53 protein-coding genes, 1 tRNA gene and 1 pseudogene are annotated in these 56,563 nt (G+C 74.6%); 22 read left to right on the forward strand and 33 right to left on the reverse strand.

Features of this window, described 5'->3' with window-relative positions; translation table 11 throughout:
- Both NFX44_RS30385 and NFX44_RS30390 read left to right on the forward strand, forming a co-directional pair.
- Window positions 1-126, forward strand: a pseudogene (locus NFX44_RS30385) (hypothetical protein); the annotation flags it as partial.
- Window positions 127-236: 110 nt separating this feature from the next.
- On the forward strand, window positions 237-5,147 hold the full coding sequence (locus NFX44_RS30390; protein WP_262287034.1) for an SCO7613 C-terminal domain-containing membrane protein: 4,911 nt from the start codon (window positions 237-239) through the stop codon (window positions 5,145-5,147).
- Between the two features lie 75 nt (window positions 5,148-5,222).
- Here NFX44_RS30390 and purE read toward each other — a convergent pair whose 3' ends face one another.
- From purE to NFX44_RS30405, 3 genes are all read right to left on the reverse strand, one after another.
- Window positions 5,223-5,714 (reverse strand): 5-(carboxyamino)imidazole ribonucleotide mutase, encoded by a 492-nt coding sequence (gene purE / locus NFX44_RS30395; RefSeq protein ID WP_262287035.1) that lies wholly within the window; start codon window positions 5,712-5,714, stop codon window positions 5,223-5,225.
- Window positions 5,711-6,871 carry a 5-(carboxyamino)imidazole ribonucleotide synthase gene (locus NFX44_RS30400; RefSeq protein ID WP_262287036.1) on the reverse strand — a complete coding sequence of 387 codons (1,161 nt, stop codon included), beginning with the start codon at window positions 6,869-6,871 and terminating at the stop codon, window positions 5,711-5,713. The genes purE and NFX44_RS30400 overlap by 4 nt, the downstream gene beginning before the upstream one ends.
- A 140-nt stretch (window positions 6,872-7,011) precedes the next feature.
- A complete protein-coding gene (locus tag NFX44_RS30405; RefSeq protein WP_262287037.1) occupies window positions 7,012-7,485 on the reverse strand; it encodes a hypothetical protein in 474 nt (157 codons plus the stop codon).
- 102 nt (window positions 7,486-7,587) lie between these two features.
- Here NFX44_RS30405 and NFX44_RS30410 point away from each other — a divergent pair, with 102 nt between their 5' ends.
- On the forward strand, window positions 7,588-8,148 hold the full coding sequence (locus NFX44_RS30410; RefSeq protein ID WP_262287038.1) for a PadR family transcriptional regulator: 561 nt from the start codon (window positions 7,588-7,590) through the stop codon (window positions 8,146-8,148).
- Here the strand turns inward: NFX44_RS30410 and NFX44_RS30415 are convergent.
- Window positions 8,141-10,177: a thioredoxin domain-containing protein gene (locus NFX44_RS30415; RefSeq protein ID WP_262287039.1), complete on the reverse strand. Its 2,037-nt coding sequence runs from the start codon at window positions 10,175-10,177 to the stop codon at window positions 8,141-8,143. The two genes, NFX44_RS30410 and NFX44_RS30415, sit on opposite strands and share 8 nt — an antisense overlap.
- A gap of 248 nt (window positions 10,178-10,425) precedes the next feature.
- On the opposite strand from NFX44_RS30415, the gene NFX44_RS30420 reads away from it, so the two are divergent.
- Window positions 10,426-11,451 carry a phosphatidylinositol-specific phospholipase C domain-containing protein gene (locus tag NFX44_RS30420; RefSeq protein WP_262287040.1) on the forward strand — a complete coding sequence of 342 codons (1,026 nt, stop codon included), beginning with the start codon at window positions 10,426-10,428 and terminating at the stop codon, window positions 11,449-11,451.
- Window positions 11,452-11,508: 57 nt separating this feature from the next.
- On the opposite strand, the gene NFX44_RS30425 is transcribed toward NFX44_RS30420, so the two are convergent.
- The 3 genes from NFX44_RS30425 to mca form a co-directional block, all read right to left on the reverse strand.
- Window positions 11,509-14,004, reverse strand: coding sequence for a bifunctional diguanylate cyclase/phosphodiesterase (locus NFX44_RS30425; protein WP_262287112.1), 2,496 nt, complete (start codon window positions 14,002-14,004; stop codon window positions 11,509-11,511).
- A 216-nt stretch (window positions 14,005-14,220) separates the two neighbouring features.
- Window positions 14,221-14,514 carry a hypothetical protein gene (locus NFX44_RS30430; RefSeq protein ID WP_262287041.1) on the reverse strand — a complete coding sequence of 98 codons (294 nt, stop codon included), beginning with the start codon at window positions 14,512-14,514 and terminating at the stop codon, window positions 14,221-14,223.
- A gap of 48 nt (window positions 14,515-14,562) precedes the next feature.
- Complete coding sequence (gene mca, locus NFX44_RS30435) at window positions 14,563-15,444, reverse strand: mycothiol conjugate amidase Mca (protein ID WP_262287042.1); 882 nt, start codon at window positions 15,442-15,444, stop codon at window positions 14,563-14,565.
- Window positions 15,445-15,658: 214 nt separating this feature from the next.
- Here mca and NFX44_RS30440 point away from each other — a divergent pair, with 214 nt between their 5' ends.
- A complete protein-coding gene (locus tag NFX44_RS30440; protein ID WP_262287043.1) occupies window positions 15,659-16,093 on the forward strand; it encodes a DUF4307 domain-containing protein in 435 nt (144 codons plus the stop codon).
- Window positions 16,094-16,240: 147 nt separating this feature from the next.
- Window positions 16,241-16,741 carry a transcription elongation factor GreA gene (greA, locus tag NFX44_RS30445; protein WP_091313749.1) on the forward strand — a complete coding sequence of 167 codons (501 nt, stop codon included), beginning with the start codon at window positions 16,241-16,243 and terminating at the stop codon, window positions 16,739-16,741.
- A gap of 131 nt (window positions 16,742-16,872) precedes the next feature.
- Here the strand turns inward: greA and ilvA are convergent, their stop codons facing one another.
- From ilvA to NFX44_RS30465, 4 genes are all read right to left on the reverse strand, one after another.
- A complete protein-coding gene (ilvA, locus tag NFX44_RS30450) occupies window positions 16,873-18,093 on the reverse strand; it encodes a threonine ammonia-lyase (RefSeq protein WP_262287044.1) in 1,221 nt (406 codons plus the stop codon).
- Entirely contained in the window at window positions 18,090-18,929 is an 840-nt protein-coding gene (locus NFX44_RS30455; RefSeq protein ID WP_262287045.1) for a DUF4328 domain-containing protein, read from the reverse strand. The genes ilvA and NFX44_RS30455 overlap by 4 nt, the downstream gene beginning before the upstream one ends.
- Window positions 18,930-19,077: 148 nt before the next feature.
- Window positions 19,078-20,490, reverse strand: a complete 1,413-nt coding sequence (locus NFX44_RS30460) for an amidase (protein WP_262287046.1) — start codon at window positions 20,488-20,490, stop codon at window positions 19,078-19,080.
- Between the two features lie 16 nt (window positions 20,491-20,506).
- Entirely contained in the window at window positions 20,507-21,649 is a 1,143-nt protein-coding gene (locus NFX44_RS30465) for a cystathionine gamma-synthase (protein WP_262287047.1), read from the reverse strand.
- A gap of 168 nt (window positions 21,650-21,817) precedes the next feature.
- Between NFX44_RS30465 and NFX44_RS30470 the strand changes: the two genes are divergently transcribed.
- The 8 genes from NFX44_RS30470 (at window position 21,818) to NFX44_RS30505 (ending at window position 30,730) form a co-directional block, all read left to right on the forward strand.
- Entirely contained in the window at window positions 21,818-22,231 is a 414-nt protein-coding gene (locus NFX44_RS30470) for an HIT family protein (RefSeq protein ID WP_262287048.1), read from the forward strand.
- A gap of 76 nt (window positions 22,232-22,307) precedes the next feature.
- Window positions 22,308-22,970 carry a peptide-methionine (S)-S-oxide reductase MsrA gene (gene msrA, locus NFX44_RS30475; protein WP_262287049.1) on the forward strand — a complete coding sequence of 221 codons (663 nt, stop codon included), beginning with the start codon at window positions 22,308-22,310 and terminating at the stop codon, window positions 22,968-22,970.
- Between the two features lie 204 nt (window positions 22,971-23,174).
- On the forward strand, window positions 23,175-24,959 hold the full coding sequence (locus tag NFX44_RS30480) for an N-acetylglutaminylglutamine amidotransferase (protein WP_262287050.1): 1,785 nt from the start codon (window positions 23,175-23,177) through the stop codon (window positions 24,957-24,959).
- Window positions 24,960-24,961: 2 nt separating this feature from the next.
- Window positions 24,962-26,788, forward strand: a complete 1,827-nt coding sequence (gene ngg / locus NFX44_RS30485; protein WP_262287051.1) for an N-acetylglutaminylglutamine synthetase — start codon at window positions 24,962-24,964, stop codon at window positions 26,786-26,788.
- A complete protein-coding gene (locus tag NFX44_RS30490) occupies window positions 26,785-27,960 on the forward strand; it encodes an osmoprotectant NAGGN system M42 family peptidase (RefSeq protein WP_262287052.1) in 1,176 nt (391 codons plus the stop codon). Before ngg ends, NFX44_RS30490 begins: the two co-directional genes overlap by 4 nt.
- Window positions 27,961-28,299: 339 nt before the next feature.
- Window positions 28,300-29,229 (forward strand): ribonuclease Z, encoded by a 930-nt coding sequence (locus tag NFX44_RS30495; RefSeq protein ID WP_262287053.1) that lies wholly within the window; start codon window positions 28,300-28,302, stop codon window positions 29,227-29,229.
- Entirely contained in the window at window positions 29,226-29,735 is a 510-nt protein-coding gene (locus tag NFX44_RS30500) for a GNAT family N-acetyltransferase (protein ID WP_262287054.1), read from the forward strand. Before NFX44_RS30495 ends, NFX44_RS30500 begins: the two co-directional genes overlap by 4 nt.
- A gap of 44 nt (window positions 29,736-29,779) precedes the next feature.
- Entirely contained in the window at window positions 29,780-30,730 is a 951-nt protein-coding gene (locus tag NFX44_RS30505; protein ID WP_262287055.1) for a S1C family serine protease, read from the forward strand.
- A 48-nt stretch (window positions 30,731-30,778) separates the two neighbouring features.
- Here the strand turns inward: NFX44_RS30505 and NFX44_RS30510 are convergent, their stop codons facing one another.
- Together NFX44_RS30510 and NFX44_RS30515 are read right to left on the reverse strand one after the other, a co-directional pair.
- Complete coding sequence (locus NFX44_RS30510; RefSeq protein WP_262287056.1) at window positions 30,779-32,149, reverse strand: cystathionine beta-synthase; 1,371 nt, start codon at window positions 32,147-32,149, stop codon at window positions 30,779-30,781.
- Window positions 32,150-32,225: 76 nt separating this feature from the next.
- Window positions 32,226-32,582 carry a YkvA family protein gene (locus tag NFX44_RS30515; protein WP_262287057.1) on the reverse strand — a complete coding sequence of 119 codons (357 nt, stop codon included), beginning with the start codon at window positions 32,580-32,582 and terminating at the stop codon, window positions 32,226-32,228.
- A 140-nt stretch (window positions 32,583-32,722) separates the two neighbouring features.
- Between NFX44_RS30515 and NFX44_RS30520 the strand changes: the two genes are divergently transcribed.
- The 5 genes from NFX44_RS30520 (at window position 32,723) to NFX44_RS30540 (ending at window position 37,803) form a co-directional block, all read left to right on the forward strand.
- The gene (locus tag NFX44_RS30520; RefSeq protein ID WP_262287058.1) at window positions 32,723-33,769 is read left to right on the forward strand and encodes an SGNH/GDSL hydrolase family protein; all 1,047 of its coding nucleotides are present in this window, start codon (window positions 32,723-32,725) and stop codon (window positions 33,767-33,769) included.
- Window positions 33,770-33,880: 111 nt separating this feature from the next.
- On the forward strand, window positions 33,881-34,681 hold the full coding sequence (locus NFX44_RS30525) for an SGNH/GDSL hydrolase family protein (RefSeq protein ID WP_262287059.1): 801 nt from the start codon (window positions 33,881-33,883) through the stop codon (window positions 34,679-34,681).
- Window positions 34,682-34,753: 72 nt separating this feature from the next.
- On the forward strand, window positions 34,754-36,016 hold the full coding sequence (locus NFX44_RS30530; protein ID WP_262287060.1) for an acetyl-CoA C-acetyltransferase: 1,263 nt from the start codon (window positions 34,754-34,756) through the stop codon (window positions 36,014-36,016).
- A gap of 40 nt (window positions 36,017-36,056) precedes the next feature.
- Window positions 36,057-37,499, forward strand: a complete 1,443-nt coding sequence (locus NFX44_RS30535) for a CYTH and CHAD domain-containing protein (protein ID WP_262287061.1) — start codon at window positions 36,057-36,059, stop codon at window positions 37,497-37,499.
- Between the two features lie 13 nt (window positions 37,500-37,512).
- Window positions 37,513-37,803, forward strand: a complete 291-nt coding sequence (locus NFX44_RS30540) for a hypothetical protein (protein WP_262287062.1) — start codon at window positions 37,513-37,515, stop codon at window positions 37,801-37,803.
- 34 nt (window positions 37,804-37,837) lie between these two features.
- Here NFX44_RS30540 and NFX44_RS30545 read toward each other — a convergent pair whose 3' ends face one another.
- The 4 genes from NFX44_RS30545 to NFX44_RS30560 form a co-directional block, all read right to left on the reverse strand.
- Complete coding sequence (locus NFX44_RS30545) at window positions 37,838-38,158, reverse strand: hypothetical protein (RefSeq protein WP_262287063.1); 321 nt, start codon at window positions 38,156-38,158, stop codon at window positions 37,838-37,840.
- A gap of 51 nt (window positions 38,159-38,209) precedes the next feature.
- Window positions 38,210-38,968: a Bax inhibitor-1/YccA family protein gene (locus NFX44_RS30550; RefSeq protein WP_262287064.1), complete on the reverse strand. Its 759-nt coding sequence runs from the start codon at window positions 38,966-38,968 to the stop codon at window positions 38,210-38,212.
- A 126-nt stretch (window positions 38,969-39,094) separates the two neighbouring features.
- Window positions 39,095-39,937, reverse strand: coding sequence for a Bax inhibitor-1/YccA family protein (locus tag NFX44_RS30555; protein ID WP_262287065.1), 843 nt, complete (start codon window positions 39,935-39,937; stop codon window positions 39,095-39,097).
- A 105-nt stretch (window positions 39,938-40,042) separates the two neighbouring features.
- Window positions 40,043-40,126 (reverse strand) — tRNA-Leu (locus tag NFX44_RS30560).
- A gap of 101 nt (window positions 40,127-40,227) precedes the next feature.
- On the opposite strand from NFX44_RS30560, the gene NFX44_RS30565 reads away from it, so the two are divergent.
- Window positions 40,228-42,057, forward strand: coding sequence for a hypothetical protein (locus tag NFX44_RS30565; protein ID WP_262287066.1), 1,830 nt, complete (start codon window positions 40,228-40,230; stop codon window positions 42,055-42,057).
- A 54-nt stretch (window positions 42,058-42,111) separates the two neighbouring features.
- Here NFX44_RS30565 and NFX44_RS30570 read toward each other — a convergent pair whose 3' ends face one another.
- From NFX44_RS30570 to NFX44_RS30615, 10 genes are all read right to left on the reverse strand, one after another.
- The gene (locus NFX44_RS30570) at window positions 42,112-43,443 is read right to left on the reverse strand and encodes an NAD(P)/FAD-dependent oxidoreductase (RefSeq protein WP_262287067.1); all 1,332 of its coding nucleotides are present in this window, start codon (window positions 43,441-43,443) and stop codon (window positions 42,112-42,114) included.
- Between the two features lie 102 nt (window positions 43,444-43,545).
- Window positions 43,546-44,118, reverse strand: coding sequence for a hypothetical protein (locus NFX44_RS30575; RefSeq protein ID WP_262287068.1), 573 nt, complete (start codon window positions 44,116-44,118; stop codon window positions 43,546-43,548).
- A 31-nt stretch (window positions 44,119-44,149) separates the two neighbouring features.
- Window positions 44,150-45,514, reverse strand: coding sequence for a DUF58 domain-containing protein (locus tag NFX44_RS30580; protein ID WP_262287069.1), 1,365 nt, complete (start codon window positions 45,512-45,514; stop codon window positions 44,150-44,152).
- Entirely contained in the window at window positions 45,514-46,521 is a 1,008-nt protein-coding gene (locus NFX44_RS30585; RefSeq protein WP_262287070.1) for a MoxR family ATPase, read from the reverse strand. Before NFX44_RS30585 ends, NFX44_RS30580 begins: the two co-directional genes overlap by 1 nt.
- The gene (locus NFX44_RS30590) at window positions 46,521-47,102 is read right to left on the reverse strand and encodes a hypothetical protein (RefSeq protein ID WP_262287071.1); all 582 of its coding nucleotides are present in this window, start codon (window positions 47,100-47,102) and stop codon (window positions 46,521-46,523) included. The genes NFX44_RS30585 and NFX44_RS30590 overlap by 1 nt, the downstream gene beginning before the upstream one ends.
- Window positions 47,099-47,836, reverse strand: coding sequence for a DUF4129 domain-containing protein (locus NFX44_RS30595; RefSeq protein WP_262287072.1), 738 nt, complete (start codon window positions 47,834-47,836; stop codon window positions 47,099-47,101). The genes NFX44_RS30590 and NFX44_RS30595 overlap by 4 nt, the downstream gene beginning before the upstream one ends.
- A 20-nt stretch (window positions 47,837-47,856) precedes the next feature.
- Window positions 47,857-48,570, reverse strand: a complete 714-nt coding sequence (locus tag NFX44_RS30600; protein ID WP_262287113.1) for a uracil-DNA glycosylase — start codon at window positions 48,568-48,570, stop codon at window positions 47,857-47,859.
- A gap of 19 nt (window positions 48,571-48,589) precedes the next feature.
- Entirely contained in the window at window positions 48,590-49,276 is a 687-nt protein-coding gene (locus NFX44_RS30605) for a dienelactone hydrolase family protein (protein WP_262287073.1), read from the reverse strand.
- Window positions 49,277-49,521: 245 nt separating this feature from the next.
- Window positions 49,522-50,523, reverse strand: a complete 1,002-nt coding sequence (locus NFX44_RS30610; RefSeq protein WP_262287074.1) for a hypothetical protein — start codon at window positions 50,521-50,523, stop codon at window positions 49,522-49,524.
- Window positions 50,520-50,852, reverse strand: a complete 333-nt coding sequence (locus NFX44_RS30615) for a PadR family transcriptional regulator (protein ID WP_151461256.1) — start codon at window positions 50,850-50,852, stop codon at window positions 50,520-50,522. Before NFX44_RS30615 ends, NFX44_RS30610 begins: the two co-directional genes overlap by 4 nt.
- A gap of 65 nt (window positions 50,853-50,917) precedes the next feature.
- Between NFX44_RS30615 and NFX44_RS30620 the strand changes: the two genes are divergently transcribed.
- Both NFX44_RS30620 and NFX44_RS30625 read left to right on the forward strand, forming a co-directional pair.
- Window positions 50,918-51,076 carry a hypothetical protein gene (locus NFX44_RS30620; RefSeq protein ID WP_262287075.1) on the forward strand — a complete coding sequence of 53 codons (159 nt, stop codon included), beginning with the start codon at window positions 50,918-50,920 and terminating at the stop codon, window positions 51,074-51,076.
- Between the two features lie 76 nt (window positions 51,077-51,152).
- On the forward strand, window positions 51,153-51,842 hold the full coding sequence (locus NFX44_RS30625) for a hypothetical protein (RefSeq protein WP_262287076.1): 690 nt from the start codon (window positions 51,153-51,155) through the stop codon (window positions 51,840-51,842).
- A 53-nt stretch (window positions 51,843-51,895) separates the two neighbouring features.
- On the opposite strand, the gene NFX44_RS30630 is transcribed toward NFX44_RS30625, so the two are convergent.
- The 6 genes from NFX44_RS30630 to eno all read right to left on the reverse strand — a co-directional run bounded on the left by NFX44_RS30630 (window position 51,896) and on the right by eno (window position 56,455).
- The gene (locus NFX44_RS30630) at window positions 51,896-52,246 is read right to left on the reverse strand and encodes a VOC family protein (RefSeq protein WP_262287077.1); all 351 of its coding nucleotides are present in this window, start codon (window positions 52,244-52,246) and stop codon (window positions 51,896-51,898) included.
- A gap of 85 nt (window positions 52,247-52,331) precedes the next feature.
- Window positions 52,332-53,261, reverse strand: a complete 930-nt coding sequence (locus tag NFX44_RS30635; RefSeq protein WP_262287114.1) for a Ppx/GppA phosphatase family protein — start codon at window positions 53,259-53,261, stop codon at window positions 52,332-52,334.
- A gap of 94 nt (window positions 53,262-53,355) precedes the next feature.
- Window positions 53,356-53,868 (reverse strand): amino-acid N-acetyltransferase, encoded by a 513-nt coding sequence (locus NFX44_RS30640; RefSeq protein ID WP_262287078.1) that lies wholly within the window; start codon window positions 53,866-53,868, stop codon window positions 53,356-53,358.
- 1 nt (window position 53,869) lies between these two features.
- Window positions 53,870-54,427: a DUF501 domain-containing protein gene (locus NFX44_RS30645; protein WP_262287079.1), complete on the reverse strand. Its 558-nt coding sequence runs from the start codon at window positions 54,425-54,427 to the stop codon at window positions 53,870-53,872.
- An 80-nt stretch (window positions 54,428-54,507) separates the two neighbouring features.
- Complete coding sequence (locus NFX44_RS30650; RefSeq protein ID WP_262287115.1) at window positions 54,508-55,143, reverse strand: septum formation initiator family protein; 636 nt, start codon at window positions 55,141-55,143, stop codon at window positions 54,508-54,510.
- Between the two features lie 28 nt (window positions 55,144-55,171).
- Entirely contained in the window at window positions 55,172-56,455 is a 1,284-nt protein-coding gene (gene eno, locus NFX44_RS30655; protein ID WP_262287080.1) for a phosphopyruvate hydratase, read from the reverse strand.
- Window positions 56,456-56,563: the final 108 nt, after the last annotated feature.

Here is a 56,563-nt window from a genome sequence, read left to right on the forward strand (position 1 = left end):
CTGGGCTACGAGGTCCTCGGCTTCGACGTCGACACGGACAAGATCGCGAAGCTGAACGCCGGCGAGGTGCCGATCCACGAGCCCGGCCTGGACGAGCTGCTCCGCCGCAACCTGGCCGCCGGCCGGCCCTTTTTGTTGTCCGGAACGCGCCGGCAATTGTCGAAATCCGGGCCCGCTCAAGGCATGCTGCGACTGGGAGGTTCACCGCGCGGGGGCCGACCGGACGGGAGAGTGTCGTGCAGACCTTCAGGTGCGCCTCGTGCGGGCGGGAGATCAAGCCCGCCGTCGCCTGCCCGCACTGCGGCGCCGACCAGCCACAGTGGGCCGAGCACCTGGCCGAGATCGAGCGCTCGATCGCCGAGATGAAGGCCCGCGACGCCGAGATCGCCCGCGAGCAACGGCAGATCGCCGCCAAGATGCAGGCCGCCCTCTTCCAGCGGGACATCCTGGCGCACGCCGGCGAGGAGCGGATCAAGCAGGCCACCCGGCCGCGCCGCGTGCTGCGCCGCCGGCCCGGTCGCCGCCCGCCGACCGCCACCACCGGCGCCCCGCCGCGGGTGCCCCGCCAGGGCACCCCGCCGACCGCCCCGGACGACCTCCCCCCGTCGCCGCCGCGCGGCCGCCCACAGTGGCTCGACGCGGACAACCCGGAACACCCGCCCGAGGCGTCGTCCCGGGAGGTGCAGAACATCCCCCTCGGGCTCGGCGCGCTGCTGCTCGGCATCGCGGCGGTGGTCTTCGCCGCCGTGGCCACCAGCTCGATGGATGCGCTGGCCCGGCTCGGCGTGCTGCTGGTCGCCACGGTGCTGATGCTGCTCGCCCCGCCGGTGGTGGCCCGGCGCGGGCTCACCTCGACCGCCGAGACGATCGCCGCGGTGGGCCTGCTGCTGCTGCCGCTGGCCGGGTACGCGCTCTGGGCCGTCGACCGGGTCGGCGGCGGCACCTCCGGCCCGGCCTTCTCCGGGTCGATCTTCCTGGTCACCACCGTTGTCGCGTTCGGGTACGCCTACTGGACCGGGCTGCGGGCTCCCCGCTTCGCCACCGTGCTGGCCGCCCAGCCCGTGCTGCCGCTGCTGGCGTACGAGCGGATCACCGGGCCGGCCGGGTGGGCGCTGGTGCTCACCGTGGTTGCGGTGGCCGACCTGGCGCTGGCCCGCTCGGCGGTGGTGGTCGAACGCCCCGTCCGGCGTGACCTGCCGAGCCCGCCGCCGGAGCCCGCCCCGCCCCGGCAGCGCGCCGCCGACAGCCGGCCCGAGTCGGACCCGGAGGAGTCCGGCGAGGTGCTCGGCGCGGAGCCGCCGGCCGGCGCGGAGCGGGTCCCGCCGGCCCGACCGGTGCCCTGGCTGCGCGAACTGACCTGGCTGCTGCACGGGGCGGCGGTCGCCGTCGCCCTGGCGTACGCGGTCACCGCCCTGCTGCGCGCCACCACCGTGCCGACCGCCGCCGGGGTGGGCGCCGTCCTGCTGCTCGCCGCGCTGGTCGGGCTCGCCGGGACGCTGGTGCTGCGCCGGCCGCCGCTGCCGGACGTGGGCGCCGGCGTCGTCACCCTCGCGGTGATCGGCGCGCTGGGCCGGGTCGCCTCGGTCGCCTTCCCCGGCCGGTCGCTGCTGCTCATCGCCGCGGTCATCGCGCTCACCGGGTTCGCCGTCCGGGGCGTACCGGAGGCGGCCCGGCGGGGTCCGCAGCTCGCCTCGGCGGTGGCGCTCACGGTCAGCGGCCTGGTCGTGGCCGGCGGCGCGCTGCGCGCCGGGCTGGCCCCGGTCCGCGCCGCGCTTCCCGCCTGGTCGGCGGACCTGAGCGGATGGCACGCCGAGCTGGCCGCGGCGGTCGGCCCCACCGGCTGGCAGCTCGCCGCCAGCGCCCTGCTGCTCACCGTCGCCGCGGTGGTGGCCCTGCCGGCGGAGATCCGGCGTGAGTTCGCGGTGGTCGGCGCCGGGCTGACCGCGCTCGCCGTGCCGGCCTCGCTCGGGCTGGGCTGGGCGACCGCCTGCTGGCCGATGCTGCTGACCGCGGTGGCCATCGGCGTGCTCGGGCTCACCGCGGGCACCGAGCGCGCCGCGGTGGCCCACTCGGTGACCGCCGCCGGGCTGGGGCTGATCGGGGCCGGAGCCGCGCTCGCCCGGCCCGCGCTGACCGCCGCCGCGCTGACCCTGCTGTTCCTGGCCGGCGCGCTGGTCTCGCTGGCGCCCCGGGTCCGGATCGCCGCCGCGGCGGCGGACACCGTCTGCGCCTGGGCGGCCGGCGGGGCCGCGTTCGCGCTGCCCGGCGCGGTGGCCGCGTTCGTCGCCGCCACGGTGCCGACCGTGCCGGCCCCCACCCCGGCGAACCTGCGCGAGGTCACCGTCCCGATCCTCGCGGCGAGCTTCCTCGGCGTGTGCGTCACACTCGGCTACGCCGCCCTCGTCCAGGTCGCCCAGCGGCACCTCACCATGCCGCACGCGCTCGGCACCGTGCTGGGCGCGGTGGCCGTCGCGGCGGCCGCGTTCGGCGCGCCCGGCGCCACCACCGCCGACGCCTGGCTGGGTGGGCTGCTGCTGGTCGCCGCCGCGTTGCTGGCGCTGGCCCCCCGGATCGACGCCGGCCGTCGCGCCGACCTGTCCCTCGACGGGTCCGACCTGGCCCTCGCCGCCACCACGGTGGCGCTCATCGCCACCCTGGTCCGGATCGCGGCCGTGCTGGCCCCCGGCGGCCAGCTCGTGGTGGCCGCGGCGCTGGTCACGGTGGTCGCCGTCGCCGCGCGGGCGATGCCGGAGGAGTGGCGGCGCGGGCCGGTCCTCGGCATCGCGGCCGGCGGCGCGCTGATCGGCCTCATCGCGGCGTGGAGCGCGCTGCGCGGCGGGGTCGGCGTGCTGGCCACGCCGGGCCCGATCTGGGCCGGCGACCTGAGCGGCTGGCCGGCCGCGCCGACCGGCGGGTCCACCTGGCAGGCGCCGGTCGCGCTGGCGCTGCTGGCCGTGGCCGCCGGCATCCTGCTGCCGGCGCCCTGGCGGTACGACGTCGCCGGCGCGGCCGCCGTGCTGGCCACCATCGGCGCGCCGGCCGCGTTCGACCTGCCCTGGTGGTCGCCGGTGCTGGTGGGCGCCATGGTCGCCACGGTGTTCGGGATGGCGGCGGTGGCCGCGGCCGATCCGCGCGCGGCGCTGTCCCGCGCCACGGTGGCCGGGGTCGTCGCCCTGCACGCCGCCGGCGCCGGGCTGGTGCGCCCGTGGACCACCGCGCTGGCGCTGGGCAGCATCGCGCTGATCGGGGTGACGGTGGCCGCCCTGGCCCGGGCCCTCGCGCCGGCGCTCGTGGAGGACGTCCGCACCGAGGGGATGCCGGCGCACCTCGTGCAGGTCGGCGGCGCGGCGGCCGGCGCCGCCCTGCTCGCGCTGCCCGGGGCGGTGGCCGCCCTGGCCGTCGAGTACGACCGACCCCCGCAGGTGGTGCTCACCGCCGCGCTGGCCGCGTCCAGCATCGGCCTGGCCGCGGTGGCGGCGGTCCGCCGGCAGGTTCCGCAGTACCTGCCGTTCGCGAGCGTGGCCGTGGTGGGCGGCGCGACGGTCAGCGCCGCCGCCGCCGTGATCACCCATCTACCCGCCGGGGTGTACGCCGCCGCGGCGGCGCTGCTCGGCGTGCTCGCCGAGCTGATCCGGGCCGCCACCGTGCCACCGGTCGGTTCGGCCCAGCCGATCCGCCGCTGGTCGGTGCTGCTGAACGGGGCGCTGCGCCGCGCGCCGGACGACCCGACCGAGCGGCGCTGGCGGGTGAGCCCGGCGGCCGGTGCGCTCGCCGCGGCGGCGCTGCCCACCGCCCTGGCCCTGGCCACGCTGGCGCCGGCGCTGGTGGTGGCGCTGGTCGAGCCGCTCCAGGTGGTGTCCCGGGTCTGGCAGGGCCCCCCGCCGGGGCTGCTCACCCCGCCACCCGAGGCGGTGGACCCGACGCACGTGCTCACCGCGCTCCTGCTCACCGCGACGGCGGCGCTGGCCGCTGTCGGATTCACCGGCGGCCGGCGGTCCCGGGCCGTGCCGGTGGTCCTGCCCGGGGCGGCGCTCACGTTGCTGATCACCCCGGTGGCGCTCGGCCGCGGCTGGCCGGTGACCGCGACGGCCGGGCTGGCCGTCTTCACCGTCTCGATGCTGGGGCTGGCGCTCACCCCGCCGCCCGCGCTGGCCGAGCCGGCCCGCTCGATCCGGGTCGCCCGGGTGCTGGTGTTCGCCATCGGCCTGGCCGCCGGGAACGCCGGGCTCTCCGGAAGCCTCGCCACCCGGGAGCTGACCCTGTTCACGCTGGGCGGCGCGGTCGGCGTGGGCACGGTCGCCGCCCTCTTCGGCACCACCCAGCGGGCCCGCATCCTCGGCTGGCTGTTCGCCTCGCTGATGGCCCAGCTCTTCGTGCTCACGCTCGGCCTGGTGGCCGGGCTCGCCGCGGTCTGGTCCGCGTTCGGGGTGCTGGCCGTCGGGGCGGCGCTCCAGGTCTTCGCCGCCGCCCTGCCCCGGCTGCGCCGGCCCGAGGCGTACCGGGAGGCGGCCACCGTGGAGTGGAGCGGCCACGCCGCCGCGCTCATCGCGCTGGCCCTGGCCTACGACTCGCCCCGGCACATCGCCGCGCTGCTGGCCGCCTGGGGCGCCGTACTCGGGATGGCGGCCAGCCGCCCGGGCCGGCGGCCGGCGGAACGGAGCCTGCTCATCTGGGGCGTGGTGATCTGCGAGATCAGCGCCTGGTGGATCCTCATGCGGACGGCCGACGTGGCGCTGCCCGAGGCCTACACCCTGCCGTTCGCGCTGCTCGCCCTGCTGGTCGGGGTGCTGCAACTGCGGCACCGGCCGGACCTGTCGAGCTGGGTGGCGTACGGGCCGGCCCTGGTCGCCGCGTTCCTGCCGACGCTGGCCATCGTGCTGGCCACCGAGTCCAGCATGCTGCGCCAGGTGCTGCTGCTGCTCGGCGCCGTCGCGGTGCTGATCTTCGGTTCGACGAGCCAGCAGCAGGCGCCAGTGATCGTGGGCGCCACGGTCACCGCGATCGCCGCAGTGCACGCGCTGGTCAGCCTCGGCCCGTGGCTCGTGCTGATCCCGGTCGGTTTCGTCCTGCTGGTGCTCGGCGCGAGCAACGAGCGGCGCCGCCGCGCCCAGGAGCGCCTCCAGACGGCCCTCCGCGGGATGCGGTGAAACTGGAGGGGTGGGCACTCGCCGTCGGGGGCGGGCAGAGGGTGCCGGGTCCGCGCAGGGGTCCCGGCGGGGGACTCAGGTGAGCGAGGCGCGGAGGGCCTTCTCCTTCTCGGCGACCAGCTCTTCCAGGCTCGCCTGGTAGGCGGCCATCCGGTCGCGCAGCGCGGGGTCGGACGCGCCCAGGATGCGGACCGCGAGCAGCCCGGCGTTGCGGGCGTTGCCGATCGACACCGTGGCCACCGGCACGCCGGCCGGCATCTGCACGATGGAGAGCAGCGAGTCCATGCCGTCGAGATACTTCAGTGGCACCGGCACGCCGATCACCGGCAGTGGGGTGACCGAGGCGACCATGCCGGGCAGGTGCGCGGCACCACCCGCACCGGCGATGATCACCTTGACGCCCCGGTCCGCGGCGGACCGGCCGTACTCGATCATCTTGACCGGGGTGCGGTGGGCCGACACCACGCCGACCTCGTAGGGCACCCCGAACTCGTCCAGCGCCTCGGCGGCGGCCCGCATGGTCGGCCAGTCCGAGTCGCTGCCCATGATCAGCCCGACGGTGCTCACTCGCGCCCCTCCCGCAGCCAGCGGGCGGCTCGCGCGGCCCGGGCCCGTACGTCGTCCAGGTCGGTGCCGAGCACGGTGACGTGCCCGATCTTGCGGCCCGGGCGCACCTGCTTGCCGTACAGGTGGACCTTGGCCCCGGGTTCGGCGGCGAAGAGGTGGTGCAGCCGCTCGTCGATGGAGATGCCGCCCGGCTCGCCGCCGAGCACGTTCGCCATCACCACGACCGGCGCGGTGAGCGTGGTGTCCCCCATCGGGTAGTCGAGCACGGCCCGCAGGTGCTGCTCGAACTGGGAGGTCCGGGCCCCCTCGATGGTCCAGTGCCCGGAGTTGTGCGGCCGCATGGCCAGCTCGTTCACCACCAGCCCGGTGGGCGTCTCGAACAGCTCCACGGCGAGCAGGCCGACCACGCCGAGCGCGGTGGCCAGGTCGATGGCGAGCTGCTGCGCGGCGACGGCCCGCTCCTCCGGCAGGTCGGGCGCCGGGGCGAGCACCTCGACGCAGATGCCGTCCCGCTGCACCGTCTCCACCACGGGATAGGCGGCGACCTGACCGAACGGCGAGCGGGCCACCTGCACGGCCAGCTCCCGGCGCAGCGCCACCCGCTCCTCGACGATCAGCGGGGTGCCCCCGGCCAGCAGGGTGGTGGCCAGTTCGGCGGCCTGGGTGCCGTCGTCCACCATCCAGACGCCCCGGCCGTCGTAGCCGCCGCGGGCGGCCTTCAGCACCACCGGCCAGCCGATCTCCGCGCCGAACGCGAGCAGGTCGGCCGGGGTCTCGACGGGGCGCCAGACCGGGTTCGGCGCGCCCAGCTCACCGAGCCGCTCGCGCATCACCCGCTTGTCCTGGGCGTGCACCAGCGCCTCGGCCGGCGGGAAGAGCTTCACGCCCTCCTCGGTCAGGGTGCGGATGTGCGCGTTGGGCACGTGCTCGTGGTCGAAGGTGACCACGTCGCACGCCTTGGCGAAGGTGCGCAGGGCGGCGAGGTCGGTGTGGTCGCCGTACTGGACGTCGGCGGCGACCAGGGCGGCGCCGTCGTCCGGTGCGAGCGCGAGCACGCGCAGCGACTGGCCGAGGGCGATGGCGGCCTGGTGGGTCATCCGGGCCAGCTGGCCACCGCCCACCATGCCGACGACAGGCAGTCCGGTACGGGAATCCATAGCGCCGCCAGCCTATCGGGACGCCGGCCAGCCCCGGCCGGGGAGGGCCGCCCTGCCGGGGTCCAGACCTCCCCGACGCGGCGAGGAAGGGCCGCCCCGCCGCGGTTCGGGCTTCCCGAACCGGGGTGCGACGGCCCGGGTCAGCTCGTGGCGACGGCGATGCGGCGGGGCGCCCGGGCGATCTCGCGGGCGGTCGTGCGGGCGATCAGCAGCGAACCGATCACGGTCGGGGCGAGCCAGGCGACCAGGTGCCCGCCGGTCATCTGCACGGCGAAGCCGGTGACGAAGGCGATCACCGTGCTGCCCATCAGGTTGAGGTGCCAGATCCGCCAGCCCCGGGCACCGAGGCCGCGCGGCCGGCGCCGGGCGATCCAGAGGCCGCCGACCAGCCAGCCGAGGGTGAGCGCGCCGAGCACGGCCAGCCCCCACAGGCGGCCCGGGTCGTAGGCGAAGAGTCCGAAGGCGCTGAGGCTGAGCCCGAGGGCGGCCCCCGCGTAGACGCGGCCGAGCAGGGTGTGCCGGCCGCGGCGCTTCGGCGCGAGCAGCACGGGCAGCGCCAGCAGCAGCCCGGTGATGCCGCTGGCGGCGTGGAGCACGACGAGAACGGTGTGCACGGGTCCCCCTCCCGCGACATCCCAATGTGGGAGGTCGATAGGGTCCAGCATCGGACCTGACACAATGGGATGTCAAGGAGATTCGCGAAGGAGAACCGACCGATGCCGGACCGGCCGTTGAACGCCACCGCCGCCTCGCTGCTGGGATTCCTGCACGACGGCCCGATGACCGGCTGGGACCTGGTCACCGTCGCCCAACAGCGGATCGGGGCGTTCTGGTCGCTGACCCAGAGCCAGGTCTACCGGGAGCTGACCGCGATGGCGGCCGCCGGGCTGGTCCGGGCCGGTGAGCGGGGCCGACGCGACCGGCAGCCCTACGAGATCACCGAGGCGGGGCGCCGGGCCTTCACCGAGTGGACGGCCCGCCCCCCGGCCGACGAGACGATCCGGTTCCCACTCCTGCTCACGGTGCTCTTCGGCCGGCACCTCCCGCCGGACCGGCTCGCCGGCTACCTCGGCGCGCACCGGGCCGCCCACGCCGCACGGCTCGCCGACTACCAGGCCGCCGCCGCGGCGCTCCCACCGGAGGCGGACGAGATCGAACCGTACGCGGTGGCCACGCTGCGCTTCGGGCTGGCGTACGAGCGGGCGGTGCTGGAGTGGTTCGACGCGCTGCCCGGGCCGCTCCGGCCCGCCGCCGGGGGCGAGGAGCCGGTCACGTGAGCTGGGCGACCAGATCCTCGGCCGTGGTCACCGGCCGGTCGCAGACGAACCCCCGGCACACGTACGCGGTGGGCCGCCCGCCCAGCGCCGGCCGGTCGGCCAGCAACGGCACGCCGGGCTGGTCGGCGCGGCCCGCCACCACCACGGCCCCGGGCGGGGCGTGCCGGAGCGCGGCGGCCACCAGCGGGTCGCCCACCGGGTCGTCGGTCACCACCGCGATCTCGTACGGCCCGGAGAGCAGCGCCTCGCCGACCGTGGCCGCGTAGCCGGTGAACCGGGCGTGCCGGGCGACGATCGGCGCGACCGTCGACAGGGCGGCGTCCGCCGCCTCCCGGTACCGGGTCTCCCCCGTCAACGCCGCGTACGCGACCAGCGCCGCGACGATCGCCGAGCGGCCGGCCGGGGTGGCGTTGTCGGTCGGGTCGGCCGGCCGGGTGACCAGGCGCTCGGCGTCGTCGGCGGTGTCGTAGAAGCCGCCGTCCGGTGCGGCGAACCGGGCCAGCGCCACGTCGAGCAGCTGCCCGGCCAGGACGAGCCATCGCCCCTCGCCGGTCAGCTGGTGCATCGCGCAGAACGCCTCGGCCACGCAGCCGTAGTCCTCCAGCACACCGGCCGGCTCACCGACCACCTTGTCCCGGGAGACCCGGCGCAGCCGACCGTCCACCACGTGCACGGCCGCCAGGTGCTCGGCGGCGTCCCGCATCGCGCCGTCGGCCACGATGGTGACGCCCTCCATGAGGTTGGCGTCCTCGTCCTCGGGGGACGCACGGAGCGCCGCGACCTGCTGGAACTCGGCGATCGCGGTGATCGCCAGCCCGTTCCAGGCGGCCACCACCTTGTCGTCGCGGGCCGGCTGGGGGCGGGTGTCGCGCGCCGCGAGCAGCCGGCCCACCACCTCCTGCCAGCGCCGGCGCACCGCGGGGTCGGCGTCGTCGATGTCCCGGGCCAGCCTGAGCACGCTGGTGCCGTGCTCAAAGGTGCCCTGCTCGGTCACCTCGAACAGGTCGGCGGCGAAGCGGCCGTCCTCCTCCCCCAGCACCTCAATCAGCTGCTGCGGGGTCCAGACGTAGGTGAGGCCCTCGACGCCCTCGGTGTCGGCGTCCAGCGCCGAGACGAAGCCCTCGCCGGCCCGGTGCAGCTCGTCGGCGAGGAACCGGGCCGTGTCGCGGGCCACCCGCCGGGCCAGCCGGTCCCCGGTGAGCCGCCAGAGCTGGGTGTAGACCCGCAGCAGCAGGGCGTTGTCGTAGAGCATCTTCTCGAAGTGCGGCACCGTCCAGTGCCCGTCCACCGAATAGCGGGCGAAGCCGCCGGCGAGCTGGTCGTGCAGGCCGCCGCGGGCCATGGCCTCGCAGGTGTGCCGGACGATCTCCAGGCTCCGGGGCGAGCCGGTGCGCTGGTGGTGCCGGAGCAGGAACAGCAGGTTCATGTGCGGCGGGAACTTCGGCGCGCCGCCGAAGCCGCCGTTCGTCTCGTCGTACTCGGAGGCGAGCTGGTCGGCGGCGGCGTCCAGCACCTCGGCGGTGAGCGGCGCGGTCAGGCCGCCCACGGCCTGCGCGCCGCCGATCGCCTCGACCACGGCGGCGCCCTGCCGGAGCACCGCGTCCCGCTGGTCGCGCCAGGCGGTGGCGACCGAGCCGAGCAGCCGGACGAAGTTCGCCCGGGGAAAGTAGGTGCCGCAGAAGAACGGGGTGCCGTCCGGCGTGGCGAAGACCGTCATCGGCCAGCCGCCCTGGCCGGTCATGGCCTGGGTGGCCGTCATGTAGACGGCGTCCACGTCGGGCCGCTCCTCCCGGTCGACCTTGACGCAGACGAAGTCGTCGTTCATGAGCTGGGCGACGCCCTCGTTCTCGAAGGACTCGTGCGCCATCACGTGGCACCAGTGGCAGGCCGCGTAGCCGACCGAGATGAGCACCGGCACGTCGCGCCGTTTCGCCTCGGCGAACGCCTCGTCGCACCAGGGCCACCAGTCGACCGGGTTGTCGGCGTGCTGGAGCAGGTAGGGCGAGGTGGCGTCGGCGAGTCGGTTCACCTGACGACCATATCGAGCGCACTGCGACCGCGCGGCTGTCCGCCCCCGAAGTTGGACATGAAGCGCGCGACGCAGGTGGTGCGCCGTCACGCCCAGGGCCAGGGAACGACACCCGGGGGCGCTGCCCCGTTCGGCCCCGATGTGGGTGACGCGACCGCGGGACACGATCCGTCCTTCCGATATTCATCTTTGTTGATTTGAATCAGCGCATGCCCGGCGGCCGCCGGGCCGTCCGAAGGAGACGGTTCATGCGCAGACTCCCCGCCCTGCTCGCCCTCGCCGCCCTCGCCGGACCGGTGCTGGCTCCCGGCACCGCGACCGCCGCGATCCCGCCGGAGACCCGGTACTCCGCCACCACCGGCGTCGGGGTCCACAACGCCTACGAGCGCGGCACCTACCCCTACCTGGCGCAGGCGCTCGACGCCCGGCCCGGGCTGATCGAGCTGGACGTCTGGCCGGACGTGCTGACCCGGCAGTGGCGGGTCAGCCACTCCAACCCGCTGGGCAACGACAACAACTGCGTGGCCGCCACGAGCGCCGCCCAGCTCTACGGCGGCACGCGAAACCGGAACCTGGAGCACTGCCTGGACGACATCCGGCTCTGGCTGGGCGCCCACCCCGACGCCGGCCCGCTCGTCCTCAAACTGGAGCTGAAGACCGGCTTCAGCGGGCGTACCGGGCAGGGGCCGGCCCAGCTCGACGCCGTGCTCGCCGCGCGGCTCGGCGACCGGGTGTTCCGCCCTGCCGACCTGCTCGGCGGCCACGCCGGCCTGGACGCCGCCGCGCGCGCCGACGCCTGGCCCAGCCGGGCGCAGCTCTCCGGCCGGGTGATCGTCGAGCTGATCCCCGGCACCGTCGAGGAGGGCAACCCGACCGACACCCTCTGGACCGACGTCGAGTACGCCCGCCACCTGGCCGGCCTCGCGGCGGCCGGCACGCTGGGCACGGCCCGCGCCTTCCCGGCCGTGCACCGGGCGCAGGCCGGCGACCCGCGCACCCGCTACGCCGACGCGAGCCTGCGGCCCTGGTTCGTGCTCTTCGACGGCGACGCCACGGCGTACGTCACCGGAGGCGTCGACACCGCCTGGTACGACGCCAACCACTACCTGCTGGTGATGACCGACGCGCAGAACGTCCCGCCGGCGGTGGGCGCCGGCGACGCCGACGCGGCGGCGGCCCGGGTGGCCGAGCTGGCCCGCGCGCACGCCAGCATCGCCTCCGCGGACTGGGCGGCCCTGCCCACCGTGCTCGACGACGTGCTGCCCCGCGGCTGACCACACGATCGGCCGATCCGCGCCGCCGGGGCGAGCGGCCCCGGCGGGGCGGGACGGTCAGGAGGCGCCGTCGGCGCGCAGCGGAAAGACGTTGCCGCGCGCCGTGGCCGCGAGCGACCCGAGCACCGCCCCGATCTTGTCCGCGGGCATCGGCTTGAAGAAGTGGTAGCCCTGGGCGGCGGTGCAGCCCAGCTCGGCCAGGGCGGCCCGCTGCTCGGCGGTCTCGACGCCCTCCGCCACGACCCGCAGCCCCAGCTCGTGGGCGAGCCCGACCGTGGTCCGCACGATGGCGGCGGCCTCCGGCGAGTCGGCCATCCGGAGCACGAAGGAGCGGTCCACCTTCAACTCGTCGACGGCGATCCGGGTCAGGAAGGTCAGCGACGAGAACCCGGTGCCGAAGTCGTCGACGGCGAGCTGCACACCCATGGAGCGGAGGGTGGCCAGCACCTCGTCGATGACCTCCAGCTCGCTCATCACCACCGTCTCGGTGATCTCCAGGACCAACCGGTGCGGCGGAACCTGGTGCTGGCGCAGCGCCTCGCCGATCTCGGCCGGCAGCCGCGGGTCGAGCAGGCTGCGCGCCGACAGGTTCACCGAGATCGGGATGTCCAGCCCTTCGCGCGCCCAGTCGGCCGCCACCGCGAGGGCCTTGTCGAGCACGTAACGGGTGAAGGTGCCGAGCTGCTCGCTGTTCTCCACCGGCCGGATGAAGTCCGCCGGGCCGAGCCAGCCCCGGCGCGGGTGCCGCCAACGGATCAGCGCCTCCACCCCGGTCGGTGCGCCGGTGGCCAGGTCCACCGCCGGCTGCAACGCCAGCACCAGCTGGTCGTCGGCCGCCAGGGCCTCCCGCAGCTCCGCGAGCAGCGCCAGGTGGTCGGTGCTCGCCGCGTCGCGGGAGCTGTCGTACGCGGCGACGCTGCCACCGCCCTCCTTCGCCTGGTACATGGCGATGTCGGCCCGGCGCAGCAGCTCGGTCAGGTCGGCGGTGCCCGCGTCGGCGACCACCACGCCGACCGCCACCTCGACCGACATGCGCACCCCGGCCACCTCGGTCGGCGCGGCGAGCCGCTCGGCGATCTCCCGGGCCTGGCGCAGCGCGTACGCCAGCGGGGCGGCCCGGTCGTCGACCACCGGCACGGTGGTGAGCAGCAGGGCGAACTCGTCGCCGCCGAGCCGCCCGAGCAGGTCGCCCGGACGGGCCAGGGTGGTCAGCCGGCTCGCGGCCAGCCGCAGCAACTGGTCGCCGGCCGCGTGCCCGAGCGTGTCGTTGACCTCTTTGAACTGGTTGATGTCGAGCAGCAGCAGCGCCACCGGGTGGTCGTGGGCGCGCTGCCGCAACGCCTGGTCGCCCTTGGCCAGCAGGGCGGCCCGGTTGAGCAGCCCGGTGAGCTGGTCGTGCACCGCCTCGTACGACGAGCGGGCGGTGACCAGCCGCAGCTCGCGGTGGGTCGCGGCGTCGTGCAGGGCGGCGGCCAGCGCATCGCCGAACGCCGCGACGCCGTCGTGTTCCCGGGCGGTGGGCGGGGCGGACCGGGGGAACCGGACCCGGAGCTGGCCGACCTCGGCGCTGCCCACGGTGAGCCGCCGGACCAGTTCGTGCTCGCCCGCCCCGGTGGCCGACGGTGGCTCGACCTCGCGGTCGCGCACCTGCGCGCCGGTGTCCGCCCGGTAGCGGTGCCAGCGGGCGTCGCCCCGCGCCACGTCCACCTCGACCAGCTCGGCGCCGAACAGGGTGAGCGCCCCGGTCACCGCGGCGGTCGCCACGCCCCGCTCGTCGAGCTGGTTGAGCGCGGCCGTCGCCTCGGCGAAGGCCCGCCACGTCCGCCGCTCCTGGTCGGCCCGGAGCCGGTGCCGGTAGGTCTGCTGGAGCAGCCAGAGCGGCGGCGGCAGGAGCAGCAGCCAGCGGGGGTCGACCTCCAGCAGGGTGACGACCACGAGGCCGACCGCCACGTTGCCGACGAACATGAGCAGCTTGCCGCGGAGTGCGGCGAGCAGCGGCGGCCCGATCGGGATGCCGTGCAGCAGGGCGAGGCTGGCGCCGCCCAGCCAGGCGGTGGTGAACAGGTAGACGACTGCGGCGGCGGCCAGCGCCAGGGCCAGTTCGGGGGTGGGCGCGGCGAGCAGCGGCCGGCCGAGCGCACTGGCGACCGCGGTGGCGAGCGCGGTGGCGGCGGTGAGCGAGCCGGCGATCCGGATCAGCTCCAGCGCGGGCCGGCGATCGGCGACCAGCGACATCGTCGTCCACGCGGCACCGGTGCCGAGCAGGGCGGCGGCCGGCAGCCAACCGGCCGGCACCAGGTAGAGGCAGACGACGAGGGCCGCCTCGCCCCAGGTGATGCTGACCATGCCCGAGGCGGTGCGGAAGCGCAGCCGGGCGAGCTGGGCGACACCGAACGCCGCGACGGCCACGCCGAACCGGGCGAAGCCGGGCAGCGGGTCGTCCGGGGGCAGGTGCGCGGGGATGGTGAGGCCGACCACGGCGGCCACCACGGCGGTGACCGCGACGGCGGAGGTCAGCAGCAGCACGCCGACCGGAGTGCCGCGCAGGCCCAGCCGATCGGGGGGATCCCCGGCCCGGCCGGAGGTCACCGACCCACCCCGTCAGGCGGCGACCCCGGGGCACGGTCGGGGGCCGTAGTTGCCATCGACATCGGCGCCCCCCTTCCGCGCACGGCTCAGGGCCTTTCGGTCCCCCCGGCGGAAGGCTAAGCCAAACCCGGTGGTCGCAACAGGGGTTGACGACCGGCTTCGGCGTGATTCACGCGGTGTTCAGCCGTTCCGGCGCTGCTGGGAGCCGTTGGGGCCGTCTGTCGGTGAATCCTGCGCGGCGGTCCCGTCTGTCGGATCAGCGACTGTCGCATCGGTCCGGCCCGGCTCGGCCGGGCCGCCCTGCTTGGGAAACCGGTCGGGCAGCCGGCGCAGCCGGGCGTTCATGTTGCGGATCAAAAGGACGGTGACGATGGCCAGCGCCACGATGAGGAAGAGGCCCATCGGGCCGGCCAGACCACCCGTGCGGGTGTCACCGAAGTTGTTCTCCGCGAGCACCTGGGCGGTGGTCAGCATGGTGTTCCTCCGATGTGCGGCTGACCACCAGCGTAGCCCGCCCGGGAATCAACGGGCATGGCACGTCTCGCGCACCCCGGCGAAGAGGTCCGACTCGGGCAGCGGGCTGTCCACCAGCGAGCGGGCGAGCTGGAAGTCCTCGGTCGGCCAGGCGCGCTGCTGCAGGTCCATGGGCACCTGGAACCAGAAACCGTCCGGGTCGATCTGGGTGGCGTGGGCGCGCAGCGCGTCGTCGCGGACCGGGAAGTATTCGGCGCAGTCGACGCGGGTGGTGATCCGCTCGCCCTTGTCGGGGCGATCCTCCCAGCGCTTCATCCACTCCCCGTACGGCGACTCCAGGCCGGCGGCGAGCATCGCCTCGTGCAGGGCCAGGATCTTGGCCCGCGAGAAGCCCACGTCGTAGTAGAGCTTGAGCGGCTGCCACGGCTCGCCCAGCTCGGGGTGGCGGTCCGGGTCGCCGGCGGCCTCGAAGGCGGCCACCGTCACCTTGTGGGTCATGATGTGGTCGGGGTGCGGGTAGCCGCCCTCCTCGTCGTACGTGGTGACGACGTGCGGGCGGAACTGGCGCATGAGCCGCACCAGCGGGGCGGCCGCGACCTCGACGTCCTCCAGCGCGAAGCAGCCCCCCGGCAGCGGCGGCAGCGGGTCGCCCTCGGGCAGCCCCGAGTCCACGAAGCCGAGCCAGGCCTGCTCGATGCCCAGGATGGCCCGGGCCGCGTCCATCTCGGCGCGGCGGATGTCGCCGATGTTGGCCCACACGTCGGGCCGGTCCATCTTGGGGTTGAGCACACTGCCCCGCTCGCCACCCGTGCAGGTGACGACCAGGACATCCACCCCCTCGGCGACGTATTTCGCCATGGTGGCGGCGCCCTTGCTCGACTCGTCGTCGGGATGGGCGTGCACCGCCATGAGCCGCAGCTGTTCTGCCACCTTCGGCGCTCCTCGTCTGTGCCCAACCGGGCCCGGCCCGCCCGGGCCCGCCCGGCTGACCTGCCGGAATCTCCCCCCGCGCCCGCGAAAGCCCCCGTGGTGGCCGATCGGCGGCGGGGCCGACCTGCCATTCTTGACTCAGCGCCGGGCTGGGAAGATGGACTTTGCCATTCTTGCCGATGCCGCCGACAACAACGCCAGGAGATACCCGCCGGTGAGCGAGACGCACGCCACAGTCCCATCGGGCGCACCGGTCTTCCCGCCCGGCCGCTACGGCCGCCGCCGGGAGCCGGGGCGCCGCCGTCCCCTCCTGCTCGTGCTGGTGGCGGCCGTCCTGCTGGCGCTCCTCGGGCTGGTCGCCGCCCGGCTCTACAGCCAGTACGGCGACCCCGACTACCGCGCCGAGCTGATCACCTACACCGACATCACCGACTCCCGGGTGGTGGTCGACTTCCGGGTGACGGTCCCGGAGGGCGGCTCGGCGACCTGCCTGCTGCGGGCCCGCTCCCACGACGGCGCCGAGGTGGGCCACGTCGAGGCCACGGTGACCGCCCCGCCCGGCGAACGCCACGTCCGGGCCCGGCAGGAGGTGCCCACCACCGCCCGGCCCTTCATCGGCGAGGTGCTGCGCTGCCGACCGGCCGGCTGAGCCGGCAGCCCGGCGAGCCGCCGGGACACACGCACCCCGGGTCCCACCGCCGGCACCCGGGGTGATCGGCGACACCTTGGCCCGGCCCGCACTGGTAAATTGGTAGTTCACCTGTCAGCCAGTCCGCACCAACCGAGGAGATCGCCTGTGTCCACCAATGACAACGAGGCGCCCGCCACCTGGCTGTCCCAGGACGCGTACGACCGCCTGCAGGCCGAGCTCGACGAGCACATCGCCAACCGCCCGGTGATCGCCGCCGAGATCAACGCCCGGCGCGAGGAGGGCGACCTGCGGGAGAACGGCGGCTACCACGCCGCGCGCGAGGAGCAGGGCAAGGCCGAGGGCCGCATCCTCTACCTGAAGGAGCTGCTCCGCACGGCCAAGGTCGGCGAGGCGCCGACCGCCGACGTGGTGTCGCCCGGCATGGTCGTGACGATCTACTTCGACGACGACGCCGACGACACGGAGACCTTCCTGCTCGGCTCCCGCGAGATCGCCTCCACGACCGACCTCACCGTCTACAGCCCCGAGTCCGCGCTCGGCAAGGCGATCCTGGGCGGCAAGGCGGGCCAGACCTGCACCTACACGGCCCCGAGCGGGGCCGACATCAAGGTGACGGTCGTCAAGTTCGAGCCGTTCTCCGGCTAGCCGCCAACCGGACCCGCGCCGGATGGCTCGGGTCCGACCCGACCGAGGCTGACAGGCTCCTCGGACCCGAGCCGGAACACCCCGACCGCCCCGACCGGCACCGTCCGGCCGGGGCGGTCGCGTCTCAGGGCTCACCCCTCGCCGGCGAAGACCACCTGGTAGCCGCTCGCCCGCAGGGCGCTGATCAGGGTGTCCGAGTGCTCGACACCGCGGGTCTCCACCGACAGCCCGACCTCCACCTCGCCGAGCCGCAGGTGCGGGTTGGCGCGCTGGTGCACCACGTCGACCACGTTGGCCCGGTGCTCGGCGATCTCACCGAGCAGGGAGGCGAGCTGGCCCGGCCGGTCCGTGCAGCGGACGGTGATCCGCAGGTAGCGACCGGCCGCCGCCAGGCCGTGCTCGATCACGCGCAGCATCAGCAGCGGGTCGATGTTGCCGCCGGACAGCACGGCCACCACCGGCGCCTGGACCTCCACCACCCCGGCCAGCAGCGCCGCCACGCCGACCGCGCCGGCCGGCTCCACGACCTGCTTGCCGCGCTCCAGCAGCATCAGCAGCGCCCGGGAGATGTCCTCCTCGGAGACCGTGACGATCTCGTCGACCAGCTTGCGGACGTGGGTGAAGGTCAGCTCGCCGGGGCGGCCGACCGCGATCCCGTCGGCGATCGTCGAGAAGAAGGGCAGCCGGACCGGCTCGCCGGCCTTCAGCGAGGGCGGGAAGGCGGCGGCGCTCGCCGCCTGCACCCCGATCACGCGTACGTCGGGACGCAGCGCCTTGGCGACCACCGCCAGGCCGGAGATCAGCCCGCCGCCGCCCACCCCGGTCACGATGGTCTTCACGTCCGGGCACTGTTCGAGGATCTCCAGGGCCACGGTGCCCTGACCCGCGATGACGTCCCGGTGGTCGAACGGGTGGATGAACACCGCCCCGGTCCGCTCGGCGAAGGTCTGCGCCGCCACCAGCGACTCGTCCACCGTGTTGCCGACCAGCTCGACCTGGGCCCCGTACCCCTTGGTGGCGGCCACCTTCGGCAGCGGCGCGTTGACCGGCATGAAGACGGTGGCGTGCGTGCCGACCAGGCCGGCGGCGAGCGCGACCCCCTGGGCGTGGTTGCCGGCGCTCGCCGCGACCACCCCGCGTTGCCGCTCCTCGGCCGAGAGCCGGGAGATCCGCACGTACGCGCCGCGCACCTTGTACGACCCGGCGCGCTGCACGTTCTCGCACTTCAACCAGGTCGGCCCGCCGAGCGCGGCGCTGAGCGGCCGGGACGGCTCCAGCGGGGTGGTGCGGGTGACGCCGGCGAGCAGTTCCCGCGCGGCCTGTACATCGGCGAGACCGACCAGTTCCGTCATGCCCCGATCGTGCCACCCGGGGCCGGTGGAACCTGCGGCGACGTCACCGACGGAGCTGTCGCCACCTGGGGCGACACGCCGGTGACGGGCTGCGTCGGGTGGCCGGAGGCGGTTCCGGGCGCCGGGAGGACCGCACCGGGCAGCGGCCAGCCGGGGTGGGCCGGCCAGACCGGGACCGCCCGGGCGATGCGGTCCTGCTGGGCGGCGGAGATCCGCCGGATCAGCACCACGAAGGAGAGCCCCGCCACCAGCACGGCGACGACGGGGATCAGCCGCGGGCCCAGCGCGTCCTGGTAGAAGCGGACGTATGTGCCGAACTCCACGTCGTTGCGGGGCCACTCGGTGAGCTGGGCGTACCGCTGCTCCTCGCTGCGGCTGACGATGCGGTCGCCGACAATGAACACCAGCCAGGCCGCCCACCAGACGCCGACCAGCACGGGCGTGCTGCGCCGCCACATGCTGTTCCGGGCCACGCTCGCCACCACCCGGGCCGGCACGACGAGGTTGGCGATCGGCACCAGCCAGCCGGCGATCGCCCAACCGGGACCCAGCGCCGGCTGGGCGCCCGGGAACGCCTCGATGTTCTTCCGCGCCCGCCAGGTCCAGACGATGACCAGGATGGCGGCGACCAGCAGGGCGACGAGGTAGGGCAGGACGAGCAGCACCTCGGCCACGGCCGCGCCCATCAGCAGGTCGCGGTCGGTCTGCTCGGCCGCCGCGCGGGCGATGCGGACGCCGATCAGGGGGAACAGCGCGCCCGGCAGGTAGAGCACGGTCGCCGCGCCGACCGCGACGGCGGCCGCCGTGCCGAGGCCGCGGACGGCGTACGTGGACACGCCAGGCAGCACCGCGGGCTGGCCGGGGAGCGTGCCGCAACGCGGGCACGCGTTGTCGGCCGGGGACACGGCGTCCCCGCAGGTCTGGCAGTGCATGTCGACCGTCCGGGTGGTGTGCGCGGGCAGGAGGTGCGCACACGCTAGACGATCATGCGCGTGCCGGCGACCCCGTCCCGACCCGGGGGTAGCCGGGGGCGTGCCGCTGCCACGGCGCCTGCATCTCGAACTGGCCGGCGACGCCGAGCAGCAGCAGCTCCGAGCCGGGCGGGCCGACGAACTGCACGGCGACCGGCAGCCCGTCCGGGCGGCGGCCGACCGGCACCACGATCGCCGGCAGCCCGGCGATGTTCCAGGGTGCGGCGTACGGGGCGTACCGGATGTTGGCCTTCATGTTGGCCAGCCAGGAGCGGCCGGACCAGCCGGCGGCCTCCGGCGGCGGGCCGGCCAGCGCCGGGGTGAGCAGCAGGTCGACCGAGTGGTCGGCGAAGAAGTTCACCGACCGCTCGCGCCAGGCGGCCCGGTCGGCCTCGCGCACGTACCCCCGGCGCTGCGCCCACTCGCCGAGCGCGACGTGCCGGCGGCTGCGCCGCTGCAGGCCCCGCCGCTCCACGCCCGCGGCCTGCACCTCGGTGGCGGCCGCGGCGAACCAGGTGGCGATGCCCTGCAGGCCGAGCCGGGTCGGGTAGACCGGGTCGGCCGGAACGGTGTCGTGCCCGGCGACGGCGAGCAGCCGGCCGGCGGCGGCGACCGCGTCCCGGTTCGGCGCGTCCGGCGAGACGCCGCGCACCGGGGAGCGCAGCGAGACACCGACCCGCAGCCGCGGCGGCGGGACCAGCTTGTCCGGGCGGCGCCCGGCCAGCACCGAGAACCCGACCACCGCGTCGGCCACCGTGCCGGTCAGCACGCCGTGCTCGGTGAGGCCGAACCAGTCGTCCGCGCCGAGCTGGCACGGCACCACGCCCCGGCCGGGCTTCAGCCCCACCAGGCCGCAGCAGGCGGCCGGGATGCGGATCGAACCGAGGCCGTCGTTGCCGTGCGCCATCGGCACCAGCCCGGCGGCCACCGCGGCGGCCGCCCCACCGGAGGAGCCGCCGGGGGTCCGCGCCGGGTCCCAGGGATTGCGGGTCACCCCGGTCTCGTCGTCGGTGAGGGCCCAGAGGCCCAGCTCGGGCATCCGGGTCACCCCGAGGATCACCGCGCCCGCGCCGCGCAGCCGGCGGACCACCTCGTGGTCGGCCTCCGCCACCGGGGTGCGCATCGCGGCGGACCCGTTCCACGTCGGCAGGCCGGCCACCGCGGTGTTCTCCTTGACCGCGACCGGCACGCCGGCCAGGGGGAGGTTGGCCAGGTCCTCCTGCTCGTCGACCTTCTCGGCCTCGGTGATCGCCTCGCCGCCGCGTACCGAGCGGAACGCGGCCAGCTCGGCGTCGGCCCGGGCGATGTGGTCGAGGTGGTCGGCCACGACCTGGGTGGCGGAGACGTCACCCCGGCGCACGCCCCGGGCGATCTGCTTGGCGGTCGCCCCCACCCAGGTCGTCGGCATGATGTCCTGCACGGCCATCCTCCCCAGCCAGCGGTCAGCCCAGCGCCTGCTCCAGATCGGCGAGCAGGTCGTCGACCGTCTCGATGCCGACAGACAGTCGCACGAGATCGCCGGGAACTTCAAGCGGCGAGCCGGCAGCGCTCGCGTGTGTCATCCGTCCCGGGTGCTCGATCAGGGATTCGACCCCGCCGAGCGACTCGGCGAGCACGAAGAGCTTCGCCCGGTTGCAGATCTCCACGGCGTGCTCCTCGCCGCCCGCCGCCCGGAAGGAGATCATCCCGCCGAACCGGCGCATCTGCTTGGCGGCCACCTCGTGACCCGGGTGCGCCGCCAGGCCGGGGTAGAGGACCTGCGAGACCTTGGCGTGACCGTCCAGGTAGGCGGCGATCCGCTCGGCGTTGTCGCAGTGCCGGTCCATGCGTACCCCGAGGGTCTTGATGCCGCGCAGGGTGAGCCAGGCGTCGAACGGCCCGTTCACGGCGCCCATCGCGTTCTGGTGGTAGCGCAGTTCCTCGCCGAGCGCCCGGTCTGCCGCCACGAGGGCGCCACCGACCACGTCGGAGTGTCCGCCGATGTACTTGGTGGTGGAGTGCACCACCACGTCCGCGCCGAACGCGATCGGCTGCTGGAGGTACGGCGAGGCGAAGGTGTTGTCGACCACCAGCAGCGCGCCGGCGTCGTGCGCGACGGCGGCCAGCGCGGCGATGTCGGCGATGCCGAGCAGCGGGTTGGTCGGCGTCTCCACCCAGATGATCCGGGTGGCGCCGGGACGGATCGCGGCCCGCACCGCGTCCGGGTCGGAGACCTTCGCCGGGGTGTAGGCCAGCCCCCAGCGTTCGGCCACCTTGGCGAACAGCCGGTAGGTGCCGCCGTACGCGTCGTCCGGGATCACCACGTGGTCGCCCGGCTTGCAGACGGTCCGCAGCAGGGCGTCCTCGGCGGCCAGGCCGCTGGCGAAGGCCAACCCCACCGGCCCGCCCTCCAGCGCCGCCAGGCACTCCTGGAGCGCGTCCCGGGTCGGGTTGCCGGAGCGGCTGTACTCGTAGCCCTGCCGGGGCGCGCCGACGGCGTCCTGGGCGTAGGTGCTGGTCTGATAGATCGGCGGGATCACCGCGCCGGTGCGGGCCTCCGGGTCCTGACCGGCGTGGATGGCGAGCGTCTCGAAGCCGTGACTCATTCCCGAGACGTTAGTCCGCCCGCCCGTCCCACCGCCCGGAACCCGCCCGGCACTCGCGCCGGCTCACCGTCTGGATGTTGGTGAGGTGCCGTTCCGGGTGAACGGGGAAGTCACCAAGATCGGCGCGGGGAACCGGCGACCTCGGGGGTGAGCGCCTAGCCTGGGCGGGTGGCTGGGTGCGTGTTCTGCGGGATCGTGGCGGGTGAGGTGCCGGCGTTCCGGGTCGCCGACGAGGCGGACGGGGTGGCCTTCCTGGACACCCGGCCAGTGTTCAAGGGGCATGTGCTCGTGGTGCCGCGCACCCACCTGGTCACGCTGGCCGACCTGCCGGCCGACGCGCTACCAGGCTACTTCCGGCTGGTGCAGCGGCTCGCCGTGGCCATGGAGGCCGGCCTGGGGTCCGGTGGGACGTTCGTGGCGATCAACAACAAGGTGTCCCAGTCGGTCCCTCACCTGCACACCCACGTCGTGCCGCGGACGAAGGGCGACGGGCTGCGTGGCTTCTTCTGGCCGCGGACCCGCTACGCCGACGACGCGGAGGCCGAGGACTTCGCGGGCCGGATCGCCGCCGCGCTCGCCTGAGGGCCGGGACCGCGGGTAAGGAACCCGGGACCGGCGCTGTTGCACACGCTGGGAAAGCCAAGAGAGGAGTCCCACCGTGTTCCTTCGCCGCATCAAGGCCGAGATGATCTCTCCCGACCAGGCCCTGCCGGGCCGTCCGATCGCGATGCCGATCGCCGACCGGCACGAGGTGCTGCCGTCCTCGTTGAAGGGTCCCTTCCCCGAGGGCGCGCAGGTCGCCGTCTTCGGGATGGGCTGTTTCTGGGGCGCAGAGCGGCTGTTCTGGACCCTCCCGGGCGTCATCACCACCTCGGCCGGCTACGCGGGTGGCTACACCACGAACCCGACGTACGAGGAGGTCTGCTCGGGGATGACCGGGCACGCCGAGGTGGTCCAGGTGGTCTACGACCCGTCGCGGATCAGCTACGAGGACCTGCTCAAGGTCTTCTGGGAGAACCACGACCCGACCCAGGGCATGCGCCAGGGCAACGACGTCGGCACGCAGTACCGGTCGGCCATCTACGCGACCACCGACGAGCAGTTGGCCACCGCGCAGGCCTCGCGGGACGCGTTCGCGCCCATCGTGGCCCGGGCCGGCAAGGCTGAGATCACCACGGAGATCGCCCGGCTCGGCGACTACTACTTCGCCGAGGACTACCACCAGCAGTACCTGGCGCCGACCAAGAACCCGAACGGGTACTGCAACCACGGTCCCAACGGGCTGAGCTGCCCGGTGGGCGTGGCGCGCACCGCCGGCTGACCGACCCGACGAGCGTTTCCCGGGCCTGCGGGGTTTGTCACACCGCGGGCCCGGCCCGATTCGGGCACCCGGACCGCCGGGCCACCGGATCTTCGCCCAGGCCAGCCGCCGATTCGGCGAGGTTGCGCATCCTAGCAAAGACGTAACGTCCCCGACATCAGCTCAACAGGCGAACTGCAACAACCTCTGGCAGCATTGCGCGGCATGTGCGGACTGGCAGGAGAGTTCCGGCGGGACGGATCGCGGGCCGACGTCGCGGCGGTGGAGCGCATGGCGGCCACCATGAGCGACCGGGGCCCCGACGACAGCGGGGTCTGGTCCCAGGGGCCGGTCGCCCTCGGTCACCGCCGCCTGAAGATCATCGACCTCTCGGCCGCCAGCGGTCAGCCCCTGGTCGACCCGGCCGCCGGGCTCACCGGCGTCTTCAACGGCTGCATCTACAACTACCGCGAGCTGCGCGAGGAGTTGCAGGCCCGGGGGCACCGCTTCTTCTCGGCCGGTGACAGCGAGGTCGTCGTCAAGGCGTACGCCGAGTGGGGGCTCGACTTCGTCGACCACCTGGTCGGCATGTTCGCGGTCGCGATCAGCGAACGCGACACCGGCCGCCTCGTGCTGGCCCGGGACCGGCTCGGCATCAAGCCGCTCTACCTGGCCGAGAGCCCCGGCGTGGTGCGCTTCGCGTCGACCCTGCCGGCACTGCTCGCCGGCGGCGGCGTCGACACCGGCATCGACCGGGTGGCGCTCGCCCACTACCTGAGCTTCCACAGCATCGTGCCGCCGCCGCGGACCATCCTGCGCGGCGTCGCCAAGCTCCCCCCGGCCACAGTCCGGGTGTACGAGCCGGACGACACCGCCCACGACCGGGTCTACTGGGACCCGGCCTTCACCCGCGCCGCCGAGCGGGCCGGCTGGTCCGAGCGGGACTGGCAGGACGCCCTGCTGGAGTCGCTGACCACCGCCGTCCGCCGCCGGATGGTGGCCGACGTGCCGGTGGGCGTGCTGCTCTCCGGCGGGCTCGACTCCAGCCTCGTGGTCGCGCTGCTGGCCGGCGAGGGGCAGTCCGGGCTGGCCACCTTCTCCATCGGCTTCGACGCGGTGGGCGGCCGGGAGGGCGACGAGTTCGTCTACTCCGACCTGGTGGCGAAGACCTTCGGCACCGACCACCACCAGATCCGGGTGCCCACCGGCGACCTGCTGGCGCCGCTGGAGGCCGCCGTCGCCGCGATGAGCGAACCCATGGTCAGCCACGACTGCGTGGCGTTCTGGCTGCTCAGCCAGGAGGTCGCCCGGCACGTGAAGGTGGTCCAGTCCGGGCAGGGCGCGGACGAGATCCTGGGCGGCTACCACTGGTACCCGCCGCTGGCCGGCGTCGACCGGGAGCTGGCCCTGGAGACGTACGCGTCGGCGTTCTTCGACCGCGACGCGGCCGGCCTGGCCCGGGTGCTCAACCCGGCGTGGCTGGCCGACGGCGACCCGGCGCGGGAGTTCGTGGCCGCGCACCTCGGCCGGACCGGGGCGCAGACCGCGGTGGACGCCGGCCTGCGCATCGACACGCAGGTCATGCTCACCGACGACCCGGTCAAGCGGGTGGACAACATGACCATGGCGCACGGGCTGGAGGCCCGCGTGCCGTTCCTCGACCACGAGTTCGTCGAGCTGGCCGCGAGCTGCCCGCCGGAGCTGAAGCTGGCCCAGGGCGGCAAGGGTGTGCTCAAGGAGATCGGCCGGCGGGTCCTGCCGCACGAGGTCATCGACCGGCCGAAGGGCTACTTCCCCGTTCCGGGCCTCACCCACCTGGAGGACAAGCTCCTCGACCGGGTACGCGACGCGCTCACCGCGCCCGAGGCCCGCCGCCGCGACCTGTTCCGCGCCGACTACGTCGACGCGCTGCTGGCCGACCCGAACGCCGAACTGACCCCGTTGAACGGAAACAAGCTGTGGCAGCTGGGACTCCTGGAAATGTGGCTCCAGAGCCACGGAATCGACTGACCGTGAGCGACACCCTCGCGACCGGAGCCGCGCGTACCGACCGGGAACGGCTGCTGGGCCGGCGCCGGGAGCGGGTCGGCCCGGGCGGCGACCCGGTGGCGCCCGGCACCCCGGAACCGGGCCAGGAGGCCGACGGCGGGTCCGGCGTGGTGCTGGACTGCGGCTGGGGCCGGCTGGTTTTCGGGCAGACCTTCGCCGAGCAGGTCGAGGTCGCCGACGTGCTGCGCTCCGAGGCGGTCGGCGCCCGGGACATCTGCATCTACCTGCGCGACCCGCACGTGCTGGTCTCCCGCCTCCCCGACGAGCTGTTCATCGACCCGTCGCTGACCTATCGGCTGCCGCTGGGCGGGCAACGGCCGGCGGCCACCGAGAGCGGCGAGATCCCCGGGCTGGCCGTCCGGCCGCTGCGCGACGCCGGGGACGCGGACGCGGTGAACCGGATCTACGCCCGCAACGGCATGGTCACCGCGCCGGTGGACGTGCTGGTCGACAACGCCGGCACCGACCGGTTCCTGCACCTGGTCGCCGAGGACGCCACCGGCGAGGTGGTCGGCACGATCACCGGCGTGGACCACGTGGCGGTCTTCGGCGACCCGGAGAACGGCGCCAGCCTCTGGTGCCTGACCGTGGACTTCAACACCGCGCCGCCCGGCACCGGCCAGGCGCTGCTCACCGCGCTGGCCGACCGGCTCGACGCGCGCGGCCGGGCGTACGTGGACCTGTCGGTGCTGGCCGAGAACTCGGGGGCGATCCGGCTCTACGAGCGGCTCGGCTTCCACCGCACCGGGACGCTCTGCGTGAAGCGGAAGAACCCGATCAACGAGCGGCTGTTCCTGCCGGCCATGCCGGCGGGCTACGACGAGCTGAACCCGTACGCGAAGATCGTCGCGGACGAGGCGATGCGGCGCGGCATCCGGGTGGAGGTGACCGATCCGCGCTGGGGCGAGCTGCGGTTGAGCATCGGCGGCCGGACGGTCCACACCCGCGAGTCGCTGTCCGAGCTGACCTCGGCGGTGGCGATGAGCCGCTGCGACGACAAGCGCGTCACCCGGCGCATCCTCACCGAGGCGGGCCTGTCGGTGCCGCGCGGCCGGACGGCCACCGGCGACGCCGACGACCTGGCGTTCCTGGCCGACGTCGGTCCGGTGGTGGCGAAGCCGGCCCGGGGCGAGCAGGGTAACGGCATCACGGTCGGGGTACGCACGCCGGAAGCGCTGACCGCCGCCGTCGAGCTGGCCCGCCGGTTCTGCCCGGACGTGCTGATCGAGGAGCTGCGGGAGGGCGAGGACCTGCGGGTCATCGTCATCGACCACGAGGTGGTGGCCGCGGCGGTCCGCCGGCCCGCCCAGATCACCGGGGACGGCGTCCACGACGTCACCGAGCTGATCGAGCGGCAGAGCCGCCGCCGCGCGGCCGCCACCGGCGGCGAGTCCCGGATCCCGATCGACGACATGACCCGCGAGGTGGTGGCCGAGGCCGGCCACCGGATGCACGACGTGCTCCCCGAGGGGCAGGTGCTGGCGGTCCGCCGGACCGCGAACCTGCACACCGGGGGCACCATCCACGACGTGACCGCGGAGCTGCATCCGGCCATCGCCGAGGCGTGCGTGACGGCCAGCCGGGCGCTGGACATCCCGGTCACCGGGCTGGACCTGCTGGTCCCCGCCGCCGACCGGCCGGAGCACGTGTTCATCGAGGCGAACGAGCGGCCCGGCCTGGCCAACCACGAGCCGCAGCCGACCGCCGAACGCTTCGTCGACCTGCTCTTCCCCGGCACCCGGGCGCCCCGGCGGCTCTGGTCGCCGGCCGGGGCGGGAGGGGCCGCATGAGCCCGACGCCCCTCGAACTCGACCTCGACTACCTGCGCCAGGTGCTGGTGGAGCTGCTGGAGATCCCCAGCCCGTCGGGGCGCACCGACCACGTGCAGCAGTACGTGGGCGAGCGGCTCTCGGCACTCGGGATCGGCTCGACCCTGACGCGGCGCGGTGCGCTGAGCGCGTCCCTGCCCGGGCCGCGGTCGACCGGCGCCGACCGGGCGATCGTGGTGCACACCGACACCATCGGCGGCATGGTGAAGCGGCTGAAGGAGAACGGCCGGCTGGAGGTCAACCCGATCGGCACGCACAGCGCCCGCTTCGCCGAGGGCGCCCACGTGCGGATCTTCACCGACGACCTGGACCGGGTGATCACCGGCCAGGTGCTGCCGCTCAAGGCCAGCGGGCACCGCTACAACGACGGCGTCGACCTCCAGGGCGTCGGCTGGGAACTCGTCGAGGTCCGGGTCGACGAGCCGGTCACCGACGAGGCCGGGCTCCGGGCGCTCGGCGTCGACGCCGGGGACTTCGTCGCCCTGCTCGCCAACCCGACGATCACCCCGAGCGGGTACGTCAAGTCCCGGCACCTGGACGACAAGGCCGGGGTGGCCGCCGTGCTGACCGCGTTCAAGGCGATGGTCGACGCGGGCGTCACCCCGGCGGTCACCGCGCACCTGCTGGTCACGGTCACCGAGGAGATCGGGCACGGGGCCAGCCACGGCCTCGACCCCGACGTCGCGGAGATCGTCTCGGTGGACGCCGCGGTGGTCGCGCCCGGCCAGCAGTCCCGGGAGGACGCCGCCACCCTGGCCATGGGCGACGGGGTGGGCCCGTTCGACTACCACCTCACCCGGCACCTCGCCGCGATCGCCCGGGAGCACGGCGTCCACCTGGTCCGGGACGTCTTCGACTACTACCGGTCGGACGTGGCGGCGGCGGTCGAGGCGGGCGCGCACGCCCGGGTGGCGCTGCTCGGCTTCGGCGTGGACGCCACCCACGGGCACGAGCGCACCCACCTGGACGGGCTGCGGCACCTCGCCCAACTGCTCTGCCTCTACCTCCAGAAGCCGCTGGTCTTCCCCGAGTGGGACGCCGAGCCCGAGGGCGACCTGGCCGACTTCCCGTCGCTGGCCGTCCAGCCCGCCTCCGAGGAGGGCCCCCGCGAGGGCCCGATCGGCGTGGGGTGATCGGGCGGGCGCTCCGGATTCCGGGTCGGGCCTGTGATCCAAATCCGTTGCCGAGCCCGATGGGAAGTCGATAGCGTGGCGGTACACGGGAAAGGAGGTGGTCCAGACTTGTATAGCAATCGGACTCGTGAGGTGGCTGTCCGCTAGCCGCTGTCCTCGACAGTGAAAACCCGTCCGCCGCGAGGCGGGCACCAGGCACCATCGTCGAGACCGTGTGGCAGCGGTGCGGCGAAACCACGACAGCCACCCGACCCCCGGGGTGCCGGCCCAGTCCAGCCGGCCCGCGCGCGAGCGCGGAAGCCCCGGGGGTCGCTTCATGTCTGCGGCAGGAGGCAGCGCGTGTCGATGCGCGAGCTGGCGATCCTCGGTACGGCCAGCCAGGCGCCCACCCGCCAGCGCAACCACAACGGCTACCTGTTGCGCTGGGACGACGAGGTGTTCCTCTTCGACCCGGGCGAGGGCAGCCAGCGGCAGATGCTGCACACCGGGATCTCCGCCACCGACCTCACCCGGATCTGCGTCACCCACTTCCACGGCGACCACTGCCTGGGCCTGCCCGGCATGATCCAGCGGCTCTCCCTGGACCGGGTCCCGCACCCGGTGGCCGTGCACTTCCCCGCCGGGGGCGCCGAATACTTCGCCCGGCTGCGCCACGCGACGAGCTTCTACGAGACCGCCGAGCTGGCCGTCGAGCCGATCGAGGCCGACGGGCAGCGGATCACGCTGGGCGTCGGCACGCTGGAGGCCCGCCGGCTGCGGCACCCCATCGAGACGTACGGTTACCGGCTCGTCGAGCCGGACGGCTGCCGGATCCTGCCGGAGAAGCTGTCCGCGTACGGCATCGCCGGCCCGGCGGTCGGGCAGCTCCTCCGCGACGGCCACCTGGACGTGGACGGACGTCGCGTCACCCGGGACGAGGTGAGCGTGACCCGACCGGGGCAGCGGTTCGCCTTCGTCATGGACACCGGGCTCTGCGACGGCGTGTGGGCGCTGGCCGAGCACGCCGACCTACTGGTCATCGAGTCGACCTTCCTGGAGTCGGAGGCCGCCCTCGCCGCCGAGGTCGGCCACCTCACGGCCGGCCAGGCCGCCCGGGTGGCGGCCGAGTCGGGGGTACGCACGCTCGTGCTCACCCACTTCTCCCAGCGGTACGCGGACCCGCGCCGCTTCGCCGACGAGGCCCGCGGGCACTTCGCCGGGGAGCTGGTGGTCGCCGAGGACCTGATGACCGTGCCGGTGCCGCCCCGGCGGGTAGCCTCGGCCGGGTGACCGTCTCCCTACGCCCCGCCAGCGGGGCCGACCTCATGGCGGTCGGCGCCCTGCACCAGCGGTCCCGGGTCGCGGCGTACTCGTCGTTCCTGCCCGCGGAGGCACTGGCCGACCCGACCGCCGAGGCGATGGGCCGGTACTGGACCGAGCGGTTGACCTGGGAGGACGAGGACCACCGGATGACCGTGGCCGAGCGGGACGGCCGGCTCGTCGGCTTCAGCTACCTGGGGCCGGACGACGAGGGCGACCCGGCCACCGGCCTGCTCAACGCCATCCACCTGGAGCCGGCCGAGCGGGGCCGGGGCACCGGGCGGGCGCTCATGGTGGACGCCCTCGACGCCATGCGGGCCCGGGGCTGGTCCCGTGCGGTGCTCTGGGTGCTCCAGGAGAACACGACCGCCCGCCGCTTCTACGAGCGCGGCGGCTGGACCGCCACCGGCGAGCAGCGCGACGACGTCATCGGCACCGCCCTCGTCCCGCAGCTCCGCTACGCCCGTTCGCTCTGAGCGGATCGGGGCATGGTCGTCGATGCCGGCGCGTTGGCACCGGCATGGACACCGAGGACACCGAGCGGGCGGAGGCCGCCGCGCTCGACGCGTACTCCCGGGTGGTGACCGGCGTGGCCGCCCGGGTGCTGCCCAGCGTGGCCGCCCTGTCGGTGCGGACCCCGCGCGGCGCCGGCGCCGGTTCCGCCGTGGTGATCGGCCCGGACGGCCTGCTGCTCACCAGCGCCCACGTGGTGCAGGGCGCCGGGGACGGTTCGGCCGCCTTCGGCGACGGCACCGAGACCGGGTTCCGGGTCGTCGGCGCCGACCCGCTCTCCGACCTGGCCGTGCTGCGGGCGGAACGGGCCCCCGTGCCGCCGGTGGAGCTGGGCGACGCCGACCGGCTGCGGATCGGGCAGCTGGTGGTCGCGGTCGGCAACCCGCTGGGGCTGGCCGGGTCGGTCACCGCCGGGGTGGTCTCCGGCCTGGGCCGGTCGCTGCCGGCCCGCGACGGGCGGGTCACCCGGCTCATCGAGGACGTCATCCAGACCGACGCGGCGCTGAACCCGGGCAACTCCGGGGGCGCGCTGGCCGACTCGGCCGGCCGGGTGGTCGGGGTCAACACCGCGGTCGCCGGGTACGGCCTCGGGCTGGCCGTGCCGATCAACGGCACCACCCGGCAGATCATCGCGGACCTCACCACCGACGGCCGGGTCCGCCGGGCCTGGCTGGGTGTGGCCGGGGTGCCGGTGCCGCTGCCACCGGAGGTCACCGCCCGGACCGGGCAGCGGCGTGGGCTGCGGGTGGTCGAGGTGGTGCCGGGCAGCCCGGCCGGCACGGCCGGGCTCTACCTCGGCGACGTCATCGTGGCGGCCGGGGGCCGGCCCGTGCAGGACGGGCAGGGCCTGCAGCGGCTGATGCTCGGCCCGGCGATCGGCGCTCGCCTGCCGGTCACCGTGCTGCGCAAGGGCGCGTACGTCGACGTGGTGGCGGTCCCGACCGAGCTGAACCGCTGACGCGACGAGGGCCGCACCCGCCGGGGTGCGGCCCTCGTGCCTGACGGGTCAGCGCGCGCCGAGGTGGGCGAGCAGGTCCTGCCGGGTCAGCACGCCCTTCGGCTTGCCGTCGACCAGCACCAGGGCGGCGTCGGCCTTCTCCAGCAGCCCGACGGCCTCGCTCACCGGCTGACCGCCACCGATCATGGGCAGCGGGTCGGCCATGTGCCGCTCGATCGTGTCGTGCAGGTGGGCCTGACCGGTGAAGAGCGCGTCGAGCAGGTCCTTCTCGGCGATCGAGCCGGCCACCTCGCCGGTCACCACGGGCGGCTCGGCCTTGAGCACCGGGAGCTGGGAGACGCCGTATTCCCGCATGTAGTCGATGGCGTCGCGGACCGTCTCGGTCGGGTGGACGTGCACCAGCTCGGGCAGGCCGCCCGGCTTGTTGGCGAGCGCCTCGGCCACGGTCGGCTCGGTGCCCGAGTTGTCGAGGAAGCCGTAGCGGGCCATCCAGCTGTCGTTGAAGATCTTCGACAGGTAGCCCTTGCCGCTGTCCGGCAGCAGCACCACGATCACGTCGTCCGGGCCGGCCTTGCGGGCCACCTCAAGGGCGGCCACCACGGCCATGCCGCAGGAGCCGCCGACCAGCAGCCCCTCCTCGCGGGCCAGCCGACGGGTCATCTCGAAGGACTGCTTGTCCGACACCTCGACGATCTCGTCGGCCACGCCCCGGTCGTAGGTCTCCGGCCAGAAGTCCTCGCCGACGCCCTCGACCAGGTAGGGCCGGCCGGTGCCGCCGGAGTAGACCGAGCCCTCCGGGTCCGCGCCGACCACCCGGACCCGCCCCTCGGACGCCTCCTTCAGGTAGCGGCCGATGCCGGAGATGGTGCCGCCGGTGCCGACGCCCGCCACGAAGTGGGTGAGCCGCCCCTCGGTCTGCTGCCAGATCTCCGGCCCGGTGGTCTCGTAGTGCGAGCGCGGGTTGGCCGGGTTGCTGTACTGGTTGGGCTTCCAGGCGCCGGGGATCTCCCGGGTCAGCCGGTCGGAGACGTTGTAGTAGGAGCGCGGGTCCTCCGGCGCCACGGCCGTCGGGCAGACCACGACCTCGGCGCCGTACGCCCGCAGCACGTCCTGCTTGTCCTGGCTGACCTTGTCCGGGCAGACGAAGACGCACTTGTAGCCCTTGAGCTGGGCCACGAGGGCCAGCCCGACGCCGGTGTTGCCGCTGGTCGGCTCGACGATCGTGCCGCCCGGCTGGAGCAGGCCGGCCTTCTCGGCGTCCTCGACCATCCGCAGCGCGATCCGGTCCTTCACCGAACCGCCCGGGTTGACGTACTCCACCTTCGCCAGCACGGTCGCCTGGATGCCCTCGGTGACGTTGCGCAGGCGTACCAGCGGGGTGTTGCCGATCAGCTCGACCACGTTGTCGTAGTAGTGCACCTCGTTGTGCCCTTCGTTGCGCCGCCGTCGTGGGGCGGCCGGAAAGTCGTCAGTTCGTCGCCCAGGGTACGTGCCGTCAGGGCGCCACATGCCCCGGGATGACGGACCTGCGACGCGCCTCCCACTCCAGGAAGCGGTCGGTCTCGGCGAGCACGCTGCCGGCCAGCCAGGCGACCATCATGGCGTCGTCGGCCAGCCCGAAGATCGCCAGCGGGATCTCCGGCAGCAGGTCGATCGGCGAGACGATGTACGCCGTGGCCCCGGCCATCAGGGCCAGCCGGAGGCCGCCGTCGTACTCGCCCCGGGCGGTGGCCCGGATCATCCGGGGCAGCGCCGCCAGCCGGACGCCCAGTGACGGGCCACCCCGCGCTCCGGCCGCCAGCGCCCGCGCCAACGCGGTGAAGGCCGCGCTCCGTTTCAACGTCTTCCCCATCTCCTCGCCCCTCTCCGCTCGACCAGGGTGCGGTCCCGGCGCAAGCCCGCCCCACCTCTACCGGTACCCGGAACGGTCGCGTCCCAGCCGTGACGATCACGGGGAGAGCGGGTGTCGTGGCGGCGCGATAATGTCAGTTCATGGGGGACGCTGGTTCCGTCGCGCATGGCGGCTGGCAGCGCGCCCGGCAGATCGCCCGCGTGACGGCGATCGGCACGGGCGCCACGGTGGCGGCCACCGTCGTCACGGGCGGGGTGCTGCTCGGTCAGGCCCGCCAGGCCCGGCGCACCATTCCCATGGCCGAGGCGCCCCCGCCGCGCTGCGACGGCGTATACGGCGCGAAGCTTCCCGGCCCGCCGGTCACCATGGTGATCCTCGGCGACTCGTCGGCCGCCGGCTACGGCGTGCACCGCCGCCGCGAGACGCCGGGTGCGCTGCTCGCCACCGGGCTGTCCCGCCGGCTGCACCGCCCGGTCCGGCTGCACCGGTTCGCCGTGGTGGGCGCCCTGTCGGCGGGGCTGCGGCCGCAGGTCGAGTCGGCGCTGGAGGTCGAACCGGACATCGCCGTCGTCCTGGTCGGCGGCAACGACGTCACCAACCGCACCCCGCTCTCGGTGGCCGTGCGGTACCTGGTCGACGCGGTCCGCACGCTGCGGGCCGCCGGCTGCGAGGTGGTCGTCGGCACCTGCCCCGACCTGGGCGCGATCCGGCCGATCCAGCCGCCGCTGCGCTGGCTGGCCCGGCGCTGGAGCCGCCAGCTCGCCGCCGCCCAGACGATGGCGGTGGTCGAGGCGGGCGGCTGGACGGTCTCCCTCGGCGACCTGCTCGGCCCGCGGTTCGCCGCCGAGCCGACCCGGATGTTCGCCTGGGACCGGTTCCACCCGTCCGCGGAGGGGTACGCGGTCGCCGCGGCGGCGCTGCTGCCCACCGTGCTCTCCGCGTTGGGCGCCGGCCAGGAACGGCGGCCCTCCCTCGCCGGCGCGGAGGGCGTACGGTCGCTCCCGGAGGCGGCCCAGGAGGCGGCCCGGCACGCCGGCACCGAGGTCAGCGGCGCGCGGCTCCGGGGCCGCGAGCGCGGGCCCGGCGGGCGCTGGGCGCAGCTTCGGCGCCGGGCCTTCTTCGGCGTCGGCGCGGTGCCGCAGCCCGGCAGCGCCGCCGACTCTGCCCAGGTGGAGGGGCTGGCATGAGCGGGGCTACGGAGGCATCATCAGCAGGCACAACGTGTGCCATGCTCATGTCGACGCCGTTCGCCACGAGCGGACCCGCCCGCGGGTCATGGGAGCTGGGGAGGTGTCGTCGTGACCGAGCGTAACGAGCTTGTGGTCCGGCTTGGTCGGGCTGCCGCGCTCTCCCTGCTCGCCGGCACGGTGGGCGGGGCGGTGGTCCTCGCCGGCCAGGCCATCGCCGCCCGGAGCCGGGAGTACGCCCAGCCCGAGCTGGGTCTCGCGCTGCGCGCCACGGTCGGCCGGGCGGACGCCCCGCCGCTGCGGCTGGTGCTGCTCGGCGACTCGTCGGCGCTCGGCGTCGGCGTCGAACACTTCGAGGAGACCATCGGCGGGCAGCTCGCCCAGTTGCTGAGCGAGGCACCCACCGGCCGGCGGGTGCACCTGTCCAGCGTCGGGGTGTCCGGCTCCCGCTCCACCGACCTGGCCACCCAGGTGGCCCGGGCGCTGCTCGGCGAGCGGCCCGACGTGGCGGTGATCCTGATCGGGGCGAACGACGCCACCGGGCTGGCCCGCCCGGCCGACGCGGCCGCCTACCTCGGTTCGGCGGTGCGCCGGTTGCGCGAGGCGCACGTCGAGGTGGTCGTGGGCACCTGCCCCGACCTCGGTGCGGTCCGCGCGGTCGCGTCCCCGCTGCGGCAGGTGCTCGGCTGGGCGGGGCGGCGGGTGGCCCGCGCCCAGACGACCGCCGTGCTCGACGCCGGGGGCAGCGTCGTCGACCTGGGCACCGAGACGGGCCCGGTGTTCCGGGCGGACGCCGGCACCCTCTGCCACGACGGCTTCCACCCCTCCGCCGACGGCTACCGGGTGTGGGCGCACGCCCTGCTCCCGGCGGTCGAGGCGGCCGCCGCGGTCGCGTACCGGCACCACCACTGAGCCCGGCGGGGTGACATTTCCCGCCCGCCGCGCGACTTCCGCCACAAGTTACCGGCGGGTTAACGTTGGTTCATGCCGATTGAGTCGCCCCGCGACGCCGTCATCGTCGCCACCGCCCGGTCCCCCATCGGCCGCGCGTTCAAGGGTTCCCTGCGGGAGGTCCGCCCGGACGACCTCGCCGCCACGATCGTCCAGGCCGCCCTCGACAAGGTCCCGGCGCTCGATCCCACCACCGTCGACGACCTCTACCTGGGCTGCGGCCTGCCCGGCGGCGAGCAGGGCTTCAACATGGCCCGGGTGGTCGCCACCCTGCTGGGCCTGGACGGCCTGCCCGGCGCCACGCTGACCCGCTACTGCGCTTCCTCGCTGCAGACCACCCGGATGGCCATGCACGCGATCCGGGCGGGCGAGGGCGACGTCTTCATCTCCGCCGGCGTCGAGACCGTCTCCCGGTACGCGCGGGGCAACTCGGACGCCCTCCCGCCGGAGGCGCAGGCGCTGGTCGGCGGCGGGTGGGAGAACCCGCGCTTCGGCGCGGCGCGCGAGCGCTCCGCGGCCCGGGCCAAAGGTGGCGCCGAGGTGTGGACCGACCCGCGCGAGGACGGCCAGCTCCCCGACATCTACCTGACCATGGGCCAGACGGCGGAGAACCTCGCCCAGGTCCACGACGTCACCCGCGCGGACATGGACGCGTTCGGCGTCCGCAGCCAGAACCTCGCCGAGAAGGCGATCGCGGACGGCTTCTGGGCCCGCGAGATCACCCCGGTCACCACGCCGGACGGCACCGTCGTGAGCACCGACGACGGCCCGCGCGCCGGGGTGACCCTGGAGGCCGTGGCCGGCCTGAAGCCGGTCTTCCGCCCGGACGGCCGGATCACCGCCGGCAACTGCTGCCCGCTCAACGACGGCGCGGCCGCCGTGGTGATCATGAGCGCCCAGCGGGCGCAGGAGCTGGGGCTCACCCCGCTGGCCCGGATCATCTCCACCGGCGTCACCGCGCTCTCGCCGGAGATCATGGGCCTGGGCCCGGTCGAGGCGTCCCGGCAGGCGCTCAAGCGGGCCGGCATGACCATCGACGACGTCGACCTGGTCGAGATCAACGAGGCGTTCGCCGCCCAGGTGATCCCGTCGTACCGGCAGCTCGGCATCCCCGAGGAGAAGCTGAACGTGATGGGCGGCGCCATCGCCGTCGGCCACCCGTTCGGCATGAGCGGCGCCCGGATCACCGGCACCCTGCTCAACGCGCTGGAGTGGCACGACAAGACCATCGGTCTGGAGACCATGTGCGTAGGCGGCGGCCAGGGCATGGCCATGGTGCTCGAACGCCTGAACTGAGGTCGGTTCCCCGACGCCGGGGCCGGGTACGGGAGGCGCCATGGCGACCGTCGTGGAACGCGAACGCAAGTACTCCGGCGACGAGGGATTCCGGCTGCCCGACCTGACCGGGTGCGGTGGCGTCGCGACGACGTCCGACGCCACCGCCCTCGACCTGGACGCGGTCTACTGGGACACCGCCGACCTCCGGCTGGCCCGCAGTGGCTACGCCTTGCGGCGGCGGACCGGCGGCCACGACGCGGGCTGGCACCTCAAGGTGGGTGCGGTCGGCGGCGCGCGCACCGAGCACCAGTTCCCGGCCGGGCCGGAGGACGCCGGTCCGCCGCCCGAGCTGGTGGCGCTCTTCCGCGGCGCGTCCCGGGGCCGCCCGGTCGCCCCGGCCGCGCGGGTCGTCACCCTTCGCCGGGAACGCCGCCTGCTCGACGCGGCGGGCCGCCCGCTGGCCGAGGTGGCCGAGGACGACGTCCACGCCGAGGACCTGGTGAGCGGCGAGCGGCAGGCCTGGCACGAGCTGGAGGTCGAGCTGGTCGAGGGCGACGAGGCGCTGCTCGACGCGATCGACGACCGGCTGTGCGCCGCCGGTGCGCGGACCGTCCCGGTCTCGAAGTCGCACCGCGCCCTGGGCGGCCGGCTCGCCGCCATTCGGCCGGCGCCCGCCGACCCGGCGGTCGCCCCGGTGGTCGACTACCTCACCACCCAGCGCGACACGCTTGTCGGCCACCACGCCGGGGCGCTCGGCGGCGACGAGGACGCCGTACACGACATGCGGGTGGCCGTCCGCCGGCTCCGCTCCACGCTGCGCACCTTCCGGGGGCTGTGGGACCGGGCGGAGAGCGAGCAGGTGCGGGCGGAGCTGCGCTGGCTGGGTGCGCGGCTCGGGGCGGTCCGGGACGTCCAGGTGATGGCCGCCCGGCTGGCCGACGCGGTGCACGCGGAACCCGCGGAGCTGGTGCTCGGCCCGGTGCCGGCGCGGTTCGCCGAGCGGTTCGCCGCTGACCTGGCCACCGCCCTCGACGGGCTGCGCGCCGCGCTCGGCTCCGACCGCTACGCCGACCTGCTGCGCCGCCTGGACGCGCTGGTGGAGGGGCCGACCGCGCGTGACGTGCGGCGCCGCTGGGTGACCCGGCGGGTGCGCCGGGCGGTGACCCGCTTCGACGCCCGGCTGGACGAGGCGCTCGCGGGCGGGGGCGACACCGCGCTGCACGAGGCGCGCAAGGCGGGCAAGCGGGCCCGGTACGCCGTCGAGGTGCGCAAACCCGCCGCGAAGCTGGTGGACCGGCTCAGGGACCTCCAGGACGCGCTCGGCGCGCACCAGGACTCGGTGGTGACCCGGGAGGTGCTGCGCGAACAGGCGCTGCGGGCGTACGCCGACGGCGAGAACACCTTCACCTACGGCCTGCTGCACGCCCGGCAGGCCGCGCTGGCCGACCGGGCCGGGCCGGCGCTCGCGAAGGCGCGCGACCGGGCCCGCCGCCGCATGTGACCTGCACCGACAAGTGGCGGTCCTGCCGCGCCGTTACCTCTACAGCTCGGACGGCACGGCGCTGTGGCAGACGCTCCTGGCGCCGGGCAACGAGCGGGCCGACGTCCGTGGTCGTCAGCTCGCGTGGATGTTGGTGGTCGGACCGCCCGCCGTGGTCCTGACCGCGCTCGGCGCAATCGCACACGGCGAGCTGACGATGGTGCAATGGGCGGCGGCGCTGTTCGCCTGGGGCCTCGGCCGGCTGGCGTACCGGCGGCTGGGCACGCACGGCCCGGAGCTGCTGGCCAAGGTCGGCAAGGCCTAGCCGAGGCGGCGCTGGTTGAAGGGTTGATCACCCATCAGAGCGCGGAACGGGTCCGGGCGACCGCGGTCGCCGCCTCGGCCAGCACGGGTTCCGGCGCGCCGGCCGCCAGCAGGTCGGCGGCGACCACCCGGAGCTGATCGGGCAGGGCCAGGTCGCTGGGCAGCCGGGGCACCTCGCGGCGCGGCTCCCCCTCGGCGTCGGCCGCCAGGTTGGCGATCTCCTGGACCAGCTTGTGCACCAGGTCGGCGCGGGACATGTTGCCGCCCTCGGCCGCCGCCGACCAGCGCGGCTGCTCCCAGTGCCCGACCTGTCGGACCAGCAGCGCCACCACCCGGTCCAGTTCCGCTGCGCTCATCGCGGCCGAGTCTACGACGGCGCCAGGTCGCCGAGCCCGCGTTGTCGTACGTCAGCGGCGGACGTAGCTGAGCAGGCGCAGGATCTGCCAGTACAGGAAGATCAACCCGACCAGCAGGCCGAAGGCGCAGAACCAGGCGTACCGGCGGGGCAGGCCGTTGCGGGCGGACCGCTCGACCAGGTCGAAGTCGAGCACGAAGCTGAGCGCCCCGGCGATGATCGCGACCACCGAGAAGAGGTACGGCAGCCAGCCGACCCGCGCGCTGAGGCTGTAGACCGCGACGCCCTGCCGTCCGGTGAACAGGTAGGCGACCAGGTTGACCAGGCCGATCGCCACGATGCCGATGAGCGTGCCGACGACCAGGCGGGCCAGTCGCGGGGTGGCCCGGATCAGCCGGGCCCGGTAGAGCAGCGCCATGCCGAGGAAGACCCCGAAGGTGCCGACCACCGCCTGCGCCACGATGCCCGGGTAGACGAGTTCGAAGGCGCGGCTGGCCACGCCGAGCAGCAGCCCCTGGAGCACCGCGTACCCGGCGATCAGCGGTGGGTTGGTGAGCTGCTTGAGCGAGATGACCAGCACGAGCGCCAGGCTGGCCAGGGCGCTGCCGGCGAGCGCCGCGGAGATCCACACGGCCTGCGGAACGAGCACCCAGGCCACCGCCGCGGTGACACCGGTGAGCAGCAGCAGCCCGACCGTCCGGCTGACCACGTCGGCCACCGTCATCGTGTCGGCGGCGCCCCCGCCGAGCACCTGCCGCTCGGTCCGGCCGACGTCGTCCAGCCGGTCCAGCACCGGGTTGGCACTGCGCACCGCGACCTCCTCGCGCCGACGTACCCCGCTCCCACTCTGCCCCGGGCGGCCCGGCGGTGGCGGGCAAACGACGACGCCCGCCGCCGCGGGCGCGGCAGGCGGGCGTCGCAGGTCGGGCGGGGTTGGTCAGTCGTCGCCCTGGAAGTAGCTGAGCAGCCGGAGGATCTCCAGGTAGAGCCAGACCAGGCCGACCACGATGCCGAACGCGGCCGTCCAGGAGTAGCGCTGCGGGAGCCCCATCCGGACGCCCTCCTCGATCTCCGCGAAGTTGAGCACGAAGCTCAGCGCGGCGACCACGATGCAGACCAGGCTGAACCCGATGGCGAGCGGGCTGCCGTCCCGGAGGTGGGTGTTGACGCCGAAGAGCGCGAGCACCAGGTTGATCAGCATGACGCCGAACAGACCCGCGATGATCGCCACCATGATCCGGGCGAACTTCGGGGTGGCCCGGATGATCCGCGCCTTGTAGATAACCGCCATCAGGAAGAAGACGCCGAAGGTGGCGACCACGGCCTGGAGCACGATGCCGTCGTAGAGCGTGTCGAACGTCTTGCTGACCATGCCGACGAAGACGCCCTCGACGATCGAGTACGCCACCACGAGCGCCGGGTTCGCCATGCGGGAGAACGAGATGACCAGGCCGAGGACGAGGCCGACCACCGCCGCGCCGATCCAGGCCGCGCCGGTCAGGGCGTCCGGCACGAGCACCCAGGCCGCGGCGGCCGACGCGCCGAGGATGCCGAGCATCAGCACCGTCTTGACGACCACGTCGTCGAGGGTCATCGGGGTCACGGTGGGCGGGGCCGCCGGGAAGCCGTGCCCGGTGGGGTACGGCTGCTGCTGCGGGTACTGCGGGTACTGCTGGGGGTATCCGGGCTGACCGTACGGCCCGGGCTGGGCGTACCCGGCCGCCCGCTCCCGCTCAGCCGCCTGGCCGAGCCGGGCGAGCACCGGGTTCGAGGTCTTCACTTCTCAGGCCTCCCTCAGGGGGTCGATGCACGTGAACGTGCCTCTCCAGGGTAAACGCGGGGGCAACGCCGCGCGCCGCGCGAAGCTGTGGGAAAGCTGAGAGTGTGGTGCCCGGGGCGGGGGTCGAACCCGCATGCCTCTCGGCAGCCGCTTTTAAGGCGGCCGTGTCTGCCTTTCCACCACCCGGGCGGGTGACACCGGCGCGTCGACACGCGGGGTGCAGATCTCACCGTAGCGGCTGCGTCGCGGCCCGGCGTACCCCGCTGGGCCCGGCCGATATGGTCGAGGCCGTGACCAGCGCCGCCCGCACGGCCCCCGGGCCCGACCGCGACCAGGCAGTCCGCCTCGACCCGGCGCTCGGCCCGGGCCGGGCGGCCCGGCTGCTGGCCGCCGGCCGCCGGCACCGCGCGGACCTGCTGATCGGCCTGCTCTTCGCCGCCCTCGCCGGCTGGCTCACCCACGGGCTGTGGCCGGCGCCCGGGCAGCGGGTGCTCGCCCTCAACCCGGCCGACCAGACCCTCTACGAGTGGTTCCTGGCCGTCGACTCGCGTGCCCTGCTCGGCGACTTCAGCCTGATCACCGACCGGCTCAACGCGCCGGACGGGGTGAACCTCATGACCAACACCACGGTCATCGCGCTCGGCGTGCTGCTCGCCCCGGTCACCCTCGTCCTCGGGGCGCCGGTCACCTTCGCCCTGCTGGCCGCGGCCAACCTGGCCGGCACGGCGCTGGCCTGGTACCTGCTCCTGAACCGGACGCTGCGGGCCCGCCGGCTCGCCGCCGGGCTCGGCGCGGCGCTCTGCGGCTTCGGCCCGGGCATGGTCTCGCAGAGCAACGCGCATCTGCACATGACCGCCCAGTGGCTGGTCCCGGTGATCGTCTGGCTGGTGGTCCGGCTGCTCCGGGCCGCCGACCCGGCCGGCCGCCCGGACGGCCCGGACCGCCGCCGGCTGGCCACCTCGGCGCTCGGGCTGGCCACGGCCGTCACCGTCCAGGTCTTCGTCGGCGAGGAGGTGCTCTTCCTCACGGCGCTCAGCCTGCTCGTCATGGCCGTCGCGTACGGGTTCGCCGACCGCGCGCTGCTGCGCCGGGCGCTGCCCGGCTTCGCGGGTGGGCTGATGTGCGCCGCCGGGCTCGCCCTGCTCGTGCTGGGGTACCCGCTGTGGCTGCAGTTCGCCGGGCCACAGGGCGTCTCGGACGGGATGTTCAGCCCGCACTACTTCTCGGCCGACCTGACCAGCTGGACCCGGCTCTCCCCGCTGTCCGTGCTCGGCGGGGCCGAGGCGGCACGGCTGACCACCGGCCCCGCCGAGTTCAACGGCTTCCTGGGCTGGCCGCTGGTGCTGGTGGCCGCCGGCTGCGCGGTCTGGCTGGGCCGGCGCGCCCTGGTCGTCGCCTGCGTCGCCGGGGCGCTGGTCATGGCGGCGCTCTCGCTCGGCCCCGAGGTGGTCGTCGGCGGTGAGCGGACCGGGGTGCCCGGCCCGTACGCGCTGCTGGCCGGCCTGCCCGTGGTGGACGGCGCGCTGCCGATGCGGTTCGGCCTGGCGGTGCTGCCGCTGGTCGGGACGGTGCTCACGCTGGCCGTGCACCGGGCGCTGGGCGAGCGGGGGCCGGCCCGCCGGCTGGTTCCCGTCGCGGTCGGCGCGGCCCTGCTCAGCGTCTTCCCCGCGCCGCTGCCCACCACCGACCGGCCGCCGCTGCCGAAGTTCGTCACCGGCGAGCACTGGCGGCAGTGCGTACGCCCCGGCGGGGTGCTGGTGCCGGTGCCCACGGCCACCCCGAAGGACCCCTGGCCGATGCGCTGGGGCACCGCCGCGGACGCCGCCTTCGGCATGCCGGAGGGCTTCTTCATCGGCCCGTACGGCCGCAACGGCTCGGCCACCATGGGCACGTACCAGCGCCCCACCTCCGCACTGCTGGCCGAGGCGGCCCGGCGGGGCGTGGCGCCGGCGGTCGGCGACCGGCAGCGCCGGCAGGCCGCCCGGGACATCGAGTTCTGGGGCGCCTCCTGCGTGGCGCTCACCGACGACGCGCCGCACGCCGAGACCCTGCGCCGGACCCTGGAGCAGCTCTTCGGCCCCGGCACCCGGATCGCCGACGCCTGGACCTGGCGGTTCTGACCCCGGACACGGCGAAGGGCCCCTCCCGTGCGGGAAGGGCCCTTTCCGGTCGTCTCAGACGCGCGCGCCGACCGGCGGCGCGGACGCCTCGGCGAACTCCTCGCGCGGATCGTGCAGCTGGCCCAGGGCGACCACCTCGCGCTTGAGGAAGAACGCCAGCGTCCAGTCGACCACGACCCGGACCTTGCGGTTGAACGAGGGGATCCGCGACATGTGGTACGTGCGGTGCATGAACCAGGCCGGCCAGCCGGTCATCTTCACGCCGTAGACCTGGGCCACGCCCTTGTGCAGGCCGAGGCTCGCGACGCTGCCCGCGTGCTTGTGCTTGTAGTCGACCGGCTCGCGCCCGCGGATCACGTTCACGATGTTGTCGGCCATCCGGGCGGCCTGCCGGACCGCGTGCTGCGCGCTGGGCGAGCAGAAGTTGCCCGGCTCCTTGGTCAGGTCCGGCACCGCGGCGCAGTCGCCGGCGCTCCACGCGCCCTCGACCACCTGGTCGCCGTCCACGATCTGGAGGGTGGGCAGGCAGGTGACGCGGCGCCGCTCGTCCCGCGGGAAGTCCGTCGCGTCCAGCATCGGCGACGGCTTGACGCCCGCCGTCCAGACGATCGTGTCGGACGGGAAGGTCGACCCGTCGGAGAGCTTCGCGACCCCGTCGACGCAGGACTCCAGCCGGGTGTCCAGGCGGATGTCCATGTTCCGCTTGAGCAGCTCCTGCACCGTGTAGGCGCCCATGTCCCGGTCGACCTCGGGCAGCACCCGCTGGGTGGCTTCGACCAGCACCCAGCGCATGTCCTCCGGCTTCAGCTCCGGGTAGTAGCGCAGCGCGTCCCGGGCCATGTCCTCCATCTCGGCGAGCGCCTCGATGCCGGCGTAACCGCCGCCGACGAAGACGAAGGTCAGCGCGCGGCTGCGCACGTCCGGGTCGGTCGTCGCGGCCGCCACGTCGAGCCGGTCCAGCACGTGGTTGCGCAGGAAGATGGCCTCACCGATGGTCTTGAACCCGATGCCGTGCTCGTGCAGGCCGGGAATCGGCAGGGTGCGGGAGACGGAGCCGGGGGCGACCACCACGTGGTCGTACCGGATCTCCCGGGTCGGGCCGCTGATCGGCTGCACGACCGCGGTCTTCCGGTCGTGTTCGATCCGGGTGACCGTGCCGGCCACGACCTTGCACTTGCGCAACTCCCGCCGCAGCGGCACCACAGCGTGCCGCGGGGAGATGTTGCCCGCCGAAGCCTCCGGGAGGAACGGCTGGTACGTCATGTGCGGCTGCGGGTCGACGACGATGACCTCGGCCTCACGGGAGCTCAGCTTCTTGGACAGGCGCAGAGCGGCGTACAGGCCCACGTGCCCGGCACCCACGACAAGGATCCGCTTCGGATTCACGTCATCTATCTTTCCCCGGGCGGCTCGGGTAATCCCGATCGAGACCCTCTTCTGTGACGGAGCACAACCCCTGTGACCTGCGCAACTTCCCGGGATGTCCCGCTATCTGCGACGCAGGAGCCAGGCCAGAAGGCCGCTCAGACCCACCGCCACCAGCAGCCCGACCACCGTCGCCACCTGGGAACCTCGGTCCCCACCCACCCCACCGAGCCAGGCCAGCACGATGCCGAGCACGGCGGCGGCCAGCACCACCCCGCCGGCGCGGGCCAGCCAGCGCAGCACCAGATCCGGGTCGACCACCGCGTCGTAGGGCAGCAGCGCGGCCAGCGCGGCCAGCGTGTGCGCCAGGTAGAGCAGGGTGGCCACGGCGAGCAGTCGCCACAGCGCCGGCGGCCGGTCGAAGCCGAGCGTGGCGAGCAGCCAGCCGCCGACCGTGACCAGCGCGGCGAACGTCGGCCAGAGCCGGCGCGGAGCGACCGCCGGCAGCACCGCCACCACCGTGAAGGCCAGCAGCGACCGCGAGGTGAACGCCTGCGCCGGGTACGCGACCAGGAGGCCGACCAGCACGCTGAAGAAGATGCCGGCCCGCACCAGCAGCGGCGTCGGGCTGACCCGCCGCACCCCGTACCGCAGGGCACGCACCCGCTCGGTCAGCCCCTCGACGAGATCGTTCATCTGCGCCACTCTTCCGCTGCGTTCCTCGCGCTCACCGCATGCCCGCCCGGGGTGCGGTGGCCAGGCGGGCCACGTCGCGCAGCACCTGGTCGAGGCTGCCGGCGCCGGCCCAGCGCACCACCGGCACGCCGTGCTCGCGGAGCTGGCCGATCATCGTGTCCCGGTCCAGCCGCCACAGCCGGTACGCCACCTCGGCCCAGCCCCGGTCGGTCGGCACCGGCAGCTCGGCCGGCAGGGTGTCCACCGCGACCACGAACCGCCCGCCCCGGGCCATCCGGGCCAGCATCTGCGCCGACCGCTCGTCGAGCAGCGGGGTGAGCACCACCACGAGCGCGTCCGAGGAGAGCAGCTGCGGGCCGAAGACCTGGTCGTACGGCTCGTGCGGGGAGGACTCGGCCGTGACGTCGAGCAGCCACTCCAGAACGGTCAGGTACTGCCGGCGGCCGGTGGCCGGGCGCAGCCGGCGGGCGGCCGGGCCGTACTCCAGCAGCGCCACCCGGTCGCCCCGGTGCAGGTAGTGCTCGGCGATCGCGGCGGCCGCCCGGACGGTGGTGTCCAGCACGGACGCCGCCCCGTGCACCCCGCCGGACCGGCCCGCCTCGGCCAGCACGTCGAGCAGCACCACCACCTCGGCGTCCCGATCGGAGAGGGTGGCCGCCACGTGCAACTGCCGGGCCCGCAGCGAGACCCGCCAGTCGATCCGGCGCAGCCGGTCCCCGGGCGCGAAGACGCGGACCCCGGCCAGCTCCCCGCCCTCCCCCGGCCGGCGTGAGTGGTGCGCGCCGACCAGCCCGGCGGCCCGGGGCATCGCCTCGACCGCCTCGAACGGCTCGGTCATCGGGTAGACCCGCATCCGCACCGCACCGGTCACCACCGCCCGCGACACGAGCAGCCCGTCCGCCGCGGCGACCCGGGCGCCGGCCGGCCCGATCGGGTGCCGCCCCCAGCGCAGCGCCGTCCCGGTCAGCTCCAGGTCGACGGCCGAGCCGGACGGCACCGAGGTGACGAAGGGACGGTCGGCGCCGCCGGAGCGGCTCACGTCCACCCCGGCCCCGCCGAAGCCGACCTTCTCCACCCGCAGCCAGGGCGACATCCGCGTCCGCACCACCGCCACGTCGTAGGAGACGGTGTCCGGGTTGGCGACCGCCACCGTGGCGGTCATCGGGGTGCCCTCGACCAGGTGCGCGTCCGCGGCGCCGAGCTCCAGGTCGGGCAGGGCCGTGGGCCGGCGGCGCAGCGCGTACGCGGTGCCCAGCGCGAACGGGGTGGCCAGCACGACCAGGTCGATCCGGCCGAGCAGCACCGCCGCGACCAGCAGCAGGCCGGTGAGCAGCACGGCCCGGCCGAGCGCCCGGGTGGGCGCCCAGCCGCTCGCCGGTTCCTGACGGTCGGCCATCAGCGTCCGGACGGTCCGGCCGCGTAGCTGGGCAGCGCGCCGCTGGCCGGGGCGGGCGTCGACTCCAGCACCTCACCGACCACGAAGGACGGATCGACCCGACGCAGCCACATCTCCGGCCGCAGGGTGATCCGGTGGGCCAGCGCGGGCGCCGCCACGGCCTTGACGTCCTCCGGCACCACGTAGTCCCGGTTGCCGAGCACCGCGCGCACCCGGGACAGCAGCAGCAGCGCCAGCGAGCCACGCGGCGAGGCGCCGACCAGCACGGACGGGTGCTCCCGGGTGGCCGCGGTCAGCGCAACGATGTAGCGGCCGATCGAGTCCTCGACGACCACGTCCTCCAGCGCCGCCTGCATGGCGCGCAGCGTGCCGGCGTCCACCACCGGCTTGATCTCGGCCTCCTCGCGGCGACGCGCGATCCGCCGTTGCAGCACCTCCCACTCCTCGTCGTGGTTCGGGTAGCCGAACGAGACCCGGAGCAGGAACCGGTCGAGCTGCGCCTCGGGCAGCGGGTAGGTGCCCTCGTACTCGATGGGGTTCGCGGTGGCGAGCACGTGGAACGGCTCGTCCAGCCGGTAGGTGACGCCCTCCACCGAGACCTGCTTCTCCTGCATGGCCTCCAGCAGCGCCGACTGGGTCTTCGGCGGGGTCCGGTTGATTTCGTCGGCGAGCAGCAGGTTGGTGAAGACCGGGCCGGCCCGGAACGAGAAGTCGCCGCTGCGCTGGTCGTAGAGGAACGAGCCGGTCACGTCGGCGGGCAGCAGGTCCGGAGTGAACTGGAGGCGGCGGAAGTCCAGGCCGAGGGCCTGCGCGAACGAGCGCGCGGTGAGCGTCTTGCCCAGACCGGGCAGGTCCTCCAGCAGCACGTGGCCGCCGGCCAGGATGCCGGCCAGGACCAGCTCCAGCGCCTCCCGCTTGCCGACCACGACCGTGCCGACCGCGTCGAGCACCGCGCGGGCCAGCCGGCCGACCTCGGCGGGGGGCATGCTCCGGTCCACGTCGTTCATCACAGCTTCTCCAGTTCGGCGACGATCGCCGCGAGGTCGCGCGGCGACGGGGGGCGGCGGGCGGGGGTGCCGAGGAACGTCCACAGCGGCTCGCCCAGCAGGGCGCGGGCGCGGGCCGGGTCGGACTCGCGGGTGACGCCGTGCTTCTGGCGCAACCGTTCGTCGGCCAGCTCGCCGAGGCGGGGCAGCACCCGCTCGGTGAACCGCTCGCGGTTGCCGGAGCACCAGTCCAGCGGGCGTTCCCACTTGTTGATGGCGGCGCGCAGGGCGTCGCGGGCGGACCAGTTCCAGGTGCCGGGCTCCTCGCCGGCCGGGGCCCGGGCGCCGGCCCGCGACGGCGGCGGGGGCGACAGCTCGGCGGTGACCCGCCGGACCGCCAGCACGGCGAGCACGCCCGCCACGACGATCCAGAGCGAGACCTGGAGGCCGACCGCGCGCAGCCCGACGACGACCACCACCACGATCGCGGCGGTGACCGCGAGGGTGCGCACCACCCAGCGCGCCCGGCCGCCGCCCGGCCGCCGCGCCTCCTCGGTGGGCTCCTCGGCGGACGAGAGCAGGTCGTCGATGCTGGTGCTCATGCCGCCCCCTCGCCGGTCGTCACCGTCGTCAGCTCGCCGCGCAGCCGGCGCAGGGCGGCCCGGGCCTGGTCCCGCATCCGCTCGTCGACGGTGTGGGTGGCGTACCGGGCCTCGCGGTAGACGTGCGCGAAGCCGTCGAGCACGTCGGCGCTGGCGATCGCCGGGACTCCGGCCGCCGGGTCGCCGCGCAGCAACCGGCTGACCAGGTCGGTGGGGGTGTCCCCCGCGCGCCGGGGCACCCCGGCCTCCTCGGCGGCCTCCTCGAGCCGGACCCAGCAGGCGATCACCGCCGTGCGCGGATCGGTGGACCGGTCGTCCAGCTCCACCAGGCCGGCGTCCAGCGCGGCCACCACCTCGCGGGCGGTGCCCTCGGCGGTGCGCCGGGCCCGCTGCCGGGGCACGGCGCGTGTCGTCCGGCGCAGCGCCCCGCCGACCACGGTCCAGAGCACGTACCCGACCGCGGCCAGGACGGCCGCCCCGAGCAGCACGATGGCGGCGGTGACGAGCCAGCCGGGGATGCCGCCGGAGGTGGGCGGGCCGAGATCCCGGGGCTCGACGGTGATCGAGGGCGCGGGCTCGGCCGTGGGGTACTCGGGCACGTACGGGATGGTGTCCGCCGCGGGCGGGATGCGGCTGGCCCCGATGGTCGAGTGCCCGGCGGCGAGCGCGCCGACGGCGAGCAGCAGGGTCACCGCAGCGACCGGCCACCACCTGCGCAGCACGCCGAGGTCCATCCCACCGCCCCACGCATTCCTCAGTCCACCCCGGCCAGGTCCTTCGCCCGGGCGAACACGTCGTCCAACATCGCTGGTGTCAGCCGTCCGGTGAAGGTGTTCTGCTGGCTGACGTGGTAGCAGCCGAGCAGCGCCGGTGCGGACGTGCCGGACCAGTGTGCCCCATGGCCGAACGCGGGGCGCGGCGTGGGCGGGCGCTGCCCGTACACGTGGCGCAGCACCGGCCACCACGCGGCCCACGCGAACGCACCCAGCGCCACCACGACGCGCAGGGTGGGCCGGATGAGGTTGACCTCCCGGTGCAGCCACGGCGCGCAGGTGTCCCGCTCGGCCGGGGTGGGCTTGTTGTCCGGCGGGGCGCACCGCACGGCGGCGAAGATGCGGGTGTCCCGCAGGGTGAGGCCGTCGTCGGCGGACACGCTGGTCGCCTGGTTGGCCAGCCCGGCCCGGTGCAGCGCCGCGAACAGCACGTCGCCGGAGCGGTCCCCGGTGAAGATCCGGCCGGTGCGGTTGCCGCCGTGCGCGGCGGGCGCCAGGCCGAGGATGCCGATCCGCGCGTCGGCCGGGCCGAGGCCGGGCACCGGCCGCCCCCAGTAGTCCTGGTCGCGGAACGCCGCCCGCTTGACCCGGGCCACCTCCTCCCGCCAGACCACCAGGCGGGGGCAGGCGAAGCAGTCGCTCACCGCGCCGTCGAGGTCGGCCAGGTCGGTCGCCCGCGCGGCGCGGGCGACCACCTCGTCGGGGGTACGCGACTCAGCCAAGCTTGGCCCGGAAGAGTTCCAGGGTGCGGGCCCAGGCGGTGGCGGCGGCCCGCTGGTCGAAGTGCTCGGGCCGGTCCTCGTTGAAGAACGCGTGCGCGGTGCCCGGGTAGTCGTAGGTCTGGCAGGTGCCGCCGGCGGACTCGATGGCCCGGCGGACGCTCTGCACCCCGTCGGCGGCGGACAGGCCGTCCGCCTCCGAGCAGTGGACGAGCGCGGCCTTGCCCGCGTAGTCGGACCAGTCGGCCCTCATGCCCTCCCACGGCAGCCGCGGGTAGAAGCCGGCGGTGGCGACGATCCGCTCGGAGAACGTGCCGGACCAGAGCGCCAGGCTGGCGCCGGCGCAGAACCCGGCGCAGCCCACCTTGCCGGCGACCTCGGGCCGGTTGGCGAGGTATTCCGCCGCCGCCGCGATGTCGCTCGCCGCCTCGTCCATCTGGGTGCTGTTCAACATCTGCCGCGGCTCACTGGGCTTGCTCGCCGGACCGCCGTGCCGGAAGTCGGGCGCGAGCGCGACGAAACCGGCCTCGGCGAAGCGGTCCACCACCGCCCGGACGTGGGGCACCAGGCCCCACCAGTCCTGGATGACGATGACCGCCGGGCTGGCCGCACCGCCGGAGGGTATCGCGAGATACCCCTCGCTCGTCCCCCCGTTACCGGTGAAGCTCACCATCTCGCCCATGGGCCCGTCCTCCTAGCGGTCAGTCATCGTTGGCTGGTCGCACAGTGGGTGTTACGTGCCGGTAGCGTGCCACGCGCTCACCGGCCCGGGGAAGACGGAAGAACAGTGGCATTCACCTCCTGTTCGCCCACTGGACGCGACGGCGCGGGTGGCCACCGGCGACGGCCCTGCGCCGCCACGAGGTCCTCCACGGTGGACGCGCCGAGGGGCGCCCACCGGTCGGTGGGCGCCCCTCGGTATCGGCGTCAGCGGGTCGGCGCAGGCGCCGGCGTGCTCTCGCTGGGCGCGGCCGACGGAGTCACGGCCGGCGCGGGGGTGACGCTGCCGCCCGGGACGGGAACGGCGCTCCCGCTCGGCGCGGGCGGCGCGCTCACGGTCGGCGCCGCCGGTGCCGGCGCCGGCGCCCCGAAGGGCGCCCGGTCGGGGCAGTAGGGGTAGGCGTTGCGCGGCGGGGGCATGTTGCCGTCCGCGCTCAGGCAGGTAGGCCAACCGAGCCGGATGGGCACGCCGTTCTGGTCGAAGAGCTGGGCGTTGCGGACCAGCCGCCCCTCCTGGTCGTAGACGAAGACGTCCTCGATCGAGTCGTACCGGTCGCCGACCGAGACCTCCTGGTAGCTGCCGAACTGGTCGGAGCTGGCGTGCTGGTCGACGTTGACCAGCAGGGCGAAGGAGAAGAGCAGCAGGGCCGCGGTGCCCAGCCGCAGCAGCCGCCGCGGCCAGCCCCGGAAGCCGGCGGAGCGGCGGCCCAGCCAGACCGAGACGAGGACGGCGCCGCCGAGCAGGAAGAGCCCGGCCAGCACGTTGCCGTCGAGCCGGGGCAGCAGCCCGGACGGTTCGCCGAGCACCACGGAGATCAGCAGCGCCGCCAGCCAGCCGCGCACCAGCCACCAGGCGGGACGCAGCGGGCGGAGGAACTCGCTCACGGAGGACTGCCCGAGCAGCGGGCCGAGCTGGGTGTCGAGGGCGCGCAGCTGGGTTCCGGCGCGCGCCTGCGCGGCGGCCAGGCGCCGGCGCCGGTGCCCCGGACCCGCTCCCGCCTCGGCGCCGGCGGCGGCCCGCAGCTCCGCCGCGTACGCCTCCGGCGTGCCGAGCCGGTCGACGAGGGTGCCCTCGGCCTCGGCGGCCACCTCGGCGAGGTGCTCCGGGAGGTCCTCGGTCAGCTCGTCGCGGACGGCGGGCGGCAGGTCGGCCAGGGCGGCCCGCACCCGGTCGACGTAGTCCGCGATCTCCTGCCCAGTGACGGTCATGCCGCCATCCCCCGATCGTCGAGCAGTGCGTCCATGGTGGTGGCGAAGGAGCGCCAGGTCTTGCCGGAGCGGGTCAGTTGGTCCCGGCCGGCGACGTTGAGTGAGTAGTACTTGCGGTGCGGCCCGGACTCGCTCGGCACCACGTAGGTGGTCAGCAGCCCGGCGGCGAAGAGCCTGCGCAGGGTGCCGTAGACCGAGGCGTCGCCGACCTCCTCCAGGCCGGCCTCGCGCAGCCGGCGGAGAATGTCGTAACCGTAGCCGTCCTCCTCCTTGAGCACGGCGAGAACGGCGAGGTCGAGCACGCCCTTGAGGAGCTGCGTCGTATCCACGCTCCGCACACTAGTGCGGATTGCGTAGTACCGTCAAGCACATGGTAGCTACGTAGGCTCGGGGCGTGTCGTGGAGCAGCTACGCGTCATTCCTGGCCGCCGCCGAGCCCGGGCAGGCGCTGGCCGGGTTCCGGCAGGGCTTCCTGTCTCGGCGCTGGCTGGACGGGCTCACCGGGGTGGCGCCGCTCGGCTTCGGCGCCCGCCTCGCCACCGAACGCACCTGACCACGACGCGCGGATCGACTTTAATTTTCCCTTATGGGGCCTGCTCATCGACGCGGAACATCGGTACGGTCCCCCGATGCGACACCTCGGAACCGTGCTCGCCGCGGCCATCGTCGGTCCGCTGGCCTGGATTCTCTTCGCCCTCGGCCAGGACCGGTCGGAGCGGGCGTTCGCCGCCGCGCAGAACGGCGGTGCACTGGACAGCGGTGATTTCGTTCGTCCCGCAATGGTGCTGGCCGCCGCCGGGATCGTGCTCGGGCTCATCGCCACGCTCCGGTTCTCCCCGCTGGGCGCGGCGCTGACCGGACTGGTCTACTCGGCCAGCTACCTGGGCCTGCTGGTCAGCCCCACCACCGTGACGAAGCTGTTCGACCACACTCTGACCCTGGGCGGCCACCAGGTCGACCTGGCGGCCCCGCTCCGGACCGGGACGACGCTGCTGGTCGGCTCGCTGCTCCTCGTCGGGGTCGTGAGCATCCGCCGTTGGCAGCGGTGGCCCCAGCCCGCGGACGACACCCCCGCTCCTCTGCAGGCGGACGAGATCATCTCACCCGCGGACAGGCGGGACCGCCCGTTGGGGGTGGACGGTCTCGGCCTGAGCACGCCGCAGAGCACGCCCGAGCCGGAGTTGGTTCGCGCCGGCGGTGCCCCCGGGGCAGGCGGTTCGAACTGGGCCGGTCGTTCGGACTGGGCCGGGCTGCTCTCGGGCGGCTCCGCGGTCAGGTCCGAGCGGTCGTCGGAGTGGCCTCGCCAGCGTCCACGGTGAACCGTCGGCAGTTCACCGCGCCGACCGGCCACCGGGCGTCCTGACCCGCCGGGCTACTCGTGGTGCTGAGTCACGTTGACGATCGTGCCGTTCGGATCGCGGACGAAGAACCGGCGCAGCCCCCACGGCTCGTCGGTCAACGGGTAGACGATCTCGGCGCCGGCGGCGACACAGCGGGCATGCACGTCGTCGAGGTCGTCCACCTCGATCGACACGTCGGCGTGGACGCCGGCCTTGACATCCAGCTTCATCACGGACAGTTGGACCTCACGGACCTCGCCGCCGAAGAACAGGATCCAGTCGAGCCCGTGACCGCCGTCGAGCCCGATCAGGTCCCGGTAGAAGCGACTGCTGGCCTCGAAGTCGTCGGAGAGGATGTTCGGCTTGATCCGCCTGACCGCCATCCACCCACCCTAGGCCCGTCGATCGCGCCGCCACGGCCCGCACCGTGACGGTCGGCCGTTGAACTGTCGATCACGCCGTGCCGCCTCAGGCCAGGGACCAGGCGATGCCGTCGAGGATGTCGTGTTCGGATGCGACCACCGAGGGCATCCCGGCGCGCTCCATGATGACCCGGAGCACCAGCGCGCCCGCGCCGATCACGTCGGCCCGCCCGGGGTGCATGACCGGGATGGCCAGCCGCTGCTCGCGGGTCTTCCCCAGCAGGTCGGCGGTGACCTCGGCGACCTGGTCGTACGACACGCGGGCGTGGTGGATGCGCTCCGGGTCGTACTCCTGGAGCCCCTGGGCGATGGCCACCACGGTGGTGACCGACCCGGCGAGCCCGACCAGGGTGGCGGCCTCCCGGCCCGGTACGGCCGTCAGCGCCCGGTCCACGGCGACCGCGATGTCGGCCTGCGCGGCGGCGATCTCGTCCAGGCCGGGCGGGTCGCCGTGCAGGTGCCGCTCGGTCATCCGGACGCAGCCGATGTCCATCGAGATGGCCGCCTGGACGCCGCCCTCCCGGGTGCCGACCACGAACTCGGTCGAGCCGCCGCCGATGTCGACCACGAGGTAGGGCGGCTCGGCGTCGGCGGGCAGGCCGCGGACCGCGCCGGTGAAGGAGAGCCGGGCCTCCTCGTCGCCGGTGACCACCTCGGGCGCGACGCCGAGGGTCTGCTCGACCATGGCCCGGAAGTCGGCGGCGTTGGAGGCGTCGCGCGAGGCGGAGGTGGCGCACATCCGGACCCGCTCGGCGCCCAGCTTCTCGATCTCGGACGCGTAGTCGGCGAGCGCGACGCGGGTGCGCTCGATCGCCTCGGGCGCGAGCCGGCCGGTGCGGTCGACACCCTGGCCGAGCCGGACGATCTCCATCCGGCGGCTCCGGTCGACCAGCGGCGCCTGCGGCCCGGCGGACGGGTCGGGCAGGTCGGCGACCAGGAGTCGGATGGAGTTGGTCCCGCAGTCGATGGCGGCCACACGCGTCGTCACGGCTGCCACCCTACGGCAGCCGCCGCGGCCGACCGGCCCGGTCGCCGACCCGCGCCGGAGTTCTCCCGGCGCGTGACGCGGGTCAGAGGCGCAGCAGCATGCGGCTGTTGCCGAGGGTGTTCGGCTTGACCCGCTCCAGGTCGAGGAACTCGGCGACACCCTCGTCGTAGGAGCGGAGGAGCTGCTCGTAGACCGGCTGCGGCACCGGGGCGCCGTCGATCTCGCGGAAGCCGAACGAGCCGAAGAACCCGGTCTCGAAGGTGAGCACGAAGATCCGGGCGACGCCCACCTCGCGGGCCGCGTCGATCAGCTCGCCGACGATCCGGTGCCCGATCTTGTGCCCCCGGCAGGACGGGTCGACCGCCACCGTGCGGATCTCGGCGAGGTCCTCCCACATCACGTGCAGGGCGCCGCAGCCGACCACCGTGCCGTCGGGCGTCACGGCCACCCGGAACTCCTGCACGTCCTCGTAGAGGGTGACGGTGGCCTTGCTGAGCAGCCGCCGGTCGTCGGTGTAGGTGTCCACGAGGCGCCGGATGCCGCGTACGTCGCCGGTGCGGGCGCGGCGGACCACGATCTCGTCGGCGGCGGTCATCTCACTCCGCCGCGGGCACGTCCACGCAGGGGCCGGCCGCCCACCACTTCTCCACCAGGGCGAGGGTCTCGTCGCCGAACGGGTTGACCCCCGGCCCGGCGGCGAGCGCGTGCCCGAGGTGCACGTGCAGGCACTTGACCCGCCCCGGCATGCCGCCGGCCGAGATCCCGGCGATCTCCGGCACCTGCCCGATCGCCTCCCGGCGGGCCAGGTAGTCCTCGTGCGCGGCCCGGTAGCGGGCGGCCAGCTCCGGGTCCTCGGCGAGACGCTCGGCCATCTCCTTCATGAGCCCGGCCGACTCCAGCCGGCTGCACGCCGCGGTGGCCCGCGGGCAGGTCAGGTAGTACAGCGTCGGGAAGGGCGTGCCGTCGGCCAGCCGGGGCGTCGTCTCCACCACGTCGGGCAGGCCGCACGGGCACCGGTGGGCCACCGCCCGGGTGCCGCGGGGCGGGCGTCCGAGCTGCGCGGCCACCGCGGCCAGGTCGGCCTCGGTGGCCGGCTGGCGCTCCGGCGGGGGTACGGATTCCGCCGCCGGATCCTGCGGTGGTACGACGCTCACAGATTCGCCTTCGTTCGCGACTGCGGGGCTCGCAGACCCGGCTCGCTCCTCGCGCTCACGGTGCCTCGCTCGTCTGTCGATCACTTGTCGGGGCGCTCGGCGTTGGCCGCCTGCACGCTCGACCACAGGGTGTCGTACCAGGGGTCGGGCGGCTTCGGCGGCCCCGGCTTCGCGCCCTTGCCGGCGTCCTTGGCGGCGCCCTCCGGGTCGGAGAGCACCACCAGCAGGGTCTCGCCGGGCCGGCCCATGAAGAACCGCTCCCGGGCCTGCGTCTCGATGTACGCCGGGTCGTGCCACTTCTCCGCCTGGGCGGAGAGTTCCTGGATCAGCTCGCGCTGCCGCTGCTGGGACGCTTCCATCCGCTCGATGTCGGCCTGCTGGTCCAGGTAGACCCGGACCGGATAGGTGTAGGCCAGGGCGAGCGCGATCAGCACCGCGAACAGCACGGTGGCGCGCCCGGTGAAGCGCCGGGGTTGGGGTGCGGTGAGCCGCTTGACCGTGCCACCGGCGGCGGTACGCCGGGCCGCCGCGGGACGGCTCGCGGAGCGTACCCCCTCGGTGGCGCGGGCGGCGCCGGGTGACCGGCCGGCGGCGCGCGGCTCGGCGCGGACGCCGGCGTCGCGGACCGACGACCGGACCCGGGCCGCGCCCGGCCGGCCGGCCTGACCCGGCCGACGGGCGGGCCGCTGGCCACCCGGTGTGCGGCGCTGCTGCATCGTCACACCCCTCCCCGGAGCTCTCGGCTCAGGCCGAACGGTAACGCGGGAACGCGCCGGCGCCGGCGTACCGCGCCGCGTCGGCCAGCTCCTCCTCGATCCGCAGGAGCTGGTTGTACTTCGCGACCCGGTCGGAGCGGGCCGGGGCGCCGGTCTTGATCTGGCCACAGCCGGTGGCGACCGCCAGGTCGGCGATGGTGGTGTCCTCGGTCTCGCCCGAGCGGTGGCTCATCATGCACATGAAGCCGGCCCGGTGGGCCAGGTCGACCGCGTCCAGGGTCTCGGTGAGCGAGCCGATCTGGTTGACCTTCACGAGCACCGCGTTGGCGGCGCGCTCGCTGATGCCCCGGGCGATGCGCTGCGGGTTGGTGACGAACAGGTCGTCGCCGACGATCTGGATCCGGTCGCCGAGCGCCGCCGTGAGGGTGGCCCAGCCGCTCCAGTCGTCCTCGGACAGCGGGTCCTCGATGGACACGATCGGGTAGTCGCCGACGAGCTTGGTGTAGTAGTTGCTCATCTCCTCGGCGGTCTTCGCGGTGCCCTCGAAGGTGTAGCTGCCGTTGTCGAAGAACTCGGTGGCGGCCACGTCGAGGGCGAAGACGATGTCGGTGCCGAGCCGGTAGCCGGCCTTCTCGACGGCCTCGGCGATCAGGTCGAGCGCGGCGGCGTTGGTCGGCAGGTTCGGGGCGAAACCGCCCTCGTCGCCGAGGCCGGTCGACAGGTCCTTCTTCTTCAGCACCGACTTCAGCGCGTGGTAGACCTCGGCGCCGGAGCGGAGCGCGTCCCGGAAGGTGGGCGCGCCGATCGGCGCGATCATGAACTCCTGGATGTCGACGTTCGAGTCGGCGTGCGCGCCACCGTTGAGGATGTTCATCATCGGCACCGGGAGCAGGTGCGCGTTCGGGCCGCCCAGGTAGCGGAAGAGGCTCAGCTCGGCGCTGCCGGCGGCGGCCTTCGCCACGGCCAGCGAGACACCGAGGATGGCGTTGGCGCCCAGCTCGGCCTTGTTGTCCGTGCCGTCGATGTCGAGCATCTTCTGGTCGATCAGCCGCTGCTCGCTGGCCTCGTACCCGATGAGCTGGTCGACGATCCTGTCCTCGATGTTGGTGACGGCCTTCTCGACACCCTTGCCCAGGTAGCGGTCCTTGTCACCGTCGCGCAGCTCGATCGCCTCGAAGGCGCCGGTGGAGGCGCCGGACGGCACCGCGGCGCGGGCGATCGTGCCGTCGTCGAGCCCGACCTCGACCTCGACCGTCGGGTTGCCCCGCGAGTCCAGGATCTCCCGGGCGACGATTCCCTCGATGGTTGCCACTGAGTCGCTCCTCGTTTGTGTGTTCCGGTCCGGTATGGGCCGCGACGGTGCGGCTGAGGCAGGTGTTGAACGCAGCGTATCGGTCCCCGCCCTCGCCCATGCCCTGCG

The sequence above is a fragment of the Micromonospora sp. MA102 genome, from assembly GCF_025460765.1.
In the GTDB taxonomy this organism is placed as follows: Bacteria; Actinomycetota; Actinomycetes; order Mycobacteriales; family Micromonosporaceae; genus Micromonospora; species Micromonospora halotolerans.

Bases quoted from the DNA above. Each gene is read 5' to 3' on its own strand.
- NFX44_RS30400 (WP_262287036.1), bottom strand. From the start codon at position 6,871: ATGGATTCCCGTACCGGACTGCCTGTCGTCGGCATGGTGGGCGGTGGC.
- NFX44_RS30410 (WP_262287038.1), top strand. From the start codon at position 7,588: ATGCCGGACCGGCCGTTGAACGCCACCGCCGCCTCGCTGCTGGGATTC.
- NFX44_RS30420 (WP_262287040.1), top strand. From the start codon at position 10,426: ATGCGCAGACTCCCCGCCCTGCTCGCCCTCGCCGCCCTCGCCGGACCG.
- NFX44_RS30430 (WP_262287041.1), bottom strand. From the start codon at position 14,514: ATGCTGACCACCGCCCAGGTGCTCGCGGAGAACAACTTCGGTGACACC.
- ilvA (WP_262287044.1), bottom strand. From the start codon at position 18,093: ATGACGGAACTGGTCGGTCTCGCCGATGTACAGGCCGCGCGGGAACTG.
- NFX44_RS30460 (WP_262287046.1), bottom strand. From the start codon at position 20,490: ATGGCCGTGCAGGACATCATGCCGACGACCTGGGTGGGGGCGACCGCC.
- NFX44_RS30465 (WP_262287047.1), bottom strand. From the start codon at position 21,649: ATGAGTCACGGCTTCGAGACGCTCGCCATCCACGCCGGTCAGGACCCG.
- NFX44_RS30480 (WP_262287050.1), top strand. From the start codon at position 23,175: ATGTGCGGACTGGCAGGAGAGTTCCGGCGGGACGGATCGCGGGCCGAC.
- NFX44_RS30490 (WP_262287052.1), top strand. From the start codon at position 26,785: ATGAGCCCGACGCCCCTCGAACTCGACCTCGACTACCTGCGCCAGGTG.
- NFX44_RS30505 (WP_262287055.1), top strand. From the start codon at position 29,780: ATGGACACCGAGGACACCGAGCGGGCGGAGGCCGCCGCGCTCGACGCG.
- NFX44_RS30515 (WP_262287057.1), bottom strand. From the start codon at position 32,582: ATGGGGAAGACGTTGAAACGGAGCGCGGCCTTCACCGCGTTGGCGCGG.
- NFX44_RS30520 (WP_262287058.1), top strand. From the start codon at position 32,723: ATGGGGGACGCTGGTTCCGTCGCGCATGGCGGCTGGCAGCGCGCCCGG.
- NFX44_RS30530 (WP_262287060.1), top strand. From the start codon at position 34,754: ATGCCGATTGAGTCGCCCCGCGACGCCGTCATCGTCGCCACCGCCCGG.
- NFX44_RS30535 (WP_262287061.1), top strand. From the start codon at position 36,057: ATGGCGACCGTCGTGGAACGCGAACGCAAGTACTCCGGCGACGAGGGA.
- NFX44_RS30545 (WP_262287063.1), bottom strand. From the start codon at position 38,158: ATGAGCGCAGCGGAACTGGACCGGGTGGTGGCGCTGCTGGTCCGACAG.
- NFX44_RS30575 (WP_262287068.1), bottom strand. From the start codon at position 44,118: ATGAACGATCTCGTCGAGGGGCTGACCGAGCGGGTGCGTGCCCTGCGG.
- NFX44_RS30580 (WP_262287069.1), bottom strand. From the start codon at position 45,514: ATGGCCGACCGTCAGGAACCGGCGAGCGGCTGGGCGCCCACCCGGGCG.
- NFX44_RS30585 (WP_262287070.1), bottom strand. From the start codon at position 46,521: ATGAACGACGTGGACCGGAGCATGCCCCCCGCCGAGGTCGGCCGGCTG.
- NFX44_RS30590 (WP_262287071.1), bottom strand. From the start codon at position 47,102: ATGAGCACCAGCATCGACGACCTGCTCTCGTCCGCCGAGGAGCCCACC.
- NFX44_RS30595 (WP_262287072.1), bottom strand. From the start codon at position 47,836: ATGGACCTCGGCGTGCTGCGCAGGTGGTGGCCGGTCGCTGCGGTGACC.
- NFX44_RS30605 (WP_262287073.1), bottom strand. From the start codon at position 49,276: ATGGGCGAGATGGTGAGCTTCACCGGTAACGGGGGGACGAGCGAGGGG.
- NFX44_RS30610 (WP_262287074.1), bottom strand. From the start codon at position 50,523: ATGACCGTCACTGGGCAGGAGATCGCGGACTACGTCGACCGGGTGCGG.
- NFX44_RS30625 (WP_262287076.1), top strand. From the start codon at position 51,153: ATGCGACACCTCGGAACCGTGCTCGCCGCGGCCATCGTCGGTCCGCTG.
- NFX44_RS30630 (WP_262287077.1), bottom strand. From the start codon at position 52,246: ATGGCGGTCAGGCGGATCAAGCCGAACATCCTCTCCGACGACTTCGAG.
- NFX44_RS30640 (WP_262287078.1), bottom strand. From the start codon at position 53,868: ATGACCGCCGCCGACGAGATCGTGGTCCGCCGCGCCCGCACCGGCGAC.
- NFX44_RS30650 (WP_262287115.1), bottom strand. From the start codon at position 55,143: ATGCAGCAGCGCCGCACACCGGGTGGCCAGCGGCCCGCCCGTCGGCCG.